51 protein-coding genes (1 of these 51 running past the window's edge) are annotated in these 57,671 nt (G+C 50.0%); 11 read left to right on the forward strand and 40 right to left on the reverse strand.

Going from position 1 to position 57,671, the window contains the following annotated elements:
* The coding region (locus tag A3842_RS12065) for a GNAT family N-acetyltransferase (RefSeq protein ID WP_074101577.1) at window positions 1–422 on the reverse strand (422 nt) is incomplete at its 3' end.
* A 474-nt stretch (window positions 423–896) separates the two neighbouring features.
* Window positions 897–2,015: a threonine-phosphate decarboxylase CobD gene (cobD, locus tag A3842_RS12070; RefSeq protein ID WP_074101578.1), complete on the reverse strand. Its 1,119-nt coding sequence runs from the start codon at window positions 2,013–2,015 to the stop codon at window positions 897–899.
* A 214-nt stretch (window positions 2,016–2,229) separates the two neighbouring features.
* Here cobD and lplA point away from each other — a divergent pair, with 214 nt between their 5' ends.
* Window positions 2,230–3,231 (forward strand): lipoate--protein ligase, encoded by a 1,002-nt coding sequence (gene lplA / locus A3842_RS12075; RefSeq protein ID WP_074084915.1) that lies wholly within the window; start codon window positions 2,230–2,232, stop codon window positions 3,229–3,231.
* 140 nt (window positions 3,232–3,371) lie between these two features.
* Here the strand turns inward: lplA and A3842_RS12080 are convergent, their stop codons facing one another.
* Window positions 3,372–4,091 (reverse strand): metal-dependent hydrolase, encoded by a 720-nt coding sequence (locus A3842_RS12080; protein WP_074101579.1) that lies wholly within the window; start codon window positions 4,089–4,091, stop codon window positions 3,372–3,374.
* Window positions 4,092–4,405: 314 nt separating this feature from the next.
* Between A3842_RS12080 and tnpA the strand changes: the two genes are divergently transcribed.
* From tnpA to A3842_RS12100, 4 genes are all read left to right on the forward strand, one after another.
* A complete protein-coding gene (gene tnpA / locus A3842_RS12085; protein WP_074101580.1) occupies window positions 4,406–4,804 on the forward strand; it encodes an IS200/IS605 family transposase in 399 nt (132 codons plus the stop codon).
* A 9-nt stretch (window positions 4,805–4,813) separates the two neighbouring features.
* Complete coding sequence (tnpB, locus tag A3842_RS12090; RefSeq protein ID WP_074101581.1) at window positions 4,814–5,887, forward strand: IS200/IS605 family element RNA-guided endonuclease TnpB; 1,074 nt, start codon at window positions 4,814–4,816, stop codon at window positions 5,885–5,887.
* 166 nt (window positions 5,888–6,053) lie between these two features.
* Entirely contained in the window at window positions 6,054–6,998 is a 945-nt protein-coding gene (locus A3842_RS12095) for a DMT family transporter (protein WP_083607081.1), read from the forward strand.
* A 268-nt stretch (window positions 6,999–7,266) separates the two neighbouring features.
* Entirely contained in the window at window positions 7,267–8,070 is an 804-nt protein-coding gene (locus A3842_RS12100) for a Cof-type HAD-IIB family hydrolase (protein ID WP_074101583.1), read from the forward strand.
* 120 nt (window positions 8,071–8,190) lie between these two features.
* Here A3842_RS12100 and bshB2 read toward each other — a convergent pair whose 3' ends face one another.
* The 19 genes from bshB2 to cysT form a co-directional block, all read right to left on the reverse strand.
* Window positions 8,191–8,874 carry a bacillithiol biosynthesis deacetylase BshB2 gene (gene bshB2, locus A3842_RS12105; protein ID WP_074101584.1) on the reverse strand — a complete coding sequence of 228 codons (684 nt, stop codon included), beginning with the start codon at window positions 8,872–8,874 and terminating at the stop codon, window positions 8,191–8,193.
* 23 nt (window positions 8,875–8,897) lie between these two features.
* Window positions 8,898–9,242: a YojF family protein gene (locus A3842_RS12110; RefSeq protein WP_074101585.1), complete on the reverse strand. Its 345-nt coding sequence runs from the start codon at window positions 9,240–9,242 to the stop codon at window positions 8,898–8,900.
* Between the two features lie 172 nt (window positions 9,243–9,414).
* A complete protein-coding gene (locus A3842_RS32500) occupies window positions 9,415–9,582 on the reverse strand; it encodes a hypothetical protein (protein ID WP_178382342.1) in 168 nt (55 codons plus the stop codon).
* A gap of 49 nt (window positions 9,583–9,631) precedes the next feature.
* Window positions 9,632–11,413: an ABC transporter ATP-binding protein gene (locus tag A3842_RS12115; protein WP_143186259.1), complete on the reverse strand. Its 1,782-nt coding sequence runs from the start codon at window positions 11,411–11,413 to the stop codon at window positions 9,632–9,634.
* Window positions 11,414–11,642: 229 nt separating this feature from the next.
* Window positions 11,643–12,911: a [FeFe] hydrogenase H-cluster maturation GTPase HydF gene (hydF, locus tag A3842_RS12120; RefSeq protein WP_074101587.1), complete on the reverse strand. Its 1,269-nt coding sequence runs from the start codon at window positions 12,909–12,911 to the stop codon at window positions 11,643–11,645.
* A gap of 41 nt (window positions 12,912–12,952) precedes the next feature.
* Entirely contained in the window at window positions 12,953–14,383 is a 1,431-nt protein-coding gene (locus A3842_RS12125) for an aspartate ammonia-lyase (protein ID WP_371915995.1), read from the reverse strand.
* Window positions 14,380–15,570, reverse strand: coding sequence for a [FeFe] hydrogenase H-cluster maturation GTPase HydF (gene hydF / locus A3842_RS12130; protein ID WP_074101588.1), 1,191 nt, complete (start codon window positions 15,568–15,570; stop codon window positions 14,380–14,382). Before hydF (A3842_RS12130) ends, A3842_RS12125 begins: the two co-directional genes overlap by 4 nt.
* A gap of 26 nt (window positions 15,571–15,596) precedes the next feature.
* Window positions 15,597–17,021: a [FeFe] hydrogenase H-cluster radical SAM maturase HydG gene (gene hydG / locus A3842_RS12135; protein ID WP_483874422.1), complete on the reverse strand. Its 1,425-nt coding sequence runs from the start codon at window positions 17,019–17,021 to the stop codon at window positions 15,597–15,599.
* Between the two features lie 47 nt (window positions 17,022–17,068).
* On the reverse strand, window positions 17,069–18,805 hold the full coding sequence (locus A3842_RS12140) for an NADH-dependent [FeFe] hydrogenase, group A6 (RefSeq protein WP_074101590.1): 1,737 nt from the start codon (window positions 18,803–18,805) through the stop codon (window positions 17,069–17,071).
* Window positions 18,806–18,822: 17 nt separating this feature from the next.
* The gene (gene nuoF, locus A3842_RS12145) at window positions 18,823–20,700 is read right to left on the reverse strand and encodes an NADH-quinone oxidoreductase subunit NuoF (RefSeq protein ID WP_083609568.1); all 1,878 of its coding nucleotides are present in this window, start codon (window positions 20,698–20,700) and stop codon (window positions 18,823–18,825) included.
* A 42-nt stretch (window positions 20,701–20,742) separates the two neighbouring features.
* Entirely contained in the window at window positions 20,743–21,243 is a 501-nt protein-coding gene (locus tag A3842_RS12150; protein ID WP_074101591.1) for an NADH-quinone oxidoreductase subunit NuoE family protein, read from the reverse strand.
* Window positions 21,244–21,414: 171 nt separating this feature from the next.
* A complete protein-coding gene (locus tag A3842_RS12155; RefSeq protein WP_074101592.1) occupies window positions 21,415–23,706 on the reverse strand; it encodes a thiamine pyrophosphate-dependent enzyme in 2,292 nt (763 codons plus the stop codon).
* Window positions 23,707–23,726: 20 nt separating this feature from the next.
* On the reverse strand, window positions 23,727–24,719 hold the full coding sequence (locus A3842_RS12160; protein WP_074101593.1) for a 2-oxoacid:acceptor oxidoreductase family protein: 993 nt from the start codon (window positions 24,717–24,719) through the stop codon (window positions 23,727–23,729).
* Between the two features lie 209 nt (window positions 24,720–24,928).
* A complete protein-coding gene (gene hydE / locus A3842_RS12165) occupies window positions 24,929–26,011 on the reverse strand; it encodes a [FeFe] hydrogenase H-cluster radical SAM maturase HydE (RefSeq protein ID WP_371915996.1) in 1,083 nt (360 codons plus the stop codon).
* 702 nt (window positions 26,012–26,713) lie between these two features.
* Window positions 26,714–27,496: an MBL fold metallo-hydrolase gene (locus tag A3842_RS12170; RefSeq protein WP_074101595.1), complete on the reverse strand. Its 783-nt coding sequence runs from the start codon at window positions 27,494–27,496 to the stop codon at window positions 26,714–26,716.
* 209 nt (window positions 27,497–27,705) lie between these two features.
* Window positions 27,706–28,773 carry a sulfate ABC transporter substrate-binding protein gene (locus A3842_RS12175; protein WP_074101596.1) on the reverse strand — a complete coding sequence of 356 codons (1,068 nt, stop codon included), beginning with the start codon at window positions 28,771–28,773 and terminating at the stop codon, window positions 27,706–27,708.
* 106 nt (window positions 28,774–28,879) lie between these two features.
* Entirely contained in the window at window positions 28,880–29,944 is a 1,065-nt protein-coding gene (locus A3842_RS12180; RefSeq protein ID WP_074084897.1) for a sulfate/molybdate ABC transporter ATP-binding protein, read from the reverse strand.
* A gap of 1 nt (window position 29,945) precedes the next feature.
* Entirely contained in the window at window positions 29,946–30,743 is a 798-nt protein-coding gene (locus A3842_RS12185; protein ID WP_074101597.1) for a sulfate ABC transporter permease subunit, read from the reverse strand.
* Window positions 30,740–31,555 carry a sulfate ABC transporter permease subunit CysT gene (cysT, locus tag A3842_RS12190; protein WP_074084895.1) on the reverse strand — a complete coding sequence of 272 codons (816 nt, stop codon included), beginning with the start codon at window positions 31,553–31,555 and terminating at the stop codon, window positions 30,740–30,742. The genes A3842_RS12185 and cysT overlap by 4 nt, the downstream gene beginning before the upstream one ends.
* A gap of 186 nt (window positions 31,556–31,741) precedes the next feature.
* Between cysT and A3842_RS12195 the strand changes: the two genes are divergently transcribed.
* Complete coding sequence (locus tag A3842_RS12195; protein ID WP_074101598.1) at window positions 31,742–32,143, forward strand: secondary thiamine-phosphate synthase enzyme YjbQ; 402 nt, start codon at window positions 31,742–31,744, stop codon at window positions 32,141–32,143.
* 187 nt (window positions 32,144–32,330) lie between these two features.
* On the opposite strand, the gene A3842_RS12200 is transcribed toward A3842_RS12195, so the two are convergent.
* The 3 genes from A3842_RS12200 to A3842_RS12210 form a co-directional block, all read right to left on the reverse strand.
* On the reverse strand, window positions 32,331–32,912 hold the full coding sequence (locus A3842_RS12200; protein WP_074101599.1) for a TetR/AcrR family transcriptional regulator: 582 nt from the start codon (window positions 32,910–32,912) through the stop codon (window positions 32,331–32,333).
* A 3-nt stretch (window positions 32,913–32,915) separates the two neighbouring features.
* Window positions 32,916–33,548 carry a YigZ family protein gene (locus tag A3842_RS12205; RefSeq protein ID WP_074084944.1) on the reverse strand — a complete coding sequence of 211 codons (633 nt, stop codon included), beginning with the start codon at window positions 33,546–33,548 and terminating at the stop codon, window positions 32,916–32,918.
* 129 nt (window positions 33,549–33,677) lie between these two features.
* A complete protein-coding gene (locus A3842_RS12210) occupies window positions 33,678–35,033 on the reverse strand; it encodes a glucose-6-phosphate isomerase (RefSeq protein ID WP_074084892.1) in 1,356 nt (451 codons plus the stop codon).
* Between the two features lie 248 nt (window positions 35,034–35,281).
* On the opposite strand from A3842_RS12210, the gene A3842_RS12215 reads away from it, so the two are divergent.
* Together A3842_RS12215 and A3842_RS12220 are read left to right on the forward strand one after the other, a co-directional pair.
* Window positions 35,282–36,184 carry an NAD(P)-dependent oxidoreductase gene (locus A3842_RS12215; RefSeq protein WP_074084891.1) on the forward strand — a complete coding sequence of 301 codons (903 nt, stop codon included), beginning with the start codon at window positions 35,282–35,284 and terminating at the stop codon, window positions 36,182–36,184.
* Window positions 36,185–36,278: 94 nt separating this feature from the next.
* Complete coding sequence (locus tag A3842_RS12220; RefSeq protein ID WP_074101600.1) at window positions 36,279–36,752, forward strand: GNAT family N-acetyltransferase; 474 nt, start codon at window positions 36,279–36,281, stop codon at window positions 36,750–36,752.
* Between the two features lie 448 nt (window positions 36,753–37,200).
* Here A3842_RS12220 and ppnP read toward each other — a convergent pair whose 3' ends face one another.
* Window positions 37,201–37,518 (reverse strand): pyrimidine/purine nucleoside phosphorylase, encoded by a 318-nt coding sequence (gene ppnP / locus A3842_RS12225; protein WP_074084889.1) that lies wholly within the window; start codon window positions 37,516–37,518, stop codon window positions 37,201–37,203.
* Window positions 37,519–37,552: 34 nt separating this feature from the next.
* A complete protein-coding gene (gene tkt, locus A3842_RS12230; protein WP_074101601.1) occupies window positions 37,553–39,601 on the reverse strand; it encodes a transketolase in 2,049 nt (682 codons plus the stop codon).
* Window positions 39,602–40,063: 462 nt separating this feature from the next.
* Between tkt and A3842_RS12235 the strand changes: the two genes are divergently transcribed.
* Window positions 40,064–40,711 carry a hypothetical protein gene (locus A3842_RS12235; RefSeq protein WP_178381964.1) on the forward strand — a complete coding sequence of 216 codons (648 nt, stop codon included), beginning with the start codon at window positions 40,064–40,066 and terminating at the stop codon, window positions 40,709–40,711.
* Window positions 40,712–40,820: 109 nt separating this feature from the next.
* Here the strand turns inward: A3842_RS12235 and A3842_RS12240 are convergent, their stop codons facing one another.
* From A3842_RS12240 to A3842_RS12300, 13 genes are all read right to left on the reverse strand, one after another.
* Complete coding sequence (locus tag A3842_RS12240; protein ID WP_143186260.1) at window positions 40,821–44,111, reverse strand: hypothetical protein; 3,291 nt, start codon at window positions 44,109–44,111, stop codon at window positions 40,821–40,823.
* Between the two features lie 561 nt (window positions 44,112–44,672).
* Complete coding sequence (locus A3842_RS12245; RefSeq protein ID WP_074101603.1) at window positions 44,673–46,928, reverse strand: hypothetical protein; 2,256 nt, start codon at window positions 46,926–46,928, stop codon at window positions 44,673–44,675.
* A 3-nt stretch (window positions 46,929–46,931) separates the two neighbouring features.
* Complete coding sequence (locus tag A3842_RS12250; protein WP_074101604.1) at window positions 46,932–47,528, reverse strand: hypothetical protein; 597 nt, start codon at window positions 47,526–47,528, stop codon at window positions 46,932–46,934.
* Window positions 47,529–47,747: 219 nt separating this feature from the next.
* Complete coding sequence (locus A3842_RS12255; protein WP_074101605.1) at window positions 47,748–48,245, reverse strand: hypothetical protein; 498 nt, start codon at window positions 48,243–48,245, stop codon at window positions 47,748–47,750.
* Window positions 48,246–48,265: 20 nt separating this feature from the next.
* On the reverse strand, window positions 48,266–48,646 hold the full coding sequence (locus tag A3842_RS12260) for a hypothetical protein (protein ID WP_074101606.1): 381 nt from the start codon (window positions 48,644–48,646) through the stop codon (window positions 48,266–48,268).
* 164 nt (window positions 48,647–48,810) lie between these two features.
* Window positions 48,811–49,023: a hypothetical protein gene (locus tag A3842_RS12265; RefSeq protein ID WP_074101607.1), complete on the reverse strand. Its 213-nt coding sequence runs from the start codon at window positions 49,021–49,023 to the stop codon at window positions 48,811–48,813.
* A 79-nt stretch (window positions 49,024–49,102) separates the two neighbouring features.
* Entirely contained in the window at window positions 49,103–49,972 is an 870-nt protein-coding gene (locus A3842_RS12270) for a hypothetical protein (RefSeq protein WP_074101608.1), read from the reverse strand.
* A gap of 15 nt (window positions 49,973–49,987) precedes the next feature.
* Window positions 49,988–51,037 carry a hypothetical protein gene (locus tag A3842_RS12275; RefSeq protein ID WP_074101609.1) on the reverse strand — a complete coding sequence of 350 codons (1,050 nt, stop codon included), beginning with the start codon at window positions 51,035–51,037 and terminating at the stop codon, window positions 49,988–49,990.
* 17 nt (window positions 51,038–51,054) lie between these two features.
* Window positions 51,055–52,602 (reverse strand): P-loop NTPase family protein, encoded by a 1,548-nt coding sequence (locus tag A3842_RS12280; RefSeq protein ID WP_074101610.1) that lies wholly within the window; start codon window positions 52,600–52,602, stop codon window positions 51,055–51,057.
* A complete protein-coding gene (locus tag A3842_RS12285) occupies window positions 52,599–53,663 on the reverse strand; it encodes a CpaE/TadZ family protein (RefSeq protein WP_074101611.1) in 1,065 nt (354 codons plus the stop codon). Before A3842_RS12285 ends, A3842_RS12280 begins: the two co-directional genes overlap by 4 nt.
* Window positions 53,664–53,684: 21 nt before the next feature.
* Window positions 53,685–54,467 carry an SAF domain-containing protein gene (locus A3842_RS12290; protein WP_074101612.1) on the reverse strand — a complete coding sequence of 261 codons (783 nt, stop codon included), beginning with the start codon at window positions 54,465–54,467 and terminating at the stop codon, window positions 53,685–53,687.
* Between the two features lie 246 nt (window positions 54,468–54,713).
* Window positions 54,714–55,610: a formyltetrahydrofolate deformylase gene (gene purU / locus A3842_RS12295; protein WP_074101613.1), complete on the reverse strand. Its 897-nt coding sequence runs from the start codon at window positions 55,608–55,610 to the stop codon at window positions 54,714–54,716.
* Between the two features lie 47 nt (window positions 55,611–55,657).
* Window positions 55,658–56,785 carry a deoxyribonuclease IV gene (locus A3842_RS12300; RefSeq protein ID WP_074101614.1) on the reverse strand — a complete coding sequence of 376 codons (1,128 nt, stop codon included), beginning with the start codon at window positions 56,783–56,785 and terminating at the stop codon, window positions 55,658–55,660.
* A 171-nt stretch (window positions 56,786–56,956) separates the two neighbouring features.
* Here A3842_RS12300 and A3842_RS12305 point away from each other — a divergent pair, with 171 nt between their 5' ends.
* Together A3842_RS12305 and A3842_RS12310 are read left to right on the forward strand one after the other, a co-directional pair.
* Window positions 56,957–57,421, forward strand: a complete 465-nt coding sequence (locus A3842_RS12305; protein WP_074084942.1) for a DUF2621 domain-containing protein — start codon at window positions 56,957–56,959, stop codon at window positions 57,419–57,421.
* Window positions 57,422–57,437: 16 nt separating this feature from the next.
* Window positions 57,438–57,671, forward strand: partial view of a TIGR01777 family oxidoreductase gene (locus tag A3842_RS12310; RefSeq protein ID WP_074101615.1) — the start only. The gene runs 672 nt beyond the window's last position; only the first 234 of its 906 coding nucleotides appear in the window; the start codon lies at window positions 57,438–57,440; its stop codon lies off the right edge, out of view.

The raw sequence follows: 57,671 nt of genomic DNA on the forward strand, positions 1-57,671 counted from the left end.
TCCGTATATTCATTAATAACGCTATCCCAAAATCTAATAGATGAAATATTATCCGGGTGTTCTCCTATTTCCCATTTCCCGCGAAACATGTCAAATACAGCTTTTGCTGCATATCGTCCTACACCGGATCGACGATACTTATGCAAAATAAAAAACTCACCCATTGAATAATCATAATTAGGATGTAATACGAAATCATCATCAATTAGGACAAACCCTGCTAATATTCCATTAACTTTCACGAAATACGGATAGTGTTTTTCTTTATCCCAATAATCAGAAATATGATGTTCAAATTCATATTCGCCTTTGTCATTTACATCAAATTTATTATACTGTGACCACTCGTAGCAATACATTTTCAATAGATTTTTCAATATTGCCTTCTCTTCCAAAGGTACTCTTACAACTTCTATACTCATAATTTCAAACTCCTAAAATGATTTTTCAGTACATCAGTACAATAGATGCATAGTTTTATATCGCTCTTCTTACCATTATGTATGATTTGATATAAACATCATACCATTCCAGTGGAATGGGGAGATACTCAGACGACCTTGATGTATAAGTGGAATTCCTCCCACGAATCTACACCTGTCGGCTCTCCGGAAGGAACTAGTTGGAAAAAGTAAACCTAATCCGGCCCTCTCAGCTGATATGTAGGAGTTTCGCCTGATTTAGTTGTAGAAAATCCCACTAATGCCCGCTGCAGCGTGGATTTCTGCAAATTAGTTATACTAATTCCACTTAGCAATCAACCAGGCCAACGAGCAGAGGCATTAGGTATTTGTCTGTACTCATTCCGCTTATCTGATTCACGCTTATCTCATTCCGCTAACTCATTCACGCGTATTTCATTCCGCTGTCAGCCTGCTTCCCTACGCTACCGTTCTCTAGTCCATCCTTCCGTTTCCTTCATCCTTTACTCCCGCCCGCAGCGTCTCCTCCAGTTGGTGAAGAAGACGTGCGTTGTCTTCGTTGCCTTTGACCGCGACGCGGATATGCCCCGGCGTAAGGCCCGGATACATCGCGCAGCTGCGCACAAGAATGCCGCTGCGGCCCAGCCGCTCCTGCATGGCTGCAGCGCTCCACCCTGCGGGCAGGCTGAGCAGCAGGAAGTTCGCTTCGCCCGGCGGGACCTCGCAGCCGAGCCGCAGCAGACCCTGCCGCAGCGCTTCACGCTCTGCGGTTATCAGCCCGCGCGTGCGCTCCTCATACTCGCGCCCGCTGCGCAGGCAGGCTTCCCCGGCCAGCAGCGCCAGGCCGTTCACGCTCCAAGTCACCTGCTTGCCGGTCATCGCCGCGGCAAGCTCCGGGGCTGCGATCGTGAAGCCCAGCCGCAGCCCCGGAATGGCATAAAACTTCGTCATCGAACGGATCAGCACCGTCTGACGATAAGCCCCAAGCTCCGGCAGCAGCGACTGCCGCCGCTCTTCGGGGATGAAGTCGATGAACGCTTCATCCACCGCCAGCACCGCCCCGCAGCGCTCCGCCTGCTGCGCCAGCACCCGGAGTTCGTCCAGCGCATACTGGACGCCGTTCGGGTTATTCGGTTGCCCGAGGAACAGCAGGTCCACCTGTTCCAGCAGTCCGGCGATGTTATCCGCACCGGCACGGTAGCCCTGCTCCTTCGTGCCTTGAACGGACATGACCTCTGCACCGAACTGCTCTGCGAGCTGGCGGTATTCTGAGAAGCAGGGCTCGATGATGCCCACCTTACGCGGTTTCACAGCCAGGAGCAGCAGCGCCATCGATTCCGCCGCCCCGTTGCCCACCGTAATGCAGTCGTTGTCTACCCCCAGATTCTCCGCAAGCAGGGACTTCAGTCTGCGGTGCCCTGGATCGGGATAGGCCGTCACAACTGACAATGAATTACGCAGCAGGTCCAGCACACCGGGCGGCGGACCAAGAGGGTTGATATTCGCGCTAAAATCAACAAAAGCGCCGCTCCCCTCCCCGTAAAGTTCCGCTGCCGTCAGCAAATCGCCGCCGTGTCCGTATTTTTCAAGCATGCCTACACTCCTCTTTATCTTTCTATTCACTCATCGTCCCCATTATTGCCCCTTTGCCAGAAATACGTCAATGTTTCGCATCCCCGTACCGCAAGACAATGCCGCTTGCCGCAGACTAGCCCCTGCCTCGCAACCATCGGCTCTTTTGTACAAACCGTGCTTTTGGTTTAAAATAACTAGAGCAGTTCATCATGCCCAAGCGGAGGAATTTACTATGCTTTTTATCGATAACACCGGAATTACAGACGCATCGATCAATCTCGCGATTGAGGAATTTGCGCTCAAGAATCTGCCGATGGACGACAGCTATTTGCTTTTTTATATCAACAGCCCGTCCATTATCATCGGCAAACATCAGAATACCATTGAAGAGATCAACCAGGAATACGTGAAGGACAACAATATTCAGGTCGTGCGGCGGTTGTCCGGCGGCGGAGCTGTCTATCATGATCTCGGAAATCTCAACTTCAGCTTCATTACCAAGGACGACGGACAGTCTTTTCATAATTTCCTGAAATTCACCCAGCCGGTCATCGACTACCTGCAGTCCATGGGTGTGAATGCCGAGCTGAGCGGACGCAATGATCTCCAGGTCGGGGAGCAAAAAATCTCCGGCAATGCCCAGTTCTCCACACGCGGACGCATGTTCAGCCACGGCACCCTGATGTTCGATCTTAATCTGGACGATGTGCAGGCCTCCCTGAATGTGAACCCGGAGAAATTCAAGTCCAAGAGCACCAAATCCGTGCGCAGCCGTGTGGCTAATATCAAGGAACTGCTTGGAAGCGACATGACCATTGAGGAATTCCGTGAGGGCCTGCTGCGTTCCATCTTTGGCATGGAGCCCTCCGAGGTTCCGCAGTACAAGCTGACCCAGGACGACTGGGTGCGGATTAACGAAATTTCCAAGGAGCATTACCAGAACTGGGATTGGAATTACGGCCTCTCGCCAAAAAGCAACGTGAAGCATACCCGCAAGTTCCCGGCAGGGCTCGTCGATATCCGCATGGACATTGAAGATTCCTACATTAAGGATATTAAAATCTATGGCGACTTCTTCGGCGTCGGCGATGTGGTGGACGTGGAGAACGCGCTGCGCGGCAAACGCTATGAAGATGCAGAGGTCAGAGACGCCCTATCCGGGCTGGACCTGAAGCATTATTTCGGCCGGATCGAGCCGGAGGACTTCATCGGTTTGATTTTCCTGGAGGAATAGCTCCCGGTTAGCGGAGCCGAATCTGGAAAGAGGGATGAGCCACTCTTGCAGGAACCAGCCCTCCCTTTTCCCAACGACCAAAAAGGCCTTCTGTGAATGATCCGCAGAAAGCCTTTTTGATGTCCTCGGGCAAAAGCACTTTAGATACCGGGAGTAAGCACAAAAACATACATAACCAGTGCAAACGTAAGTATGATGCAGAACTTCTCCACCGCATTGCCCTTCTTCGTCCCGGTGCTCATCAGCTTCAGGCGAAGCTTGAAGGGCAGAGGAGGCAGCGGGGTAATGCCGCGCTGGGTCAGGGAATCGGCCAGCAGGTGCAGCGCGTAGGACATGCCTCCGGCAATCCACAGGCTGCCGCCGTCATTCATGCCAAGCGAGGCAAAATAAAGCAACGCTCCCCAGCCGGCCACGCCGTACAGCGTATGTGTCAGTCCGCGGTGCGGAACAACCGAGGATACGACAAGCACGCAGGCTGCAATGTAGTTCCATGGGTCGTAGTCTTCCGCGAACGCAAACAGCCCCAGTGCCAGCAGCAGCATCACCAGATGCCGCAGCCGCCTGCCCGGCAGGAAGGATACGCTCCCGACAAGCAGCGCCAACGCAATGTTCCAGGGCGGTGCGGCGATTCCGGAAAAATACAGATAGATGGCCGCCCCGATCAGAGCCACCTGCAGTATCCGCAGCAGGAATTCAGGCAGAGCTTTGCGCACCAGCAGTGAATTCGGCTCATCGATATCAGGTAAGAGGGCGCTAAGTCCCGCTACGGCAACCGCCGGAATCGTAATCTCATGGCCGAGCAGGCTCATGACGGATAGGGTAACCCCGGTGCTGATGATGAAATGGGATTTGCCCATCATGGTGTACCCGCTCCTTTCTAAGGTGTAGGGTTATCTAATGCAAAAATAAGAACAAGTGTACGGTTATCGAAGTATATCAATTGCTGGCTTTTTTGTCCAGCCTTTGGCTGTTTTTCGGGTGCCGAACTCTTAGCTGGCTTGCCTGATGAGCAGTTTCGTCTTGTCCTCCCCCCTGATTTAACCATCAGTTGTCAGAATTCCCCTGCCTCTAAAGTGGCAAGATGAATGGCAACGGTCTTTCTTCTTTGACGAATCCAACCTAAAACGCTAGAATAAAAGTATTCGGTCGTATCATATAAAAGGTTGTGTAATCAATGGAATTAGACTCTAATAACCATTCAGTATTCTCGCTTCATTATCATCTTGTTTTAGTCGTGAAGTATCGCAGAAAAGTAATAGGTGATGAAATATCGAATAGACTGAAAGAGATATTTGAGTATATTCAGCCCAAATACAATATCACGCTGCAAGAATGGAATTATGACAAGGATCATGTTCACGTTCTTATGAAGGCTTATCCCAATACCGAGATTTCCAAATTTCTTAACGCTTATAAAAGTGCTTCCTCTCGACTGATCAAGAAAGATTTCCCGATTATTCGTAAACAACTTTGGAAGGAATATTTCTGGTCAAAAAGCTATTGCCTAATAACGACTGGTGGAGCGCCTATGGATGTAATCCAAAAGTATATTGAAACTCAAGGTCAGAAATGAGGTGAACACTTGCTGAAAGCCTACAAATACCGCATCTATCCGACCCATGAGCAACAACAATATCTGGCAAAAGTATTCGGCTCCGTTCGCTTCATCTTCAATAAGATGCTTGCTGATAAGATCGAACACTATAAACAAACGGAGAAAATGCTCTATAATACGCCTACCAGGTACAAGAAAGCATTCCCGTGGCTGAAAGAAGTGGACAGCCTTGCATTAGCAAACGTCCAGCTTAATCTGGAGAAAGCCTATACGCATTTTTTTCGGGATAAGAACGTTGGTTTCCCTAAATTCAAAAGCAAGAAGACGAACAACAACAGCTTCACAACGAACAATCAAAACGGAACGATAGCCATTAAAGATGGAACGATCAAAATTCCGAAACTAAAGAAAAGAATTCGAATCAAGGTGCATCGTCCATACACGGGGCGAATCAAATCCTGCACCCTATCCAAAACAGCATCAGGAAAATACTTTGTTTCCGTACTGGTGGAAACAGATATAGCTCCTATGCCGAAAACAGAAAAGAAGATTGGCGTTGATCTAGGACTGAAAGACTTTGCCATTACTTCGGATGGTGAAGTTATCGCCAATCCTAAACATTTTCGTAAATCCGAAAAACGATTAGCCAAGTTGCAGAAGAACTTATCGAGAAAGAAGAAAGGGAGCCATAACCGATATAAAGCACGCTTGAAAGTCGCTAAGCTTCATGAAAAAATAGCCAATCAGCGTAAAGACTTCTTGCACAAAACGTCAACCCAAATGATATGCGATAACCAAGTGATCGTTATGGAAGACTTGCGTGTAAAGAACATGATGCAGAATCACAAATTAGCTAAAGCCATATCCGAAGCATCCTGGAGTAGGTTTCGTTCAATGCTCGAATACAAGGCGAACTGGTACGGTAGAACATTGATTATTGCACCCAAAAACTATGCAAGCAGCCAATTATGTTCCTGCTGTGGCTACAAAAACACAGAAGTGAAAAACCTTGCTGTACGAGAATGGACTTGTCCTGAATGTCTTACACAACACGACAGAGATCGGAATGCTGCTGCAAATCTTCTAAAATTAGCAATGTAAATACACGTATCGGGTTAGGAACTAGCCTATAAGCTTGGGTAAACTTGGAGCAACAGCTCTATTGACCAAGAAGCACCTACCTCTTAGGTGGTGTGTAGTTCACGATACAATTTGGACAACTTCATTTGGCATACATTCTGCCCTTACCCAAGAAAGGATGACCTCTGTGAATCGCTCCCGAATAGCCGATCTCAGTCTGCTGCTGGTGGCGATGATGTGGGGATGTACGTTTCTGATTGTGCAAAGCGCAGTCAAGGTGCTGCCGCCGCTCGCATTTAACAGCATCCGTTTCACCGGTGCCGCCGTGCTGCTGGCGCTGATCACCGCCGTTTTCTACCGCCGGGAATGGAGGCTGCTGAGCTGGCGCATGACTGGGCACGCCTTATTGCTGGGTCTTTTTCTGTTCCTGGGCTATGGCTTCCAGACGATGGGACTGCTCTATACCACTACGTCCAACACCGGATTTATCACTGGACTGTCGGTAGTCCTCGTCCCTTTCCTGTCGCTGGCCTTGTTACGGCATGCCATCTCACGGTATACCTGGTTCAGCGCAGGACTCGCGGTGGCAGGCCTCTACCTGCTCACCTTCACCGGCTCTGCGCTGTCCCTGAACCGGGGCGATGCACTCGTCCTGCTATGTGCCGTCGCCTTTGCGCTGCAGGTCGCATATACCGGCGTATATGCTCCGCAGTATCCGGCGCTGCCGCTGGCCACGCTGCAGCTTGCCTTTGTCGGGTTGCTCAGCGCCCTCGCTTCCCTGCTTGTGGATGGGCCTGCCCCGCTTGCGCACAGCGGGGCACTGATCCTGAAACCAGAGGTAGTGTGGGCACTGCTCGTCTCCATCGGACCAACCAGCGCGTTTGCCTTCTGGATTCAGACCGCCTGCCAGAAATACACTACACCTTCCCGGGTGGCGATTATCTTTGCCACGGAGCCGGTATTCGCTGCCCTGACAGGACTGGTGTTTGGCGGGGAGACGCTCGGCATGTCGGCGTTGCTTGGCTGTCTATGTATTCTTGCAGCTATGCTGATGGCCGAACTTAGCCCGGAACCTGGACCTGCAGCCCAAGAAAGTGAAGAACCTGGCTTTCTGATTTCATCAGATAAATGATTTGATCAGACAAATTGCGCTTATGTACAGAGATTCACCCGAACGATGCTTGAAGTAAAGGTGAAATGCGAGATGACTTGAGGGAACCTGATCCCAGGCAGCGAATGCAGCATTTTAGAAAAAAAGCCTGAGTTCCCCCAAGTTCTCCGCCTATTAGAGAAAGAGTCTAGCCTTCCGCATAGGCTCACAGCATGATTACTACAGCGTATCTCACGGGTGTGGAAACACTCATTGGCTGCGCTCACCAAACCATTAGGAGAGAACCTGCATGTACAAATTGATTGCAATCGATATTGACGACACCCTGATTACGGATACCAAGGAAGTTACCCCTGCCACACAAACAGCACTGGAACAGGCCGTTGCCGCAGGCGTTGTGGTTACCCTGGCTACCGGACGCGCCTATGCTTCCGCCCAGGCTATTGCCCGCCAGACCGGACTGAACGTACCGATTATCACCTACCAGGGTGCACTTGTGAAGAACCTGATGGATGAAAAGGTGCTCTACGAGCGTTATGTGCCACAAGATGCCGTACGGAAGCTGTTCAGCTATTGCGTAGAGCATAACCTGCACTTACAGACCTACATTGATGACAAGCTGTATGCACGTGAAGAAAATCAAAAGCTGATTGACTATGCCACACTCAACGGAACCCAATATTTTATTGAGCCGGACTGGGAAAAGCTTGTTCCGCAAAAAACACCAAAAATGCTGATCATCGACGATCCGGCCTTCCTGGATGAGCTGTCACCGATTCTGCGTGAGCTGCTGGGCGATTCCGTACACATCACGAAATCCAAGCCGCATTTCCTGGAGATCATGCACCATGAGGGTACTAAGGGTCTGGCTCTGGAGTTCCTGGCAGCCCACTTCGGCTGCGAGCTGTCCGAAACCATCGCCGTCGGCGACTCCTGGAATGACCACGAAATGCTCGAAGCTGCCGGCCTTGGCGTAGCCATGGCTAACGCAATCCCGGCGCTGAAGGACATTGCCGATTTCATCACCCTCAGCAACAATGAAGACGGCGTGAAATACGCCATCGATAAATTCATCCTGCACACTGTGGAATAGGGAGCGTAAGCTTACTCTAGCGCAGTACAAAGGGTGCCTTTCTCCGGTTGTGATCCGGCTGTAAGGCACCCTTTGTATTACTGTAAGATAACTTAAGATTCGTACAATTTCATAACAATGTTACGAAGATTCAACAAACCGGTAGGTCCAGAACTGTTCTGTTCCAAACCGCCTCCGCATTTCCTCTTCCGTAAGATCCTGGTTTCCCACAAGCTCTGCCGCTTGGAATTGCGTCCGGTGCGCCTGAATCGAGGCCATTTTATTCGCAAGGAATTCGGTTACGTCTATGGTCACATCCGCTTTTCCGATCATCTGCTCGCGATTGCTGGCGAACGCGCTGCAATATACCAATGGACGCTCTGCCGCAGGGAGCCGGTCAATCGTTCGGATGACAGCAGCTCCGGTGGCATCGTGATCGGGATGCACACTGTACCCTGGATAGAAGGTGATGACCAGCGATGGCGTCAGTTCCTTGAGCAGCTGCATAATTTGAGAGTCCAGAAGATCCTCGTCTTCGAATTCGATCATTTTATCGTGGAACCCGAGCATTCTTAGATCCTGGATACCGATCGCAAGGCAGGAGGCTGCCAGTTCGTCCTTACGGATTGCCGGCAAGGTGACACGGTTCGCGAACGGCGGGATGCCCATGTTGCGCCCCATCTCTCCTAGGGTCAGACAAGCATAGGTGACCTCTGCACCGCTTGCTATGTACATTGATAACGTCCCTGATGCAACAAAAGATTCGTCGTCGGGATGAGGGAGCACAACCAGGATTCGCTGGTGTTCTGCATGATTATGATTCATAGATGTTTGATCCTCCGCTTTCATCAAAACTTGTCCCGGCTTAGTTGCAAGGCAACAATCAGCTTTCCCTGACTGTCATGCCCTGCCAGGATTAGCCGATCCTTGTCCATTTCATCAATGTGTGTAAGGCCTTCGGCATAAATCCAGCCAAGCGTTGTCTTTAAGCCCACCCGGTATGGACCTGTACCAGAGATAGAACCTTGTGTATACCGGATCACCGCATTGGAGATGAAGGCTGATGCCGGATGCCGGGTACTGTCCAGATGACTGGCATAGGCGCCTGTCGTAAGTTCAAGGTGTACATAAAGCTCCTGATTGGCAAGTTGATCGATCTGGAACTGGATATCTTCGGGGAGTATCGGCTGCATGGCGGCCTCCTTGTCTGGTATAATGTATTAGTGCCATTTTAGCATATGACCCGGGAGAATATACAATAGTGCTTAGTCCGGGTGACTTTTCACCGAAAGGGGATGACCTGTATGATTTCACTTAGAACAATCACGCTGGAGAACCGGCGTATCCTATTCAATCTTGAAAGCTCTATGAAAGTTTCGGCTTCCATGACAACGGCGAAATCTGCGACAACGAGCCAATCACCGTATTGCGGCTGTGATATGCAGCAAGCTCAACAGGTTTTTTTTGCCGTTCTGATCTCACCAGGTCTTTCCGGCGCAAGGTCCGCCATTTATCCAATACACGTGGCTTCATTGTTCTTTTAGATAATTATCATTTATGTTCATGTTTACCCCTCAAAATTTCAGCTTGGAGTGAGGAGAGCCCCCTGCTTATCCCCATACTCCTCATTCGTTGACCTTTCTTCCTTCCCCTCTGTCTCCTCCTGCTCCAGCTGGGAGTTGTAGAGATCATAGTAGCGCCCTTCTGCCGCAAGCAGTTCCTCATGGTTACCGCGCTCTACAATCTCCCCGTTCTCCATCACCAGAATGACGTCGGCGCTCTGAATCGTTGACAGACGGTGGGCAATAACGATGGTGGTTTTGTCCTTCATCAGCTTGCGGATGGCCTGCTGCACCATTTTCTCCGATTCGTTATCCAGCGCGGCTGTTGCTTCATCCAGCAGTAGAATCGGCGCGTTCTTCAGCATCGCTCTTGCAATCGAAAGCCGCTGGCGCTGGCCGCCGGAGAGCCGCGAGCCATGCTCACCGATCTCAGAGTCTACCCCTTCAGGCAGCTCCATTACGAAATCATAGGCATTGGCCTGACGAAGCGCCTCTATTACCTCTTCCTCCGAGGCATCCTGCCTGCCATTGCGGATATTTTCGCGGATACTGCCTGTATACAGCCCGGACTCCTGTGGCACATAGGCAAAATGGCTTCTAAGCTGCTCCAGACTCATCCCCTGAACCGTTTGTCCATTGATTAAAATCTCGCCTTCATCCGGATTGTAGAAGCCCAGCAGAAGCTTGAATAACGTAGACTTCCCGCCTCCGCTCGGCCCGACCACCGCCATCTGCATCCCCTGCGGCAATTCAAGACTAACCTGGTTTAAGCTGAGCTTCCCGGCACCGGGGTAACTGAACGTTACCTCCGACAGACTAAGCTGCTCAAACTCGGGATGCTGCATTTGTTTCTCAGGCAGAGCCTCTACCTCAGCAGGCGCATCCATCACCTCAAAGATCCGCTGCGCCGCTCCCAGCGACTGCTGCATGGAAGCCACCAGTCCCGGCAGCGCCGAGAAAGGCATAACCAGATAATTCATTAATTGAATGAATGCGATCATGGCTCCTACCTCAAGCGAACCTTTGGCGACAAAATATCCCGCGATGACCAGAGCCAGCAGAAAGGTGAGATTTCCTAATACAGAGGACAGTGCCCCCGTAGCCCCTTCAATCCGTCCCCGATTCTGCTCTCCGGCATTAATGCTGTCACTGTAGCCTTTGTACTGCTTCATCAGTCTGCGCTCAATCGAGAATGACTTGAAGACCATACTACTGCCCAGAATATCGTTCAGAAATGAAGTCGTCCGGCTCATATTCTCCTGTACCTGCACACTGTTCTTCCGCATCGCTTTGCCAAAAACCTTACCGACCAGATAGAGCAGCGGCCCCATGGTAATACAGATCAGTGCAAGCAGCCAGTTAATATAGATCAGATAGGCAAAAGACGCCACAGCCAAGAGCGGATTGCGCAAAAGATCAATCATAACCTGTCCGCAGGCTTCTCCGACTGATTGATTATCATTGGTAAAACGGGACAATAGATCTCCAGAATGATTGCGGTCAAAATAGGATTGCGGCAGCAGCAGCGTATGGTTCATCAGATCCAGGCGCAGCTCATTTCTGATTTTGGCGGAAATATTGATTTTGAGGTAGGCACTGAAATAGCTGCTCACGCCTGCGGTAATCAGGAAAAGCCCCCCGAACCAGGCGAGTCCGCTGAAAGCCTCCACATCCATACGGACCGCCGCATCCGTAATTCTGGCCAGAAACCAGGCCATTGTCAGATCCAGAACAATGCTGAACAATGTAATCAGCAGCAGTACGGTATAGAGCAGCTTGTGCTTCAGCATATATGTACTCAACCTCGAAAATGCGCCTTTCTGCTTCAATCCATCATCTCCCTCTAAAATTCAGTTCTTCGCAAATTTCAATTTTCAACCAAATCAACCACAAGTGATTCCCATTATATAGGCGGCTATCTTTCTTTGAAAGGAAAATTAATATGCAGGAGCAGAACCTATGCAAGGAAACCCATAGAAAAACCGCCTTTCGGTTCCAGAAAGGCGGTCATCCCTCTTACACAAACACAAATCACTCATGCGTCCCGCTCTCTTCCCAGGCTATACGGGCAAGCGGAAACGGTAAAATCGCCCGCTCCAGAATACCCTGGACATAGGCAATCGCAACGCCATAATTGACGATGGGCACCCCGGCTCTAATCGCTTGCTCCACCCGCCAGAGCATCTGTCTGCGGTTCAGCATACAGCCCCCACAGTGCACAATAAGGGAGTAATCATCCAGATTGTCCGGGAACTTCATGCCACTGGCGTATTCGAATTGCAGCTGCTTGCCGGTGGCTTGCCGGATCCAGCGCGGAATTTTCACTTTGCCGATATCATCTGCCTGCCCGTGATGGGTACAGGCCTCGGCAATGAGCACTCTGTCACCATGCTGAAGCCCGTCGATGGCACGCGCGCCCCTCACCATCTCTTCCAGATTACCTTTGTGCCGGGCAAACAGGATAGAAAATGAGGTAAGCGGAATGTCTTTGGGTGTATCAGCTGCAGCCTTCAGGAATACCTGTGAGTCTGTCACCACAAGCCGGGGCTTCTTGCCGAGACTCTCCAGCGTTTCCTTCAGCTCGAATTCCTTCGTAACCACCGCAATGGCATCGCTCTCCAGCAGGTCACGGATGGTCTGCTGCTGCGGAAGAATCAATCTGCCTTTGGGCGCTGCCTTGTCAATCGGAACCACCAGTACGACCAAGTCTCCCGGAGAGACCAGGTCGCCGATAATGCGGAATTTATCCTCGGCATCCGGCACAGCAGCAATCAGTGCCTTCATCAGTCCGCTAATTCCCTGCTGCTCAAGTGCAGATACAGGGATCACCTTACAGCCCAGTTCCTGCTCCGCCTGATCAACAAGAACAGCAAGATCACCCGCATGAGATGTCTGCTGGTCCGCTATGCAATCTATTTTATTCAAGATGCCCATTGCGGGGATGCTCTTACTGCGGACGGTCTCGGCAATCTGCCGGTCATATGGGTTCACACCGCAGACAGCATCGACAACGATCAGGGCCATATCGGATTTGTTAAGAACCTCCAACGTCTTCTGTTTCCTCAACTCACCCAGCTCACCTGCTTCATCCAGGCCGGCGGTATCAATAAATACTACTGGCCCGAGCGGCAGCAGCTCCATCGCTTTATACACCGGATCTGTTGTCGTTCCTTTGACGGGTGACACAACCGCGGCATCCTGTTTGGTGATTGCGTTGATCAGGCTTGATTTCCCTGCGTTGCTCCTGCCAAACAGGGCGATATGCAGGCGATTCGGGCGCGGGGTATCGTTCACACTCACACGGCTCTCTCCTTCCCCCAGCGGCTAGCACCGAGCTGGACTTATTTACCGGGTACACCCGGTTTGGTTACTTGATACGGATTCAGGATTTGATCCAGCTCAGCCTCCGGTAGAAGCTGAGCCTCCAGCAGTACCTGCCGCACCGTTTTGCCTTCTTGGCTTGCCCGTTTGGCTACCTCGGCACTTTTCTCGTATCCGATGTGGTGTATCAGCGCGGCTGCCAAAGCGGAGGAATTCTCAACCCTTTCATAACACCGCTGCTCACAGATCCGGATACCGCGGACACAGCGCTCTTCGAACAGCCGTACAGCATTGGCCAGGACCTCCAGGGACTCCAGGAGCGCATCCGCAATCAGCGGCATGAACGCATTCAGCTCCAGCTGGCCGCCCGCAGCCGCCAGCGTTACCGCGGTATCATTGGCAATGACACGCATCGCCACAAGCCCCGCCATCTCTGCCATTACCGGATTGACTTTACCCGGCATAATGGAGGAGCCTGCCTGCACCGCCGGCAATTCAAGCTCCCCCAGACCCCCAACCGGCCCGCTGGCCAGCAGACGCAGATCACCGGAAATTTTCAATAGATTAATAGAAGCCGCCTTCAACAGCCCGGATACTTCAGCGAAAACATCCATATTCTGCGTAGGGTCCATCGGATATTCACTCCGGGCCAGCCCATAGCCGGTCAGATCCTGCAAAATATCAGTCATCAAAAACGTATATTTTACCGGTGCATTGAGGCCCGTGCCAATTGCAGTTCCTCCAATGTTGATCTCCCTGAGCCGCTCCTCCACTTTGTACAGGCGCCAGCGGTCCCGGGCTACCGCTTTGGCATAGGCTCCAAAGCCCTGCCCTGCCATCATCGGCAAGGCATCCATGAGCTCGGTACGGCCCAGCTTGAGCACATCGGCGAAGGCATGCTCGTTCTCCTGAAGGGCTTCCTGCAAGGACGCAAAAGCTTGACTCAGCCGCCGAACCAGCCCGATTGCGGCAATTCTTAGTGCCGTGGGATAGATATCATTGGTAGATTGGCAGCAGTTGACGTGATCCAGTGGATGTACCCGTGAATAGTCTCCCCGCTCTCCGCCCATGAGCTCAATAGCACGGTTAGCGATGACTTCGTTCACATTCATATTGGCCGATGTCCCGGCACCGCCCTGCATGGCATCTACCGTAAATTGCTCCCTGTAGGCACCGGCCAGAAGCTCATCACAGGCCTGCACAATCGCCCGGGCTATCGCTGCCGGATAGGTATTTAGCTGCAAATGAGCCTGTGCCGCAGCTTTCTTCACTGTTATTAGGCCATGAAGCAAATGAACGTTGACCGTTCTGCCGCTTACAGCGAAATTGTCCATAGCCCTAGCGGTATGAATCCCGTAATACGCTGCTTTTGGTATATTCCTGGCACCTAGTGCATCCTGCTCTTCGCGGAAAGACTGCAGCGGGTTCTCCACCCTGGACAGCCTGCTCAAGCCTTCACTTCCAGGACTTCCAGCACACGCGGCAGAATCCCGTGAAAATAGGCAAAAGCGATGCCATAGTTGGTAATCGGCACGTTTTGCACGCCCGAGCTCCGCAGTCGCATCATCAGTTGTTTCCGGTTGAATATACAGCCGCCGCAGTGAACGATCAGTTTATAATCGGAGACGTCATCAGGGAAATCAGGCCCCACACTTGTCGTAATATCCAGCCCGCCGCCAGCCATTTCCTGCAGTTTGGCTTTGACGAGCATACGGTCGATCTCTCCGTTATGCGGGTGGTGGATACAGGCCTCTGACAACAGCACCTTGTCCCCAGGCTTCAGGCTGGATATCATCGCGGCACCGGTCACAAAGGTTTTCAAATCCCCCTTAAAACGCGCCATCAGAATTGCAAAGGTGGTTAATGGCACACTCGCCGGTATAATCTCATTCACTCTGTCAAATACCTGCGAATCCGTAATAACAAGATCGGGCAGCTTGTTTAAGCGCGTGAGCAGCTCAGGCAGCTCTTCTTCAGTAACCGACAACGCTATCGCGTGATGATCGAGCAGGTCGCGGAGGATTTGCTGCTGGGAGGCAACCAGCCGGTATTTGGGAGCAGGGATCATCTCCGGCATTACCATAACGACCAGGTCCCCCAGGTTCACGAGATCACCTACAATGCTGTTTCGTTCAAATTCAGCAGGAGCCAAGGCGCTCATGGCATGGCGCAGACTGCCAAGATTGGAATTCCGCTTCACACTGAGCTTCACGATGGGTACATTCAGAGTCGCCTTCAGCGAATCAATATCAACATAATGATCGTCGGTTTTGGCAATGACTCCAATGACGGGAATGTTCCGTTTGTCCAGTTCGTGTACCCATTCCTTCTCCAGCTTGTAGTCGCCCGCTTCATCCGAGAAGATCATGATGCCCAGATCGGTCAGATCCATCACCTCTCTCGTCTTCTGCACGCGGAAGAGGTCAGCATCATCAATTCCGGCTGTATCTACGATAATAGCGGTCCCCACATTTTTGATCTCCACATATTGAAAAATGGGTTCAGCCGTCGTTCCGGGCTCATCACTGACCAGCAAGGTCGATTTCCCTGTGAGCGCGTTGATCAGACTGGACTTCCCGGCATTTCTTTTGCCAAAAACAGCAATGTGCATTTTGTTAGATTGTGGTGTAAATTGCATAGCAATTCTCTCCTCAATATGCGATTTTAGAAACGCAAATCCCGTTCACCATTCTCAATGCGCCGGAGCCGGTCCATCGTTGCTTTTCTCGCGGCTTCCTTCGGAATATCCTCAAGCCCCTTGCGAATGATCTCTTCCCCCAAGGTACGTGTTGTTTCATCTGCGTAATCTAGCAAATATTCTTTAAAAGTTAACAGAGAGTTCGGCTGGCATATATTATGAATCTGTCCGGATTTGGCGAGCCGCATAAAACGGTCCCCTGTCCGTCCTTCCCGATAGCAGGCTGTACAATAGCTGGGAACATATCCGTCCTGGCACAATCCGCGGATAATTTCCTCCGGCGAACGATGGTCGCTGACTTCGAATTGAGGCTTCTCTTGCGGCCGGCCTCCGGTTCCCTGTTTGGTCTCCATGTAACCCCCGACCCCCGTACTGGAGCCTGCACTCACCTGAGAAATGCCAAGCTTAATCACCTCGTCACGGAATGACGGTTCTTCGCGGGTAGACAGAATCATTCCGGCATAAGGAACGGCGAGCCGCAAGACAGCAACAAGCCTTTTGAAGTCCTCATCCTTCACCAAATGCGGATACACCTCCAGATTCACGCCCTCCGCCTCCCGCAATCTGGGAACGGAAACGGTGTGAGGGCCTACCCCAAACCTCTCCTCCAAATGCTCCGCATGCATCAGCATGGCAACTGTATCGTACTTATAGTCATACAGGCCGTAGAGAACGCCTATCCCCACATCATCAATCCCTCCCATTTGCGCCCGGTCCATGGCTGTAGTGTGCCAGTCGTAATCGCTTTTGGGTCCCTTAGGGTGCATGGCAGCATAGGTGGGTCTGTGGTAGGTCTCCTGAAACAAAATATAGGTCCCGATTTCTGCATCCCTAAGCTTTGAGTAGTCTTCAACGGTAGTAGCTGCTATGTTAATATTCACACGGCGGATGCTTCCGTTATCCACCTTAACCGAATAGATGGTCTTGATCGCTTCGACAACATAGTCAATGTCACAATTCACCGGATCTTCTCCTGCTTCAACGACAAGCCGTTTATGGCCTAATTCCTGAAGCACACGGACTTCATCCGCCAACTCATCCAGATCCAGCTTCCGCCGCAGAAAATCCCCGTTGGTGTGTTTATATCCGCAGTACTCACAATTATTAACGCAATAGTTGCTTATATATAGTGGAGCGAACAATACAATGCGGTTGCCGTAAATTTTCTCTTTGATTACCTTGGCCGAGCGGTTAATACTGTCAAGCACCTCAGTCTCTGCGACTTCAAGCAGGACAGCCGCCTCCCGGTGGGTCAGTCCCTTGCATGCTCTCGCTTTTTCCAAGATGGTCTGGACATAGGCGGAATCACCCGCCTTCACCTTGGCTTCTTCAAGACTCAGGCGAATTTCCTCATCATTGATAAAGTCCGCTGCTTCCCAATCCTTCCGCACATCCATCAACCTCCATGAACTAGACCTCAAAGCTTGTGGGCATAAGCCTAAACCTTGGAACGCTTAATATAGTGAGTATGCAGCAGTTCATGTGCCAGGTGACCGTTAGGCTCCCCTAAGAATTCTTCATAAAGAGCTTTGATGTAAGGATTGTTATGCGATTTGCGAACCGTTTGGGCCTCATCTTCTGTGTAGATGGCTTTTGCGCGCTCTGCCTTAATATCGATCCGCTCAGAGGTTCCGGCATCCACGATGGGCTGACCCCCGCCAGTGATACAGCCGCCGGGGCAAGCCATGACTTCCATGAAGTCATAGGTCTTGTCACCCCGCTCCATCGCTTCCATCAGCTTACGCGCGTTGCCGAGACCATGAACAACAGCCGTACGAATCCTCTGGCCGGTGGGCAATTCAATGACGGTTTCCTTGATGCCCTCCATGCCACGGACAGCGGTGTATTCGATGGTATCGAGTGCCTTGCCTGAGGTAATCTCGAACACGGTACGAAGTGCCGCTTCTGCGACACCACCGGTTGCACCAAAAATAACCGCAGCACCCGAACCCTTGCCGATCGGATTATCGAACGCTTCATCCTTCAGGCCCACAAAGTCTATACCGGCTTCTTTGATCATTGCCGCAAGCTCACGCGTGGTGAGGACCCAGTCGACATCCTGCAGCCCTTCCCTCGACAGCTCTTCACGCGCACCCTCGTACTTCTTGGCGGTACAAGGCATGATGGAGACAACAACAATATTCTTTGGATCTATCCCCGCTTTCTTGGCGAAGAAGGACTTCACCATGGAGCCTTCCATTTCATGCGGCGATTTGCAGGTAGACAGGTTACCCAGCCTGTCAGGGAAGTTATGCTCCATAAATTTCACCCAGCCGGGGCAGCAGGACGTCATAAGCGGCAGGTTCTCTCCGCTGCCAAGGCGGGAGAGCAGTTCGGTCCCTTCTTCCATAATGGTAAGATCGGCACCGAAGTTAGCATCAAATACTTTATCAAATCCAAGCTTCCGCAGGGCTGCGACCATTTTACCGGTAACCCGGGTTCCAACCGGCAGGCCAAATTCTTCTCCCAGGGCTACACGAACAGCAGGCGCTGTCTGGACAACAACATATTTGGCCGGGTCTGCAAGATCATCCCACACATCGTCGATGTTCTCACGTTCACTAAGTGCGCCTACAGGACAAGCCATAATACACTGGCCGCAGTTGACGCAGGTGGACTCGGCAAGCGGACGGCCAAACGCGGTGGAGATCACCGTATCAAACCCGCGCTTCGCAAAGCTGATCGCACCCACGGTCTGCATAGTCCCGCAAGCCCCGACACAGCGGCCGCAAAGGATACATTTCGATGCATCTCGGACGATAGCCGGGGAAGTATAGTCTTTCTCCTGGCTGGATTTCTCACCGGTGTAAGTCACTTTACGGATATTAAGATTACTGGAGACGTCCTGCAGCTCACAGCCGCCGCTGCGGGAGCAGCTTAGACATTCCTGATTATGATCGGACAGCAAAAGTTCGACGGAAGCACGGCGGGCGTCCCGGACCTTCTGGGTGTTCGTCTGAATCTTCATGCCTTCTTCCGCAATCAGCGTGCAGGAGGCAATGAGCCTCGGGCCCACTTCAACCACACATACCCGGCAGCTGGACGAGTGGTTGATTTCTTTCAAATAACACAGGGAGGGTATATCAACACCTTGATTACGGGCTGCTTCGAGCACAGTTGTACCTTTGGTGACTTCTGCCTCGATCCCGTCAATCATGAATTTAATCGTATCCAAAGTAATCACTCCTCTCGTCAGACTATCGCTACGGCTTTGAACTTGCATACATCGAAGCAGACCCCGCACTTGATGCAGACCGCCGTGTCGATGACAAACGGTTCCTTCATTTCACCGGAGATCGCATCCGTTGGACACTTTTTGGCACAAAGGCTGCAGCCCCGGCACAGATCAGAATCGATCTGATAAGAAATCAGCGATTTACAGACGCCGGACGGGCATTTTTTGTCGACAATATGGGCCATGTACTCTTCGCGGAAATACTTGATGGTGGACAATACCGGATTCGGAGCGGTCTGGCCCAAGGCACACAGGGAGGCGTTCTTGATCTGGACCGAGAGATTCTCTAGCTTCTCGAGATCCTCCATACTTCCTTTGCCTTCAGTGATCTTGTCGAGCAGCTCCAGCAGACGTTTGGTGCCAATGCGGCAAGGCGTGCATTTCCCGCAGGACTCATCACGTGTGAAATCCAGGTAGAACCGGGCAACGTCGACCATGCAGGTATCTTCGTCCATGATAATCATACCGCCGGAGCCCATCATCGAACCCAGACTGGTCAGCGTATCAAAATCAATGCTGCAGTCCAGGTGCTCTTCTGTCAGACAGCCGCCGGAAGGCCCTCCGGTCTGTACCGCCTTGAATTTTTTACCGCCCGGAATCCCGCCGCCGATTTCAAAAATAACTTCACGCAGGGTTATTCCCATGGGAACCTCAACCAGGCCGGTATTCACGACTTTTCCGCCCAAAGCGAATACTTTGGTGCCCTTAGATTTTTCGGTTCCGATACCTGCATACCATGCGGCACCCTTCAGAATAATCTGGGCAACATTTGCCAGGGTTTCAACATTATTGATGATTGTCGGCTGCTCCCACAGACCTTGAACGGCCGGAAAAGGCGGTTTGGGGGTTGGCATTCCCCGGTGACCCTCCACCGAGTGAATCAGAGCTGTTTCTTCTCCGCAGACAAAAGCTCCGGCTCCAAGCCGTACATCAATGTTAAAGCAAAAGCCGGTTCCCAGGATATTATCGCCGAGCAGACCATATTCGCGGGCTTGGGCAAGCGCTTTCACAAATCGTTGGACAGCGATTGGATATTCCGCACGGACATAGATGAAGCCTTGACTGGAACCAATGGCATACCCGGCAATCGCCATCGCCTCAATGACCGAGTGGGGGTTGCCTTCGAGGATTGAACGGTCCATAAATGCCCCGGGGTCCCCTTCGTCCGCATTACAAATGACGTACTTTTGCTTCTTATCCTGCTTGGCTGCAAATTCCCATTTCAGACCTGTGTTGAACCCGCCGCCGCCGCGTCCCCGCAGACCCGATTGCTTGATGGTATCGATCACCTCCTGGCGTCCCATGGTCTTCAGCACCTTGCCAAGCGCCTGATAGCCGTCACTGCCGATGTACTCATCAATATTTTCCGGGTCAATGACCCCGCAGTTGTGCAAAGCGATCCGCACTTGTTTTTTGTAGAATTCCGTTTCTTCAAAGTTCAGGGTTTCGCCGTCCTGCTTGGTCTTCTCGTAAATTTTCTTCTCGTAAGGTTTGCCATGGAGCAGATGTGCTTCCACCAGCTTCGGAATATCCTGAACCTCTACCCTGCTATAAAATATACCTTCCGGATAGACGATGACGACTGGCCCGAGCTCGCATAGGCCGAAGCAGCCTGTGCGCACGACCTCCACCTGCTCCTGGATGCCGTGGCCTGCGATTTCCTGGTTCAGCTTAGCAATAATCTGATTGGAATCAGACGATGTACATCCTGTCCCCCCGCATACCATCACTGACCTGAACCGGATGGAATCAGGAGATTCTCCGGTGATTTTCCGGTTATCCAGACGACCTTGCGTAAGCGTTCTGATAGCATCAAGATCCGTTAAGAGCTTCATACTCATACCTCCCGTATCAAATGCGCCAGTGGCGCAAGAGCATCAATTGTATTCCTTCAGAATTTTCGGAATGTTATTGGGTACCAGCCGTCCATGGACTTTTTCGCCAATGGTCATGACGGGTGCAAGGCCGCAGGCCCCCAGACAGCGGGTCGCTTCAAGTGTGAATTTATTGTCTTCGGTGGTTCCTTGTACAGGGACCTTCAGCTCCGTGCTCAGCCGGTCAAGCACACCTTGTGCACCCTTGATATAGCAAGCTGTGCCGAGGCACACATGAACCACATTCTCCCCTTTGGGGGTAAGCGAAAAGAAATGATAAAACGATGCCACACCATAGATTTCACTCATCGGCAAGTGAAGTTCAGCAGACACGATCTGGAGAACGGGCTCCGGCAGATAGCCGTAGATATCCTGAATTTCATGAAGCACGGGAATCAAAGCCCCCTGAATCATTTTGAATTGTGAAATCGCGGCCTGGACTTTCATCAGCTTCTCGTCGGCCTCCGCTACGCCCCCACTGTTACTGATTGGTTGTTGTTTCATTAAGAATGCTCCTTCCACTCAAGGTAAAAAGTTGAGCGCGATATTTAGAAATGCAACATCTTTTGCTGAAATCCAAATATAATATATTGAGAATGATTTTCAGTTAAAAAGGATGAGGATGAGGCCAACCCCTTTATCTGTCGGCCTCTACACAACCCTGCCCTAGGGCAGTTAGAGCAGCGAACTCTCATTCTTGAGCTTCAACCGGCTCCAGCGGCGTTCAATTTCGGCTTCGAAATTTTGCAGCAGCTCTTCATCCTTCAGCAGATGTTTGGTTTTGCCCATTCCCTTCAGCCACTCTACTGCCGGGATGCGCTTGCCCTTCAATTCCGGATTGTAGGTGATGCTCGTGATGCCCTGCTCAATTTCATACAGCGGGAAGAAGCAGGAATCCACAGCCGCTTTTACCAGGTCATAGCCGCTATGGTCACTCGTCTTCCAGTTCAGCGGGCAGGCGCAGAGCAGCTTTCCGTAGGCAGTACCGACGTTGTTGGCATACCACTGTGCCTTGGCAGCCTTTTGCAGCAAATCCTGGGGGTTGGATTCAGCACCAGTAAATACATAAGGAATGTTGCAGGCCGCCAGAATTTGCGCCGTATCCTTGTGATGCCCTTTTTTACCCTTCTGCGCCTTCCCTACCCCGGAGGTGCTGGTCATGTGCCCCATCGGAGTGGAGTAGGACAGCTGGGAACCGGTGTTCATATAGCCCTCGTTATCATATTCAAGGATGATCATTTTATGGTTGCGGAGAGCCGCGCCTACGGTTGCCCCCATGCCGATATCCATACCGCCGTCGCCGGACACCATCACGAAGGTGATGTCGTCACTAATCTGGACTTCGCCGCGCCGCTTCAATTCATAGAAGGCATCCACCATTCCGGCGAGTGTAGCTGCACCGTTCTGGAACAGGTTGTGTACAAAGGTCTGGTTATGGGAGGAATACGGATAGCTTGCCGTTACCACATACGCACAGCCCGTCTGGAACAGGACCACCATATCGCCTTCGATTCCCTTGAAGAACAGCTCCAGTGCGGAAAGTGCGCCACAGCCGGGACAGGCGCCATGCCCGGGGGCCAGGCGGTGCGGCTTGGCAGTCAGTTGACGAAGCGGGGGGAGCTTCACTTTCAGCAGGCCGGTATCTTCACTGGGAGCCACCTGGATGAGGCCGCTTTTGTAAGCATCGCCATGCAGCGGTTCCATCACCGGAACAAGTGCGTCCTTGGCATCCCCAGGGTAGTAACCATGATAGTCGAACGGTTTCTCGGCATACCCTTTATCCGCTGCATCCATAGCCAGTTGAAAAAAGGCTTCTGCATCATCCGCATAGAAATCCTTGCCGCCCAGACCAAAAATACGGGAGAGGATGATTGTCTTGTTGTCCGGATCTACCTGCAGCGCAGAACGGATCTCGTGGGTCAGATTACCGCCCTGGGCCCCATAGGAATCAGCGCGTTCACCGACAAGCAGTGCCTTGACATTCTTAAGGGCTTGCCGCAGCTGCTCCGCCGGGAACGGACGAATGAGGTTGGGACGGACCAAGCCTGCCCGGATGCCTTTAGCCCGAAGCGCGTCTACGGTATCCTTGGCGGATTCCCCTGCGGAGTTCAGCAGGAACACAGCGACTTCGGCATCATCCATACGGTACAGGTCGAGAACTTTATGTTCACGTCCTGACAACGCGGCATATTCCCGGGCGACCTCCGCATAGACCTCACCTGCTTTTTCCAGAGCTACCGATAGCTGATAGTGGTTGTTCAGCAGGTCATCACCACCCATATGCGCACCTATGGTCACCGGATGGGCAGGGTCCGAGACATTCGGATAGTTGGGATTGGGATTCGGACCTACAAAATTTTGTACAACTTCATTCTCTTTGAAGTATTGGACTTTGCGTTTCTGGTGGGAGGTGAAGAAGCCGTCATAAGCAACGATTACAGGCAGACGCACCTCAGAATGTTCAGCTATTTTGAGGGCCATGATATTCATGTCATATACAGCCTGCGGGGTGCTGGCAGTCAGGATCACCCAGCCTGTATTAAGACCGTAGTACAAGTCAGAATGATCTCCACGGATATCAAGCGGCCCGCTCACTGCACGGGTAACGAGGTTAAGCACCATCGGGAACCGTGTCCCGGACTGGGTGGGAAGCTGCTCCAGCATATACAGAAAACCTTGGGAACTGGTTGCGTTAATCACGCGTGCACCCGCCATAGCCGCACCGTAGCATATCCCGGCAGAACCATGTTCACCATCTGCTGCGATTAGTTGAATATCGTGTAGACCGTTTGCTTTCATCTGATCCAAGTACTGGGCAACTTCTGTAGATGGTGTAATGGGAAAATAACCCATAATGTGGTAATTTATCTGGGCAGCCGCAGTAGCCGCCATTTCATTACCGGATTCGAAGTGAGTGACTTGTTCAGCTACTATGATCTCAGTCTGTGCATCTTCACTAACAGCCATTGTTGTTTCCTCCCTTTCCATCACTTGAACACTTGGGGAACGCGATGCTCTTCGGCAAAACCCACTTCTTCACGGATACTGGTGAGGGCTTCTGTGGGGCATACTTCAATGCATTTCAGGCAGCCTTTACAGTAGTGATAGTCGATGCCAAGCAGGATCTGCTGGGGCCGTCCACGCTTGTCTTCGCCTTCCTCCCAGACAAAACAGTTGTCAGGGCATACATTGTCGCATGCCGCGCAGCTAATACATGAATCCACATCAAGGACCGGCAGTACACCTGAACGCGAGCCGCTCAGATCCTTCTGAATACTGTTGCCCTGCGCGAGAATCACACCGCCGGGAACTTGTGTCTCGTAGCCGAGCAGAGACTGCGCACGCTTGAAAGGTACAGCCTGTGTCCCTGCAGGCACTTCGTAGGTTTTGAATTTCACTTCGTTATATCCCCGGTCGAAGGTGCGGATGTTCGGCTCCACCAGGTGCGGATATTTTTTCTCAAAGGTTCTGCGGATCACCTTGCGCATCGCTTCCGGATCAAGGAAATCACAGATACGGAACATAGCGCCAAGCATCGAGGTATTGACTTTCGTCTGCTCCTCAACGGCGATCCCCATGGCATCCACCAATGCAACCGTACCGTATTCCAGCTTCAGGTCTGCCCGGACCTCATCGAAATCGCGCGAGGTATTCACCAGGACAACACCGTCCGGCTGCAGGCCACTGACCACGTTAACCGTCTTGTACAGGGCCTCATGAAAAACAGCAACCAGATGGGGCTCTTCAATTGGACTGTGGTCCCTGATTTCGACTTCTGGATCACAGAAGCGGACGAATGTTTTGATAGGAGTCCCTTTTTTTTCGGAGCCGTAAGACGAGAAGTTGGATGCATTGAAGCCAAGCTCAATCGCACCGGTCTCGGCAAGCATTTTACCCGCAAGGTTGGCCCCAAGTCCGCCGATGGATTCCAGACGGATTTCATAAAAACCCAGCGCATTCTTTTTTGGCAACGTTGACATTAAATCTCCTCCTAAAAGTTATGTCAGCATCCTTCTATGAGATCACTTCGTACAAAACTAGCTCTGGAAGCATGAACATATTTTTGTCAGCATTCCTTCTATGAGATCACGATCACTTCGTATAAAGCCCTCTTGGCTGCATGTATTTTTATCTCCAGGCCATCGAACGTGAAATTATTCACTTATAAGCCTAAAATAAACCTTTCCCTCTAGCTTTTCTCTGGTGTGCGGTTGAAGCTGCAGTGATCCCCTCTAGTGAAATCAATCTTATAGCCGGCGGCTGCGATCCTCATCTCCATACAGCTTCTGCATTGGGAAGCCTCGTCCCCCGTGCAAATCTTGTTCTCATATAGCGCATATTTCCTGCGTACGCTCAGTGGGGAGAGTATGGGCATCACTACGTTACTACCCGCTGCAAGCGCCTTTTCCCTGCCTGTATGATCAAGAGTTCCCATTGCCGTTGTGGCAGGCATCAGCGCATCCGGAATGAGCAATCTTGCCATTGCAATCATCACGAGCGTATCTTCAACCGTCCCTCCCTGAGCATCTTTAAGCGGAGTTGCGCTATGCGGGATGAACGGGCCGATGCCGATCATTTCCGGATGGAGTTCCTTCAGAAAAAGGAGATCCTCTGCCAGGTGCTCATGGGTCTGTCCGGGAAGTCCCACCATAAAGCCGGCTCCAACCTGGTAGCCAATTTCCTTGAGCGTACGCAGGCAGTTCACACGGTTATCGTACGACATCCCCGGATGCAATGACTGGTACAGCGAACGTGAAGCTGCCTCGTGCCGCAGCAAGTACCGGTCAGTTCCGGCATCAAAAAGCGCACGATAAAAAGCTTCGCTCCGTTCTCCAATGGATAAAGTGATTGCCGCCTCAGGAAAACGGATCTTCATGCTCGTGACCAAGCGAATCATCCGTGCTTCTGTGAAGTGGAAATCTTCTCCGCTTTGTAAGACAAATGAACGATACCCGAGACGGTATCCCTCTTCCGCACACTCCAGAATCTCCTCCTCAGTCAGCCGGTAACGCTCCGCCGCAGCGTTCGACCTGCGCAGACCGCAATACAGGCAGTCCTGTTTGCAAAAGTTTGAAAATTCAATTAGGCCCCTCATAAAAACGTTTTCATTATAGTGCAGCTTCCGGGTTTGTGCCGCGAGATCAAACAACCGGACCTTGAGTTCAGGAGTCAGATGCTGCAGAAAATAGACTATTTCTTCTTGATCCAACTCGTTTTGCTCAACTAATTTGCCAAGCAACCCTTCCATCGAGCGTGTTCCTCCATCCCGCATGTCTGCCAAGTAAAGACCTCTTTTTTCTCCGTCCGTTACCAGGCAAAACAAGCTTGCAGTGAACGAATTACTCTAGATTATGCAGGGGGTGTAGGTAACATGACGGCGTGATCTGCACATTTTTCGCTTTTTATGCCTTTCTTTAGAACTCCTCCATGAAGTCCCGTAAAAAAGCCAATTGTGCTTGTCACCATAGCGTCGGGGGAACAATATTTTTCAGGGACAGGAATCAAAAACAGCGGGTTTCCGACAATCGGAAATCCGCTGCTATCTTAGATTTCGAACACAGCCGGGAGCTTATACGGGGAGAGAATTCTTGGGCCAGAGGCAAGCTCAAGTGGAAAAAGCGAACCTAATACTTCCCTTTTCTATCCCCCGCAAACGCTAGTTGGACAAAGTAAACTTAATCTGGCTCATTCGCACACGTACGGGTAAGTTCGCTTAGATTAGGTCTACTAATTCCCACTAAATCCACTTCCCAACGCCTTGGAGTCCCATTTAAGTTCACTAATTCCACTCCAATTTCCCACGGCGCCCAGCAACCCTCCATTCCCATATTCACACCGAAGGAAGACCCTAATTTCCTGTAAAAAGCAAAAAGGCCCCCACTTGAGCAGCAGCAGTCATGCACAATGGGGACGCTTGGGGAGAATTTCTCTTATAGGCTTGGCCTCAGTTCCGGATGTCCTGTCTCTGTCAGCCTTATCCTTCACCATGGCCCAGTTGCAGCTTCAGTCCTGTTACCGCGAGGGTCACATTTCCCGGAAGGATGTAGTCTTTTCTGAAGTCCACATCATGTGACATATGGGTGTACACGGCACGGATTGGCTGTACGATGTCCAGCAATTCTGCAGCTTCGGTCATATCATAGACTGAACGGGTGGACAGCTCAGCAGATTCATAATAAAAGCTTGTTCCCAGCACCAGAAGGTCCGCCCCATGCATATGCTTCATTTCCTCCGGCGAGAGGGAAATAGAGTCCGGGCAATAGACCCAGGTGTAGCCGTCCTTTTCCAGCCTGTAGGCATAGGAATAGCCGTTCTTCCCATGGTTGACCCGCCAGGTGCGGATCTGCCAGCCGTCCAGTTCAATTCCGTCATCACACGGAATCATATCGATGTGGCCGCCAAGCCACGGATACTGCCGCTGAATCACCGGAATCACCTCGGCCGGCGCATAGAGCTCCCCTCTATACCCCATCCAGCGGCAGCTGTCTGCCCATTCCGGCAATCCGCCGATATGGTCGAAATGGGCATGCGTGACCAGCAGCCTGCGCATGCTGCGCCGCCCCTGCAGCTCCATCTGGCGCCGCCAATCCGGACCGCAGTCTATGACCCAGAAATCACTGGCGTTATCAATCAGCACTGAGGAGCGCAGCCGGATATTTTCTCCGTTGCTTCTCGCCTCCATGCAGGTCTCACAGCTGCAATATACCCGGGGTACGCCCATGGCGTCCCCGGTTCCCAAGAATACCAATGTGTCCACAAGCCAGCCCTCCTTAAATTTCGCGTCACGCGTCACGGATGTTCAGAAACACTTTATCATTATAGAACAGCTCAGCCACCTATTGCACCCTGCGGTAAGAAGTGGCTCCGGTCCATCGGACTAAGCCTAGCTCGACACAAAAAAGAGGGGTCTCATCCGCAGGTTTGCCCTGCAGGTGAGATCCCTCTTTTTCATCCGAATTCTCCATCCTAGATTCCAGCCAGCACCTGATACCAGATGCCCCGCTTCGAATACAGTGTAGTGCGAACCTCATTCCAGCCGCCGAGATACGAAATGTCGAACAGACCCGCAGGAACCGGATAACGGCTCTCATTCTCTGCATAGACCTGCTTGTCAACGGGCCGGAACCCGTATTTGGCAAAGACCTCCTGCGCTTCCGGTGTAGCCAGATAATCCACCAATGCGTCCGCAGCTTCGCTGGTACCATGTTCTTTGGCATACTTATCCACGACCGCAGCCGGATTTTCAATCAGGATCGTATTCTTGGGAATAACCACCTCATATTTCACACCTTTTGCAATCCGGGCCAGCAGCTCATTCTCGTAAGTGACGATCACATCGCCCACCCCGTATTCAAAAGCCGCCATGGAAGCCCGTCCGCTTTTGTCCAGAGACTCTACGTTCGCGTGTATGCTCTCCAAAAATGCTTTGGCGGCAGCAGGGTCTTTCGCCCCCTCCTGCTCCTCAGACAGCTTCAGACCCGCCCCGTAGATGGCGTTGATATCCCACTGTGCCCCGCCGGAGGTCTTCGGATTGGGATAGAGCACCTTCACCCCAGGCTTCGCCAGATCCGCAAAATCATGAATGCCCTTCGGGTTGCCCTCCCGGGTACCCAGTGCAACTACCGAGCGGGTCACCATTCCGTTCACCCCGCGGTTCTTCCAGCCAGGTTCAACAAGTCCAGCCTTAACCAGCTTCTCCACATCGCCTTCCATCGCCAGCAGCGTCACATCCGCTTCAAATCCGCCAACAATGGCCCGTGCCTGGGTTCCTGAAGCCTCATAAGACTGCTGAAAGGTGAGTGTCTGCCCCGTTTTGGCCTTCCACTCTGCTGCGAACAGCGGCAGAATCTCACCCATGGCATCCTTCGCAACACTATAGGCTCCAATCACTAGCGTAAGATCCCCATGCTGCGGGCTGTCAGCCGCCGTACTTTCCTTACCATTCCCGCAACCGGCCACGGCCAGTGCAAGCATTGCCAGCATTAAGGGCGCCAGCCATCCGTGCAGTTGTCTGCTCCTTTTGATAAGCCTCATCCCGGCGACACATCCTTTGACAAGATACCCCACAAAGTGGAGATTTGACTTCGAAGCGTACTCAAGTACTTGCGGGAACCCCGATAACCTAGAAATCCTTCTTGTATTAGATAAATACAGGCATTGGATCTTCCTTCAGTCCATTCTCTTGAATCCAGCTCCGATCGTCATTGAACAAGTAGGCACGGTGGACAAGCACAGCGATTTCCTGACCCGGCGTAAGGGTTTCTTTCTCCAGAGAACGGTAAGTCACCAGCTTGTGGCCGTTCACTTCCACCTCAACCAGCCATTCACTGCCGCGGAAATGCAGATGTTTCACGATGCCCTGCTCCGTGGCCGAAGCCATTTTGAATTCATTGAGGTTGCCTACTTCGATGTATTCCGGACGAATCAGCGCCTTGGTAGGCTTGCCACCACCTGCATTGTTGAAGCCCTTTAGCTCGGAAGCGCTCCCGATCAGTGTGGATTCCCCGATAAAGGTTGCCACAAACGGCGTTTTCGGCTCTTTATAGATATCCCAAGGTGTACCCTTCTGCTCCAGCCGTCCCTGATTAATAATCATAATCTCATCCGCCACTTCAATGGCTTCATCCTGGTCATGGGTCACGAAAATGGAGGTGATGCCGACGCGCTCAATCAGCTCGCGAAGCCATGAACGCAGCTCCTGCCGGATCTTGGCATCAATCGCGGCGAACGGCTCATCCAGCAGCAGCAACTGCGGCTCAGGTGCAAGCGCCCGGGCAAAAGCGACCCGCTGACGCTGACCGCCCGAAAGCTGATGCGGATAGCGTTTCTCAAAGCCCTTCAGTCCCGTAAGCTCCACCAGCTCGGCCACCCGGTGCTGGATCGTGTTTTTGTTCACCTTTTTCACCTTAAGTCCAAAAGCAATATTCTCATACACAGTCATGTGCTTGAACAGCGCATAGTTCTGGAATACAAAGCCGATCTCGCGTTCCTGGGGCGGTAGATTATTTACAGTCTTGCCGTGAAAAATGATCTCGCCGCTGTCCGGTGTCTCAAGGCCCGCCAGCATGCGCAGTATCGAGGTTTTGCCGCCGCCGCTTGGACCGAGCAGGCCAATAAGATGGCCTTTGGTAATTCCGAAGTTAACGTCCTTCACCGCATGAAAATCTCCAAAATGCTTATCGAGTCCCCGGACTTCCACATGCATATTAATGCACTTCCTTTCTTCTTTTGCTCCATTCCATAAGCAGCAGCAGACCCGCGGAGAATGCGGCCAGCACCAGCGCTAAACCGCCCGCAGCCGTTACATTGAAGTTCTCGACGTCCTGATAGACCAGGGTAGTGGCAGTCTGGGTTTTGTTCATGATATTCCCCGAAACCACCAGCACTGCCCCGAATTCACCCAGGGAACGCGCAACCGTCAGAATCACACCGTAGATCACAGCCCAGCGGATGGAGGGCCAGGTTACCTTCCAAAAGGTAGTCCAGCCATACGCACCAAGCGTTGAAGCTGCTTCCTCCTGCTGCGACCCGATCTCCTGAAGCACAGGCATGACTTCACGCACCATCAGGGGAAAAGTCACGAAGAGTGTGGCAATGACCATTCCCGGAAAAGCATACACAATCTTCATCCCGATTTGCTCAAATACAGCACCCAGCGCACTATCCGGCCCGAGCAGGAGCACAATCATCAGTCCGCCAATAACCGGCGATACGGCATAAGGCAGATCTACAATGCTGTTCAAAAGCCCTCTGACCCGTCTGCCCAGCCAGTTCGCCCTTACTAAATACAAGGCCATCATAATGCCAAACAACGTATTGAGCAGCGTGACCACCACAACGACGAATCCTGTCATCATCAGCGCGTGCAGCGCCTCCGGCCGGGTCAGCGCAGCCCAGAAGCCGCCGAAGCCTTCACTGAAGGCACCGATTGCCATTTTCCCGAGAGGTGCAGCAATCAGCAGGAAAAACACAAGATAAGTCAGTCCGATCCATAGTTTCCTCATGCTCTTCTCCCCCGCATCTGCAGCATATTAATCAGCCATAGAATGAGAAAGGACAAGGTTAACAGGATAATGGACACTGCTGCGGCACCGACCGGATTGTCACTTTCAACTTCACCGAAAATAAACACGGAGGACACTAGTGTCCGTCCCGGAATATTGCCCGCTACGAGCACGACGGCACCAAATTCTGCAAGTGCCCGGGAGAATGCAAGCATGCCGCCACTAATCATCCCGGGGGCCATGGAAGGAAGAATAACCTGCCAGAATACCCGGCTGCGTGTAGCCCCCATCGTATATGCCGCTTCCTCTTCAGAGGGGTCCAATTCCTCCAGCAGCGGCTGGACCGCACGGATCACAAATGGAAAAGTTACAAAGACCATGGCAATCACAATAGCCGGCTGGTGAAATACAATCTCAAATCCCAATGCTTCAGCCATGCCGCCGATCAGACTGCCCGGACCCAGCAGCAGCAGAATCATTAGCCCCCCAACCGCCGTCGGCAGCGCAAATGGCAAATCGACAAGACTGTTCAGCAGTGCCTTACCGGGAAATGGATAGCGGATCAGCACCCAGGCAATCATCGTGCCGAGCAGAACATTAATAACTGTAGCAATAACGGCCAGTTTCAATGTCAACAGTACCGACTTCCAGGCAATCGGGTCGCTGACGCTCTCGGCAAAGTTTCCGAAGCCCAGAGAGAATGAGTTGTAATAGACACCGAGAATCGGCAGAACAATAAGTACAACAAAATAAAGAAGTATCGTCGTGCGGAATCCCCAGGTCCATCCCTTGTGTCTAAGCAGCGTATTCAAGAATAAGTCCCCCCACCTCCGGCTTACCGGTCGGTATACTCGCCTTTACAGCCATAATTATTCCTATTAATATACTTGGTTTAAAGTTATCACTACTTTACCAAATGCCCCTTGCCCCGTCAATTACTTTCATGCTGTTTTGGGGTAAAATATAGTATATTGGCAACACAGAGAGGGGATAACGTTATGCTGCACACTATGGAGATCAGTACCAGCAAACGGGATGAACTGCGGGACATCACCCGCGAAGTCATTTCCTATGTCAAAAAGAGCGGTGTACAGAATGGCATCATCGTCGTCTACTGCCCGCATACCACAGCCGGAATAGCCATTAATGAGAATGCTGACCCTGATGTCAAGCATGATGTGCTAATGAGGCTTGATGAGGTTTTTCCTTGGGAGCATCCCAAATACCGCCATGGAGAAGGCAATACTGCTTCCCATCTGAAATCCATCACCGCCGGCCCCTCACAAAGTATTATTATTCATGAAGGAGCACTGCTGCTGGGACGCTGGCAGGGTATTTATTTCTGTGAGTTCGACGGGCCCAGACACCGGCAATGCCATTTTAAGATCATCGAGGGCTAAGACAGCCTTAACCGCCGAATTTCAAAAGCACTTCCCGGCCTAACAAAAATAGCGGCTCCGCCTGGTCCGGCGAGCCGCTATTTATACACCTATACCTATTAGAACTGCCTTTGCACTTTCACCATTGAAAGTAATAAAGTAATACCAATGCAACGCGCTAAATTGATAAGTGATAAAAAAACAAGCCCTACAAACTGCGGCTTAATACCTTGACATGCATGATTGCAGCCTGCCTGACATCTTCGAAGGATACCTTATCCTGAATATAGTAAGAAATAAATCCGTGTGCAGACAAGAACAAGGTTAACGGGATGCTCTGCCAGTCTTCGGACACATACCCCTCTTCCTTCATATGAGAACGCACAATACCTGCGAATAACTCAAAACATCGGCCCTGTTCCGCACGACAATAAGCAAGCAGCTCTTCGTCACGGATCATGAACATAATTTCATACTGATAAGGATGATCCAAGCCAAACCGGATAAATTCCAGAATCAGCTGTTCCACCCGGGTCATTCCCGTTTCAGGAGGAGTCTGCATGACTTGATTCAGCAATGTGGCTACATGATTGAAATCCTCGACGACGATGGCGTAGAACAACTCAGCCTTTTCCTTGAAGTGATAATAGAGCGACCCATGGCTGTACCCCAAATGCTGGCCAATGCTGCGCATCGATATGGCCCGATATCCCTTGGTAATAAATAAATGCCTGGCCGCTTCCAGGATTCTTTCCCTCGACAATTCCTGCTCGACTGCTCTTCTTGCCATATCTTATTCCCCTTCGCTGTAGTAAAGCCGCCGCCCTTCTGTAACCAGTGCTTGCCCCTGGGTAAGATCCGTTATCCATGCCATAAATGCGTCGCCATCATCATTGCGTGGAAGACACAGCAGCGTAACCTTATCCGTAAATAAAGTTTCACCCGTCTGAATGCCTCTTCCTCTAAGCTCGTTCTCAACCTTGCCCAGCCAGGTATAGTCGATTTCAACAAATACCTCCCGCCTCAGCACACGGGTGATCACTTCTCCAGCTTCGAGTGCCAGCACAGCGCCGTCCGTATAGGCCCGGATTAATCCGCCTGCACCCAGCATAATGCCTCCGAAATAACGGGTAACAACAATTGCGACATTTTTAACGTTTTGGCTGCGAATTACTTCCAAAATCGGTTTACCGGCCGTTCCACTCGGTTCCCCGTCATCCGACTGTCTCTGGATCTCGTCCCGCTCACCAATCATATAAGCAGAGCAGTTATGTGTGGCATTCCAATGCTGCTTCTTGATATTCTCGATAAATTGAACTGCTTCTTCTTCGTTCTCTACCGGCATAACATGACCGATAAAGCGTGACTTACGGATTACGACTTCCCGGGAACCGGGAGAGCGCACCGTCCGGTATTGTTCCAGCATCATTATTCCATTCCTAACATCTATATAATAACTTGATATATATTAGGAGCAGGCCATGGTATTGGATTACCTATGGACTGCTCCCGGGTGCTTACTGCTTGTATGAATGATCTGCGGTGTTCGGCAATACTATTCGGTAAGTCTGGCTTCGAGCTCTGCTTTTTCTTTCTCATAGCCCGGTTTGCCGAGCAGCGCGAACATATTCTTCTTGTATGCTTCTACGCCCGGTTGGTCAAACGGATTAACGCCCAGCAGGTATCCGCTGATTCCGCAAGCTTTTTCAAAGAAGTACACCAGGTACCCAAAGGTATAAGGCGTTTGATCCGGGATGGTCACGATCAGATTCGGCACTTGTCCGTCTGTGTGCGCCAGCATGGTACCCTGGAACGCTTTTTTGTTGACAAAATCCATGGTCTTGCCAGTCAGGAAGTTCAGACCGTCCAGATCATCCGGATCATTCTCAATCGATACATGATGCTGAACTTGTTCAACCTGAATCACTGTTTCAAAAATATTACGGTTACCCTCTTGGATGAATTGGCCCATGGAATGCAGATCCGTGGAGAAATCAACAGAGGATGGGTAAATACCCTTGAAATCCTTGCCTTCGCTTTCGCCGTACAGCTGCTTCCACCATTCGGATACAAAGTGCAGGGAAGGTTCGTAGTTGACGAGAATTTCCGTTGTTTTGCCCTTACGGTACAAAGCATTGCGGACTGCAGCATATTGATAGCTCTGGTTGGTAGCCACATCAGGATTGTTGAACTCATCGGCTGCGGCTGCGGCCCCTTGCATCATTTCTTCGATGTTGATTCCGGCCACTGCGATTGGCAGCAGGCCTACCGGTGTAAGCACGGAATAACGTCCGCCTACATCGTCAGGAATAATGAACGACTCATAGCCTTCTTCATTCGCAAGCTTCTTGAGTGCGCCCTTCTCCTTGTCAGTAGTGGCGTAGATACGTTTGCGTGCTTCTTCTTTGCCGTATTTCTTCTCCAGCGCTGCGCGGAAAATGCGGAATGCGATAGCCGGCTCAGTAGTTGTTCCGGATTTGGAGATAACGTTCACGGAGAAGTCTTTGCCTTCTACAAGGTCAAGCAGGTGTGTGATGTATGTCGAGCTGATATTGTTCCCTGCAAAATAAACTTCCGGTGTTTTGCGTTTGTCTTTGGAAAGGTTGTTATAGAAGGAATGCGAGAGAGCTTCAATCGCTGCACGCGCGCCCAGATAAGAACCGCCGATACCGATAACGATAAGCACATCGGAATCCCCTTGGATTTTCTTGGCTGCCTGTTGGATACGGGCGAACTCTTCCTTGTCATACGCTGTAGGCAGATCGATCCAGCCCAGGTAGTCGGAACCTGCTCCACTTTTGTTATGAAGCTGCTCATGGGCCAGCTTCACCGGGGCAGCAAAGTAGTCAATCTCATGCTGGCTAAAGAAGGAAAGGGCTTTGGTGTAGTCAAAATTAATCTTCTTGGACATCGGTATTGGTAACCTCCTGTATATCTCTTTAGATTTGACACCGTTTGTTACAACTTTATAATAGGATACTTTAATTTGCCTGTACTGGCAAGGTCTTAAGGCACATCCCGGGCTTTAGTACCATGTTTTTGAACGTTTTTGTGGAAGCGTTTGCCGCTAGAGCAAAGCACGGTTGTGTGGAACAAGCCCTGGGGGCGTGATAGAATATAACAAAGCATGCCATTTCAAAGAGCGAAGGTGGAAACGGAATGAAACAGATCGGCTTTATCGGACTCGGAACCATGGGTGCACCTATGGCTTCCAATCTGCTGCGCAGCGGATTTGGGGTTACAGTGTACAACCGGACGTTAAGCAAAAGCGAACCTCTCAGGGCAGAAGGCGCCCAGGTGGCTGCAACATCTCAAGAAGCCGCCAAAGGCAAGGATGTTATTATTACCATGATCAGCAACGATGATTCTATCCGTGAAGTATTCTATGGCGCAAACGGTATCCTGGATGCGATCAAACCGGGGGCAACCGTAGTCGATTCCAGTACAATATCTCCTGGTTTGGCCCGTGAAATTGCCGCAGCCGTGGAGGAACGGGGTGGAAAGTTCCTGGATGCGCCAGTAACGGGCAGCAAACCCGCCGCCATTGAAGGTACACTGGTATTCATGGTTGGCGGCAGTGCTGATGTCATTGAAGAGCACCGGGATATCTTCGACTCTATGGGCAGACTGCTGCTGCATATGGGCGGCAACGGCAGCGGTGCAGTTGCGAAGCTGGCACATAACGCTATGGTCGGCATTCATAATGTCGCGCTCGCTGAGGGCTTCTCCATCGCGGTGAAATCAGGCGTTCCCGCTGACAAGTTCCTGGAACTGGTGAAGAACGGGTCGGCCGGCAGCAAACAAGCCGAGCTGAAGGGCCAGAAGATCATCGATAATGATTTCAGCAACCAGTTCTCTCTTGCGCTGATGCTGAAGGATCTCAAGCTGGCCTCCTCACTCAGTGACTCTACAGGTGTGCCTTCACCTATGCTTGGCGTAGCCAAAAGCATGTTCCAGGCCGGATTCAACCACGGCTTCGGGGACGAAGACCTGTCCGCAGTGGTCAAATCCTATGAAGAATGGATCGGCCAGAAGATCGGCGACGGCGCAAGCAAGGAATAAGCATTCTCTTCTCACATACCCAGGTTTTCATTTGGCGCAGCTGGAATTTCAGGCTGCGTCTTTTGATGGCTAAAATCCCAAGGAGGAAATCCATATGCTGTTTATCCAGTTAGCTGATCCGTTAGACGCCCCTGCGTTAGCGAAAGTCCAAAAAGTCACATTTGATCACGACGCCCGGCAGTTTCAGAACAAAGCTGAAGACGGACCACCGGGATATAGCTCCAGTTCCTGGCAAAGCGAGATGATGGAGAAAGGCCTATATTACAAGCTGCTTGCAGATGACTCTATCATCGGCGGAATGCTTGTATTCGCTTCACCGGATGAACGGGAATACCATCTCGGCCGTATCTTCATTGACCCGCTGTATCAAAACCGGGGGTACGGGCAAGATGCATTCAACTTCTTGTTCAGCACTTTCCCCAATGCGCAGAAATGGACACTGGATACCCCTTCATGGGCGGTCAGAAACCAATATTTCTATGAAAAGCTGGGATTTGTGCAGATCGCCGAGGTTTCGCTCGAACCTAGTGGAGAAACACTGATTCAATATGAACTCATAGATTGCTGAAGATACTGAATAGTCTGCTTCTTAAGCTATAATGAATAGGATTGCATTGCAGAATACAGCCCAACCTCTTTATTCTCAGACCTGATCCTGATGCGGTTTGTCCCAGCGATTCATAAGATACGAGGTCGGGGTATTGCTTCACTACTCTCTCAATATCCGCATTACCGTATAGGAATATACCTGATTGGGGTTCACAAGGTTTGTAGCAACATAAAACTTAATAAAAATAACGTAACCTTATGTATTTCCTTGCAAAACCCTGACTTTATCACATTCCCATCTCCCATTCTATCTGCTTGAGGCACTCTGGCCCCTCTGGTAGCTAGTGAAGCATATGAGAATGTATTCATGTCGTCAATATTAATAATTAGTAGATTTATCTGCCTGAAACAAAAAAAGTGTCCCAGCAGCCGAAGCTGTTGGGACACTCTTCATTCCTTGGCTTAAATTACAAAATCGGGTAAGAACAGCAATAATCAGTTAATGCGAATACTTCCAGCGAAAATTTGGAGTTGCCGGGAACGTGGAAGGTGTCTGTACCCTTGATTTCTTTCCAAATGTCTGAGCCGGGAAGCAGCACTTTTAGATCGCCGGACAGAATTTCCATCGTCTCAGGGCCTTCGGTACCGAATTCATACACTCCAGGCAGCATGATGCCGAGCGTCACCTTAGTGCCGTCCTGCAATGTAACTGTACGGCTGGTAACTTTTCCATCGTAATAAATATTAGCTGCTTTTTGAATTGTCGCGTTGGTGAACTGACTCATCTGCTTATTCTCCCCTTTGTCCTTAATCCGTCTATTATAGCAGGGCCTTCACGCGGCTGACTACATTGTCAACCGTAAAGCCATATTCTCTGATTACAGTATCGCCAGGTGCGGAAGCGCCAAACGTTGTAATACCCAGGATATCACCCTGATCGCCGGTGTAACGTTCCCAGCCGAAGGTTTGCGCCATTTCGATAGCCAGCCGCGCTTTGACTTCAGGCAGGATAACGGAATCACGGTAGGCTTTATCTTGCTTCTCGAACAGATCCCAGCTCGGCAAACTGATAACACGGACATCGATGCCTTCTTCGGCAAGAGCAGCCTGTGCTTTCACAGCCAATTGAACCTCGGAGCCTGTTGCGATAATTTGTGCCTGCGGTGTACCGTTCTTGGAATCGGAAACCACGTATCCGCCGCGTTTGATGTTATCACGCACTCCGTCTACCGTGCCTTGCAGGATCGGCAGGTTTTGGCGGGTCAGCACCAGCGCTACAGGATTTGAAGTGTTTTCCATTGCATAGGCCCAAGCTGCAGAGGTTTCATTGCCGTCAGCCGGACGGATCACCGTAAGGCCCGGAATGATGCGCAGGGAAGCGAGCTGCTCGATAGGTTCATGCGTAGGACCGTCTTCACCAACAGCGATACTATCATGCGTAAGCACATAAGTTACCGGAAGCTTCATAATCGAAGCCAGACGAACCGCTGGACGCAGGTAGTCGGTGAATACGAAGAACGTACCGCCGAATACTTTGAGACCACTGTGCAGGGCAATCCCGTTCATCGCCGCAGCCATACCGAACTCGCGTACACCGAAATAAATATTGCGGCCATGATAGGAATCCGGAGTGAATTGGTCGAGACCGTTCAGATGGGTCATTGTCGAGCTTTCCAGGTCAGCAGAACCGCCCACCAATTGAGGAACTCCCGCAGTCAATCCGTTCAGGGCATTACCGGAGGCAACACGGGTGGACACCGCTTTGTCTTCAGTTTTGTAGAATGGCAGATTCGCATCCCAGCCTTCAGGAAGTTCACCCTTCAGAGCCGTTTCGAACTGTGCTGCAAGCTCTGGGTATGCTTTTTTGTATGCCGCGAATTTCTCGTCCCATGCTTTGTTGGCTGCAATGCCTTTTTCCTTCACTTCAGCAAAACGGGCACGGACTTCATCAGGCACAAAGAAGTTTTCTTCATATACCCATTTGTAGAAATCCTTCGTCAGCTTGGCTTCGTCTGCTCCCAGCGGGGAACCGTGAGTACCGCCGTGGCCGCCTTTCCCTTGTTTGTTCGGGCTGCCATAGCCGATAACCGTCTTCACTTCAATCAGTGTTGGCTTGCTGCTGTCGGCTTGTGCTTCACCAATAGCCTTGCCCAGTGCAGGAAGGTCGTTGCCGTCTTCCACACGCAGAACCTGCCAGCCATAAGCTTCAAAACGTTTGGCAACATTCTCAGAGAATGCCAGATTCAGCTTGCCGTCCAGAGAGATATCATTGGAATCGTACATGACAATCAGTTTGCCAAGCTTCAAATGGCCGGCAAGCGAAGCGGATTCGGAAGAGATCCCTTCCATCAAATCGCCGTCGCCACAGATTGCGTACGTATAGTGGTCAATTACATTGTGTTCGCCTTTATTATAGGTAGCGCCCAGCTGAGCCTCAGCCATTGCCATCCCTACTGCCATCCCGATACCCTGACCCAGCGGACCGGTAGTGGCATCAACCCCTGCAGTATGGCCGAACTCCGGATGTCCCGGTGTCAGGCTGCCCCATTGGCGGAATTGCTTCAATTCTTCCATCGGCAGATCATAGCCGCTAAGGTGCAGCAGGCTGTACAGCAGCATGGAACCGTGTCCTGCGGACAATACAAAGCGGTCACGGTTAACCCAGGTCGGGTGCTCCGGATTATGATTCATTGTCTTCGCAAACAGCTGATACCCCATTGGAGCTGAACCCATCGGCATTCCCGGGTGTCCGGAATTTGCTTTTTCAATCGCATCGATAGCAAGCGTGCGGATCGTCGTGATGGCCAGGTTGTCCACTGTGGAGTTTTCTTTTTTGTGGATGGCTTGTTCTTTTGCCTGTTCAGTCATGAAAATAATCCTCCTCGAATTCAAGAATGTCATTTTGACTATTATTGTATCACTAAAGTGGAAGCATTTCCAATTGTTTTTGCAATCTCAATGTTCGAACAGCTTATATTTTGCGGTTTCAGTCTTATCTATGCATCAATTTTCCAGTGTCTTACAACAGCTCCCTCCCTTACAACAGCAGTAAAAAAACAGCCCGCACTATGAAAAGAACAGGCTGCCAGAGTAAAAATAGAGTATGATAGATTCATGAATGAAAACGTTTTATTTTAGATGTAACGGAGGAGTTATCCTCTTAAATATTCTGTAACATACATAAGACCAGTTTACAACTTAGGCTTTGGTCCAGTACCCGAATTAGACTAAAGTTTGTTTTACGATGCTGGAATATACAGTAAGATGGAATTACTTAAGTGAGCGGTTATACCAAATTATTCATATTTCCAGCAGAAAGGAATCGCGAAAATGACAGCAAATCATAATATCTACGTTGTGCTTACCGGAACGGGCACTGCTTTTAGCGGGCTCATTAAATGGTTTACCAAAGCCGAGCTCAATCATGCTTCGATTGCCTTTGACTGTGAACTTCGTGAGGTCTATAGCTTTGGGCGAAAAAAAGCCTATAACCCCTTTGTCGCAGGACTGATCCGCGAGGACTTTATCCATCCCTTTTATAACAGTGCGGACTGTGCAATCTATCAGCTCCGAGTGAGCAAAAACGAATACGAAAAGATGTACAACCACGTGAAGGGCATGATGGAGCATCAGGACCGCTACAAATACCATTTGTTAGGCTTGATCGGAGTTCTGCTGAATGTGAAAATCAACCGGGAAGACGCTTATTTCTGCTCCCATTTTGTCGCCTCTGTGTTCGAAGAGTCTGCTGTTCATCCGGTAGCCAAGCCCTCCTGCTTCGTGACTCCCGAAGATTTCGCTGACTCTCTGTGCGCTCACAAAATCTTCAGCGGCAAGCTGTCCTACTATATGCGCAGAACACATAGAATGACAGGCTACGCTTCCGGTGTACATACTTCTTCAGGGTCCGCAGTTCCTGCTTCCGTTGCGGCACGATTGATGAGGCTGCAGGATGAACGTGCGGAAGAGGTTGTCTGAACACCCGCTCTCCGCACGCTGCTGCTTACAAAGAATGCCTCACATCGGTCAGGTTCAAGATGATCAGGTTCAAAATTCACAATGCTAAAGCTTGCGTATCCTCATCTTTCTATTTGACCCTATGGCTCTGAAAATATTCTGTCCAGTCTCCCAGCACTGTAACGGTTACCGCATCTATTTTGGTGTTATATTCATTCTTTGCGGTGAAAGTAAACGTAATTGGACCGTCTGGCAGTTTTTCAAAAATGGGATCGTACAATTCACCGTTCCATAATGTTTTACCGCTGTCTATAGGACTAAGCTGTGCCGTATACCCGCCAGACATTACTACATCAATCGTATCTGGCAGCCCGGTTGCATTCGCTTGCAGCACAAAGCGTTCTCCCGCCCAATACACGCTATACCCCCGCGGACTCTCTGCACTCCCGCTTTTATTCAAATTGTAGGCTTGACGGTTGGCATTCCATTCTGGTGTATGCTTGACCCCGCCCTTCACCGTAAGCAGATTGACCATAAAGTATTTACGGGGAGACACGGTGCTCCAGCTGAAGCCGTCATAGACCTCTACCTCTGCAGCATACTTCTGATTCTCCACCAAGGCGCTGGACGGTATTTGCCACTGTTTAGCACTTGAAGCCTGGTCGCCTGATTGTACGGTGGTGGCTCCAGATGTCAGATTGATGATTCTTACCTTATACCGCTGCTGCAGATCGCCGTCATCATCCTGGTAATCCCACTTGATGATAGGAGTTAACGTACTGACAATCGTCGGGCTGCTTGAGCTACTGCTTGTCGGATAGGTAATATTTGCCGTAGGGATCCGGTTGACTACCGTGATGCTCTGTGAGAGCTCCCTGTACAGCCCCAATGAATCCGTAACCCTCTGCCGCAGGGTAAAAGTTCCATTCGTACTGAATTGCTTGGTAAACGCACTCTGCGTCCCCGCCAAACTCTCCGCCCCACCTGATGGCTTCAGGTAATATTGATACCCGATACTATCACCTTTCGGTAAATCGGCATCTGTAGCTGTACTTTTAATCTGGAGCACATCTGTCCGGTAGATCGGCACGGTAGTCGCGTCACGTCCGGTATCTGTGATCAGGGTAAAGCCCGGATGCGGCGGGTGGTCGATGATGAATGCTTTCTCATTCGAAAGATCCGACCATGACTCTTTAGAGAATACACTTCCATACAGGTAGAAATATTTAAACCTCTCAAAGGTTTGATCGGGAACTTGATATTGACGCAGCGATCCAGTGCTGTCCGGATTTTCTACAGAATACCTCAGTAGATCATCTTCCTTTGAGAAGAAATCCAAGTGGAATTTCTCCTGAGCATCATTCTCCGGATCAGAATAGGTCCACTTAATCAAAGGATCTCCTTGAAGCTCGGCATCTATAATCGTTGGATTACTTGGTGCTCCCGGAGGGGAAGTCAGGACCATAGATGGTGCAAGATTCTTCGTCACACTCACTTGGAGCACGGCCACATTGGATTTATCTCCGATTTGGTCTATGGCCCAATGCTCCAGGGTGTACACTCCTGGCTCTGGAAAGGTAAGATTCACATTCGATGTGCGGTATGACTTTATGGCCCCATCACTGTTTGTTACTTTCCAGTAGTAGGCTAAGGAGCCTTGATCGGATGTATCTTCGTCCACATCATTAGAAGAGTAGGACAGGGTATCATACTGATGGGCCGTTGCAGAACCGTTTATTGCGGCTACAGGCGCGTGGTTTTTTACAACAAACGATCGTATAGCATTGGAACTAAGCGATCCATCCGAAGCTGTTAGCCGCATTTCCCAGCCGTCTGAGATTGCCTGCTTCGGAGAAATCCCATTACGGGCAATGAGGTCCCGAATGGTCAGGGATTGGTACCGATTGTTACCAGACCAATAATACGGGCTGCTGTTAACCCTTGCATTCCATGTGTACGTGAGTGCATCGCCATCTTCATCCGGATCAGGTGTTTGATTATCCAGGGTGATCAGCGTGTCCCTATAGACTTCATTGGGCATGTTAAACGCAGCTACCGGTGGATGATTTACTACCTGTACGTTTTGGCTATACGTATCGGACCATAACCCCCGGTTATCACGCACCTGTAAGCTAATTTGATAATCTCCTACCCCATATGCTGCGATATTGGGCGGTATATTCGCGGCACCATAATGCGACCATACCGTGTTCCAGCCATCCTTAACCACATTCCATTTGTATGTATCCAAGGGGTCATTGTCCGGATCGAAGGATTTATCTATAATCGTTGTGGTCTTATGGTATGACACAATGCTGGGATTCACGGTGAACATGGCAACAGGCGGTAAGTTCCCCGCAGCAGTTCCCACCGTTCGCTGGCACCAATCACTCCATGCACCTGCCCCGTTATCTCCATCCACATCCCGCACCCTTAGCCGGATATCATAATTATCTTTGCTTGAGACTGCACCGGTTGGTTGGCCATCGGTCCACATTTCTTCATAGCTTTTTTTGTACTGCCACTGCCATTGCATGAGTCCTTTATCTGCTCTGGATACATGGTCCAAGTCGTATGAGCTATCCGCAAGCACGATGGAACTCCCGACAAGACGCGCTGTAAATAGTGCAATCGGCTTTCGGTGAACCTGGAAGCTCATCGTGGAGGCAGCATCCTTACTCCACATTTGGTACTCAGCGAAACTACTCTCAGTTTTCGGGATATCTTTGGCCTGATACGTCACTACATATTCCCCTGTATAAGGAAAGGAGTTATATAGGCTAGTTCTCCATAATCCGGAATCACTGATGATGCCCATAGAATTCTCAAAATAGTTAGGATCGTGCTGATATCTGACTCGCTCCATCAGTTTCGGATCACTCTCATAATCCGTATAGGTTGTGCCGCTGTTTTCAATCGGACTGTTAACCAAAACGTAAGCATTGCGTTTTAATCGGTTCCTTACTTTTACAGTCATTGGTTTGGATTCTGTCATATTGGAAGGATCAGATACCTTCACATTGATTGTATAGTCTCCAGGGGGTAAGGAATCCTCAATGGCATCTATAGGGATCGAGAACGGCTTGTATCCTTTGGTTTGGGTTACAACTGTCTTTTTATAGAATAAGTTAGGGATTTCTGCGCTAACGATGAGATCCTCGTTATCTGGATCATGAACGTATCCCTCAATATTCATGGTGTTTCGTCCTGGTTCATTTTGCAGCACCTGATCATTTGGTGAATTAATACTAATGGTTGGCGGGCTGTTGGGAATCAAGGGGAATATGAGATTAAACCAAGTAAATACCGCTGGCCCCCCAAGTCCATCTTCTCCATCATAGCCGTCCCTACCGTCATTTTGTCCTGCCGCATAATAATAGGACATGGCAATACCGATTGGAAGCTCACCATAATAGTTCATTTCAATAACTTTTTTATAGGGTGCTTCTGTAGCCAGGTTAAATGTGGTCGTAAAAGAATTGCTCTCGATAGGAGCATGAAAAAACCCTAGATCTAGTGGGGTCCATTTTGTATGATAAGCATAAGAAGATGATGCCTGGGCCGGACATCTATAAACCATAGGATCATCATCTAGCCGTTCACCTTCCGGAATGGCTGCTATGCATAGACCTGCCTTGGCCTCCCGTTTATCTAGGCCACTATTTGAGGGTACTAAATCAGCAGAGACAGTAAATGCTGCTGTTGGACTGATATCAAAGGTCAATTTTTTTGTTGTAAGATTGTATTGGATGTTACTAAGTTGCTGGTCATTTATAGATCCCGATATGGTCCCAATATCTGAAAAGGAATCCGTTTTGTAATGTGCAGGTATATTAATATTTCTATAATGAATGATATTAGGATCTCCTGTATAAGCCTTTGCAATCATAGGTCCAAAAGGAAGATTAAAGAGCATTCCAATTAGAAGTACCATAAAAAATAGAATAAAGGTAAGCTTGTTTTTATTCATTGTTCATCCTCCTTACCAGGACCAATCCACCTCTGGTGCTCGGTTTTTCACTTCCACAATTCTTTCCGATTGTACCTGCCCATCCGAATTTGTGGATTTCCGGTCACCCGCCGTTACAAATTCATCTATCGTAGGTTGGCCAAATTCTTCAAACACGGTTAATCGCACTTCGTACTTACCTACTTGGCTCAATTCCATATTCAAGCGCTCTTGATTTGCATCACTATACAAAACCCAAGTTTCGTTATTAAAATTACCATCATTATTTGAGTCATAGCGATACTCCCATACTCTCCGGCCAATTACATCTTTATCTGGCGAATAAGACATATCATCAATGGAGACAAGGGCTTTGTTAGCATTTTCCGGACTTCGGTAAGCTACACCAGCCATGGAAAAGTAATTTACTGGCACTACATCAGGGACTATGGTAAATGTAATAGAAGTACTTGAAGAGTAGCCAAGTGTATTCTCCACGTAAACCGCAGCTTTATAGGTACCGGGCTGTTTAAATAGCAGCTCTTTTGTCTCAAACTGCCCTAATGTTCCGCTATACTTAATGTCTGCATTTGAACCACCCGTAAGAGCAGTTAAGACAACATATGTTTTTTCTGGAACCAACGGAAAACGTGTGGGGCTGGTACTACTATTCGTGAGTATGACTTTCCGGTTTTGCTTTAACGTTCCCCCCACACTTAAACGTGCGTATGGTTCGGGTTTGATTACTGTAATCTCTGTACTCGTGCTACCGAACATCGAATCATTATCCACAACGGTTAATAGAATATTGAACGTTTTACCAACATCCGATTGGCTATACCATGTAGTTCCATTTGGGGCATTTCCTATTTTTTCTTGCGCTCCAGATGTATCCCACCAATAATCTTTGATGAATCCATCGGGATCATAAGAACCATTCCCAAAGATTAAAACATCATCACCGGCCTTCACTTCACTTGGAGCGCTAATACGGGCGATAGGCGGCTTACCTTTAGGGGCTGGTGGGTTTACAACAGGTGGAAAGGTGACTGTCGGAGTATTCTTGTATACCCCTGCCGAAGTTCTCAGTTTAACTTCTAGCGAATCAATCTCTCCTGCTTTGGTATTAACCTTTTTATTGAAACGCACGATTACTGACAAATCATAATTTTGAGTAAATTCTTCCCCTGAAAAATCCGCCTTATTAATTTCGAAGTCAAACTCTTTGCTTGCCGTTAAGGACTTGGCATTTTCCTTTTTCGTCTGCAATGTCCCGTTTTGGTCTTTCTTTTTAGCATAAAACACCCATTCTTTGATATTCGCTACATCCGAGTAGGCTTGAAGTTCACCTTTTACTGAGATCCGGACGGGTACTTTATCCGTGATTTTTGCGGGATTGGGATTGGGCTTAATGAGGGTAACGTCCCCTGTAAGGGTCGGTTCAGTGGGGAGATTGTAGTCGAAAGAAACATTGCCGCTGTATTTGTAGGAGGTTACGTTTGCGGAGGCGGTGAAATAATAATTCAGCCATGTTCTGTAACGCCTTCCTGTCGCCCATCCGCCCTTCCAACTATCGGGTAAATTCTCCGCATCATAATTTTTAGCTGCTGCATCCGTATTATAATAAATGATAAACTGACTGCCGTTCACAATATTATGACTAACATATTGGGGTGGAAGAGACTCCTTTAACACAGTTATTTGAACAGACGATTCTATGATGCTCGCAGGGTCTATAACTTGGTCTACACTTTTGTTATACCATTTCACGCCATCCCTAGACACATCCGACTTGGTTTCAACTGTCATATCAGGGGGATTATCCCTAGGCACCCCCGAACCTAGACCATTTATATCATTATGCTTTTGAGTATTCGAATACTGATCCCACTGATTAATTTGCCAACGTATTCCATCTGAATATCTCCAAATAGAGTTACCTGGTGTCGTTACAAACGGTTTATTCCAGGAAGAATAATAACCTAACACATTATCGATCCTCTGTTTCGCTTCTACTCCTTTCAGTGTGACCTTCACTTTGCCATTTTCAATAGAGAGAGCCACTTTTTCATTTGTACCATTATATTTTAACGATGACGTATTAATAGAAGAACTGGAGACTCCACTGGGCAAAGCTAAATAGTATGTTTGCTGGCTATTAGTTGATCCAGTAAGTATTTCCGTTGGTATAGATATTGTCTTGTTTTGTGAATCCGCAGCCTTCATAGAAATCGGGATGCTAAGGAATAACAAGACAACGGCAAGTAAAGAAATGTATATTTTTTTCATTTTTTACTCCTTTACAATTATTTTTTGATCAAAGCCACCGCCAATATTGGTATAAATAGTTATATCCGTTGGTTTTTTAAAGTCCCCATACATTTGATAAGTAGTTAATTTTTCACCGGGTTTTAAGACCCAAGTATTTAGAGCTTCTTTACTATTTACTACTTCAAATAATTTTATAGGAGCTGGCCAATTAAGGTTATAACCATCGAAACATAAAAACCACTTATCTTGTTGGTCTTTAGCGTTTCGTTGCACAATCTTCTTGCTTTTATTTTCAATCGTAATTTTTGTCCATACCATATACTTAGTTGGAGTTTTGTAGAGACGATCAATATATCCATATTTCTTCATCAGCGCCTGTGCATCATTGGAATTGACATCGTAAATCATTAACTTTTCCAGCGTATAGCTGAACCCTCCGGACGTAATGGTCACCGGCAACTCAACTTCCTTTTTCAGACCAAACTTAAATAGGTTATCTCTGATAATCGGTGCAGGAGTTGCTGCAGCTGCATTTGCATTTGAAATCTCCCACTGACCTGCTACTGTACTGATTAACATTGTTGCTGCCATAATTGCTTTCATCATTGTCTTTTTCATCTTCGAACACTCCTGTTATTGTATTTGGATGCAGCCTGCTAAGGCTCGCCTCGGATCATAATTACCAATCCGAATGCTAAATCACTTTTTACTCGTAGTATCAGTCTCCAGCTTTGGAGAAAAAGCACGTATAACTCAACCACGAGTCATCACAGTAGCCGGTAACTCATATCCTTCATAAGTCCATACTTTGAAATATTATCCATTCTAATTGAATAATTAATCATTCATCTTATACTCCTGCACAGCAGGAACGATGATGGCCTCCTGAACTTTTGCCCGGGAGATCAGCACCGGATGGGCCGTCTCAATAACGGCAATTACCGACGGACCTTGTATGTATTTAGTGATACCATAGTTGCTATCCTCGTAGAGAAAAGGAAAAGTAACTCCGCTGGATTGATCGACAATGTCAAACTTTACAATTTTCACTTGAGTTTGAAGCCTGCTGCCCGCCAGAGGGGACAGGCCGTCGTCCAGTCCCAGATTCGCTTGAAGGGATTGCCGGAATGTGGCAAAAGCTTCAGCGGGATCGATGATCAGACGGCCTTGTGCCCGTGCGGACTCATTAAGCTCCTGTGATGCGTCATGGACGGCTATGTTATTAGCATCCTTGAGCATGCTGCGCAGCATGTCCCATTCCTGATTCTGAATCTGAAAAAACCAGGAATAGACGAAGATCAGTAGAACAAACGCCAGCTTAATAATATAGTCCATAGATTAGGTTCATCCCTTAATCAGTCGAGATACTCACTCATGATAGAACCGTGCCCGTAATAACGCGTGGGCTGGGCCACTCCGGAAAAATTATACGGGAAAAGATTCATTCGTGGTGCTGAGATATACACATCCATGCGTCGCTTGCGTTCCTGAACAGTTTCCGTGCTGCTTGTGATATGAATCGAAGCCTCAGGAAATCCAACAGCCTTTAGATTCGCGATGACCTCACTTTTCATTGAAGCCGTGACCAGCCCCTCCGTTGCCGCTTTTTGTGTAATATAGGAGGTATTGGCCTTGACCTGCAAATCGAGCAGATAATCAATGTAGGTGAAGATGGGCTGCAGGATAATGAACAAGACAAGCCACATGAATAATGCCCGGAGAACGGTAGCTTTCAATGCCTACGCCCCCTCTTAATACTGCTCGACTTGTTTGGTGTGTGTGATGATATCGTCCTGGCTGCTGCCGATAATGTTAGTTGCCGCTGCGATGAACATGCCCGCAATCACAAAACCGATAGCCAGAAACATTGCGACTGATATGGAGTCTTTTTTCATCGTGATTAGACCGAAGTGTGGAACTGTGTCTGGGCGAGTGTAGCCGATGGCCCGTCCTCTACCGGTTGCACCATAGTGACGCCTGGTATGGTTGGTCTGTTGTCGTCCGCAGAGTTAATGACATCCCGAACAACCGGAATCAAAATGGCAATTACGATGGCAACACACAGGAAGCCGATAGCGATGAACAATCCAGTAGAAATAGCGTCTTTTTTCATTGTTAATATCTCCCTTTTCATTTTATATTTTTAAATGATTCTTGAATATAGAAAATTTCATACGATGCAATTCATCCACTCACTGAAACATCCCCACCCCATTGAAGTTGCCTTTGATTAGCAAAATGTACTGCATTGCCAGCGACACAATCATTAGGAAAGTGGCGATGGAGGGAATCACGTTGATGATGGTGGAGACGTCTCCGATGAAGGACCATTTTTTCAAATACTGATCACTGGAGATCTTGGTAATGATCTTGCCTTGCTCCCGCAAATAATTGGCTGCTTCCGTATCATCGTCCATCCCCTCCGTAGCCAGCAGAATAGAACGGATATCGTTGATAAAAGCGTGATTGTCCGGGAATTTACCGCAGAACCATTCAATCGCCCGTTCAGTCCCTTCATCGACTGCACGTTCGGACAGCTCATACAGATCCTGGCGAATATAATTAAAATGTCCAGCCGTTCCGGCGCAAAAAGCTCCAAACTGTACGTAACCCCGCTTGCGCAGCCGATTGTTCTCATAGAGCCGGATGAAGGAGATCAACTCACCGTCTTTTTGAATGAGGGTCTTCTGATGCAGCCAGGCGAGCAGCCACCCCAGCGGAAGATATCTTAATGGACTGGTGATCAACAGAATCAGAGCAGCAACAAGTAGATCATAGATAGAAAAAGATTCCGAACGCAGGAAGTCTCCTGCCCCCTGAACCAACAAATAGATCATTGCGGCCGAATAGCGGAACAGTGTGATTTTGCCTGCGGAAAGGGTTAGTCCGCTGTTATTCAACAGCAGCTGCAGCCGCTCATTGTGCATCCGTTCTCCGAGTATCTTCCACCTGGTACCCAGCCGAAGCAGATAACGCTCCTGTCTTGAACTGCTGCTCACAAAAACCAGCAACGAAAGATATACAATTCCCAGTACAGCAATCAAAAGTAAGAGTCTGTCCATAATTCATTCATCACCTTAGTGGTAGTCCAGCTTTGGCCTGGCGAGTATGGTACTGATCATGAAAGAGATGAACAGTCCAGCAATAATAATCATCAAAAACGTCAAACCCACAGTGGTCTGAAACTGCAATTTGAAATAAACATCCGGCTTCAGCATGTAAATAAACGTTCCGACGGATGACACGAGAACCACCAGATTGCCGTACAGTCCTAGACTAATCGCGTCCCTGCTGCCCGCCTTCACTGTCAGGATCGTCTCCCGCTGCTGCTCCATGGAGCGGCTTAGCATCATAAGCGTGTTCTTCAGATAACGGGTGCCCTCTTTCTCGCAGTAGAGCAAATCCGAGACAAATTCCACGGCAAAGGTAGTTCCAATAGCCCCAGCAAACCGCTCTGCCTCACGGGTCAGCTCCCGTTCATTGCTATAGTTGGAGAAGGCCGCTCCCAGCAGTCTCAGCGGGGTTTTCAGCACACTTTCTTCCGTTAAGAATTCAGCGGTTTTGGTTAAAATCGAGTCTACCGACAGGTGAGTAAATTTGGTGGCGATTTTGATCACATCCAATAGATCGTAGCTCCCGCGCACCTTGCGTTGAGCATAGAGGTATCTCGTCCGCAAATAAGGAATACTGGCTGCAATGACTGCAACAAAGAGCGGGAAGCGCCAATTCCCCTGAACCGGAATCCGTTCATCGAAGCTGATGCCCTCCAAAAACGGATTACTGAAGCTCAAATGTCCCGGCAGTTCGCTTAGGGTCAGCATTCCCGAGAGAAACACGGCGCTGAACAGAAACAACGTGTGAATCAAAAAACGCGTGACACTAATCCCCGGCTCATACTTACGCTTAGCAAAATAGAGCAGATCGTCCAAATGCCGGTACAGCCACCTCCGCTTTTTATTGCTGCTGACCCTTTTACCAAAAAGACTGATCCGCAGGCTCATCCGCTGGTCGATCTTTTGTCCAAGCTGCCTTAAATGCCTCTCAATAAGCGGCTTCACCAGCAGCCATAGGCCACCGGCAATCAATAGATGAAAGGCAACCTGAAGCACATAAAATAACAGCCCCATGAGCTCTCCCCCTCACTTCATTCGTTCAGGACAATCTTTGACTTGAGACTCTCTTTCAGCGGTCCGTCCATTGGTTTCAGCGCAGCCAGATGCCCAAGCTCCTGCAGGAGCACCCGCGAAGCGCGCGGATTTTTCTTCTTCATCTTCTGCATCAGGCCGGCCGTCAGCTTGTCGTTATAGCTCCAGGCAGACTCTTCTTCTTCCCAGCGCATTAGATCATTGGCAAATACGGAGTTGGCCGCTTCGTCATAGTACACCTCGGAGATCCGGGCCAGCCGTTTTTTTCCGTCCGCTACACTTTCCAGAATAAACACCAGCTCACAGGATTTGAGCGCAGAGATCAGATGGCCCTTCAGGCTGCCGCCGATCCGGGTGGACACCGCAAAAGCGCCCTGATAAGGAATATCTTCCGAATCCACCGTATGAAAGGTTCCTGTAATCCCGTCATAGCCCTTTTCACCGCTCCACAGATAAAATTCCCATTCGTTATACCGCATTTCCGTCATATAGAGAATGTTCGGATCATGCCGCAGCGACTCCACCCCAACCTCCATCAATTCCTCATTGGCTGCCTGAATCGGGATAATCCGATGGCCTTTGATCTGATACGGCAAAATCGACTCCGGATGCTTTTCGATCATCACGACTCCCATGCAGGAAGAGGAACCGAGCAACTGCTCACCTACAACCGTGTTGGCAAAAGTGGTTTTACCTGATCCGACTGCACCGGCGATAATGGTGTTGCGGAACGTACCCGACAGCGCGCGGATCAGCTCAATAGCTTCTGCAGGGATACATTCAGTACCGGCCTGATCCTCCAGATCCAGGAACTCCACTACCTGCCGACGCAACGAGATCGTGGTGAAGCCCTCCCACACCCTGGGCGATACCCAAATCGCGAGCCGGATGAAGCGGCCGGGCCAGAGGGGATCATCCATTTTGAACTCGACGGAGGGGTTATCCTTGTTGAGTTTTTTGTTGGGGTCGCTTTTCAGCAAGGAACGTTTGAGCTGTTCAACCCGGTCCAGTGAAGGCATCTCATAGGGATACACCACAAATTTCCCGCGATGGTTATAAAAAATCTGACGTCCGATCATCTGCAGCCCGGTAGATTCGCTATAGGCCCGGTCAGTGAACCAGCGGTAGGCAGGTCCAAATCCCTTCCATTCGTGAAACAGCGCCTCTGCCGCTGTCCCGTAGGCATCCGGCACTTTGCCGGTAAACGGTGTTTTGCGCAGATATTTCTCGATCTCATTCATAAAAAAGCTAACGGCCTGCGGATCCCCGATCAGCGCCTTTGCATTTAGCTCAAAGTACCCGTCGTCCTCTCGCTCCAGCTCGGCGTTCATGTCATTTTTCATTTTTTGCAGAAAACCGTAAAAGTCCTCCTTGCCCGGCTTGCAGGTACTCAGCACTTTTTGCTTCAGTGAAAACAGCCTATGGTTATCCTGTAGAATCGGTAGCCGTAACGGCTCATGTACATGTTCCAACGCTTCGACTTCAAGCTTCGTCTCCTTCTGCTGCTTCCAACTTGCCGGCCATACCTCATCCCGATATTCTATCATTGAAAAATCCCCTTCTTTCGGGCTTCCGGTGCCATACCGAGGGATACCAGCAGCGCGTGAACCTTGTCGTCCACCTGCTGATGCTCTCTTTTGCCCAGTGGAAGACTGTCCTGAAATGGCTGGTAATAGGGCAACTCAAGCAAAATCTCACTGCCGAAGCGGAGGGCCAAATTCTTAGGTGAGCTCATTTCCTCCACATTGCTGCGGTTGATGATCCACTGGAAATCCTGCGGATGCAGATCCATGTGTCCGGCAAGCTCCATGAGCGGCTGAAGGCGGTACTCATGCTTCGGATGCGTAACCATCATGCGCAGAGCCGTTTTCTGCATCCCCACATACCATGCGGCACTCTCGGGAATGGACCCGAAGTCGGCGACTACCACATCGGCATTCCCGGCGGCTTGGGTAAGCAGATATTCAATCTCCTCCTCCTGGTAATCCTGAACACTTAAATAATCAAAATTGCCCGGCAAATAGGCGTACCCTTCCTGCTTAACCAGACTTTCAAAGTCCGCTGCCTGGAGCATTTTACCGGTCATCCGGGGGCGCAGCCTGTCGAGGCTGATGGCCGTCTTACGGTCGAATCCGGGATCATACAGATCAAGTCCGAGCAGAATCACACGTTGGCCAGCAGCGGCAATCCGCCGGGCGAACAATTTGGCGATACTCGTACAACCGATACCTGGACCGGAGCCGAAAAATCCGACGAGATTACCGCGCTCTTCACGCTCATCCTCCAGAATGTAGCGCAGCTTCTCCACAATCGCTGAAGAGGTCGCACGGGGCGGGATAAAGAAGATCCCCAGACTTTCACATAACATATGAATAGCCTGATAGCTCCTTACCCCCTTTTGCCGGTAAATATATAATATGGAGGAGTTCGGATAACCCTGCCGCAGTTCACTTAAGCCTGAAACGGGCACCTGTTCGCTTGTAACCATTAGCATCTGCCCCTGAGTCTGTGAAGGCTCGGGCAGGACATTCTGCGTAACCACCGTGAATCCGGCAAGCTTGAGCTCATTGATGGTCAGCTGATCCATCCCATAACTGAATATTTTCATTTCATTCTCCTCCCTTCCCTTTTACTCAACACGCACTATCCACAGCTTTTTACCTTGCTCCAGATATTGTCCAAGCCGTTCGCCGTCACTTTTTTTCAGCTTCAGTTCGGGTGCAGCTACCTTGCCGGTTGAGGTGAAGCGGTTGTTCGTGTTGCCATTCTCGGAATCCTGGACATCATTGTTGTCTTCAGTTCTTACATAATTTACAGTGACTCCGGTGAGAAACACCTTGAACGGAGGGGCGGGGAGCTGTGATTCCAAGGCTCCTGTCCCTGCTGCTGAACCATTTGTGCCGGATTTCCCATCACCTGCGGTTGCGACTGAGGCTCTATATCCGCTATTCCGCGCCTGATCCGCCAAATCGCCTTCGACGAGATAAATATCCACCTTGTCTCTGCTGCGCAGTGAGCCGTTGATCGCATAGATCGCTTCCTTGGGAATCGGGAAAATCCCCTCATCCTGCTGCGGCTCCAAATCACTGACATCCACAAGAGCTGCCGTCAGAATACTTCCGTTCGTCAAATTAACATTAGTGATCTTATGCTCCACCTGACTGATGTCCGTAATTACCCCTGAAGGAATATCCTTGGTCTGGACAGAATCCAGATAAAGATCACTTGGCTTAAGCTCATAATTTTTAGGCAAAAAGCTGTCCTGGGCCACTTTGATCTTAACTACAGTCTGCGACAGCACGTATGGCTTGAAGTACAGATCGTAGCCGAGCAGACCGCCGAAGCCGATAAGTAAAATGAGAAAAGCAAACAAATAATTGCGTCTTAACAAATGTCTCCGCTGTGAAACCAAGCCTTTTACCCCCTTATAAATGAGTTAGTGAACACGACAAAATACACTTTGGCATAGTGCGCCAAAATGTCCGGTAAAATGCTTTTTCACCTGTTGTGGTTGAGAAAAGTATTAGATTATCAATGAGGAGTTACTGGGCTTGAGGATAACTGCGGGAGCAAGCTCCCGGCAGGAGAAGGATTCCGGTGAACGGCAGACACCGTCAAAATACAGCATGACTGCTGCTGTTCACCGGAGAAATTCCAATTAATTAAAAACCACTGTCTTGTTATGATGTACAAGAATTCTGTCTTCGATATGCCATTTGACTGCCCGGGCCAGAACGACCCGCTCAATGGTGCGCCCGATGCGTTTTAGCTCGTTCACGTCATCGCTGTGGCTGACCCGCTGCACGTCCTGCTCAATAATGGGACCACCGTCCAGCTCTTCTGTAACATAGTGGGCGGTTGCACCGATAATTTTCACTCCGCGCTGATAGGCCTGGGCATAGGGCTTGCCGCCAACGAACGCCGGAAGGAACGAATGATGGATGTTAATGATCCGGTGACGGTAATGCTCTATGAACGCTGGTGAAATAATCTGCATGTAGCGCGCCAAAATAATTACATCAATATCATCTCCGATGACCTCAAGCTGGCGCTGCTCCGCTTCCACTTTGGTATCTGCCGTGACCGGAATATGATAGAACGGAATACCGAAGGATTCCACATAGGCCTGCATATCCGTGTGGTTGCTGACAACCAGGGCGATATCCGCATCGAGATCCCCGGCCTGCCACTGCCAGAGCAACTCCACCAGACAATGATCCTCTTTGGAGACAAAGATGGCCAACCGCTTCTTGTGGCTAACATTGAAAATTTGCCAGTTCATCTGGAAACGTTCAGCAACCCCGCCGAAGATCGAACGCACCTCGTCAATCCGCTCGTCCAGCTTGGGCAGGTCAAACTCCACTCTCATAAAAAACATTCCGCCATCCGGGTCCATGGTATATTGATCCGACTGAACAATATTCGCGCCATGCTGGTACAGAAAATGCGATACTGCAGCCACAATCCCCGGCCCATCCGGACAGGAGATAAGCATGCGTGCCCGGTCCGGGTATTGTCCGCTTGACGAATGATCTCTTTTCACATGCAACACCATAGTTCACTTTCCATCCTCTCATCTACTTGCGCATTCTATAGTTTGGCTTATGCGTTCACGAGTAATTGCTTGCCTGCCAGCCAGGCAATAAGCCGCTGATTGACAGCTTCCTCGCTTAGCTGCGGAAACAGCTGTGCCTCGGTAACCGAATCGTACAAACGTTCCAGAGGCTCACGCGGGTCCGCCTTCTTGGCCTTCGCATCGTTCTTCAGCAGTTCCCATACATTCAGCACATACTGGCGGGGATCAAGCTCCTGTTTGGCAAAAAAGGCCTGCAGCTGCTCAACCTCACCGAGGAACTCCGCTCCGAACCGTTCAGCAACGTTGCCGCGAAGCAGCGCAATTTCCACCTCGTACATAGGACGCAGTGTCTTCGCTTCCTTCCCGATCCAAGGCGTCTCCAGAATGAACGGCAGACCCGCAAGAGCTTCGTGGTGAACTACCTTGTTGATGGTTTCAAAGCCAATGTATCCTGAGCCGATAGGGGTATGACGGTCTTTGCCCGCTCCGCGCGGATTTTTGCTGTCGTTGATATGGACTACGCCCAGCCGATTCAGGCCAATGATCCGGTCAAACTGCTGAAGCACACCATCGAGGTCACCGACTATATCATATCCGGCATCGTGAATGTGACAGGTATCGAGGCAGATGGACAGCCGCTCATTATGTGTGACCTTGTCGATAATCAAGGCGATTTCTTCGAAGCTGCGGCCCACTTCTGTCCCTTTACCTGCCATCGTTTCAAGTGCAATATGCACTTCCGTCTCGTTCGTACCGTCAAGTACCTCATTCAGGCCATCAGCAATCCGCTGTACGCCGTATTCGGCATCCTTGTCCGTATATGCTCCCGGATGGAGTACAATATGTTTCACCTCAAGCGCATGGGTACGGCGGATTTCCTCTTGCAGAAAATCAACAGCCAATTGATATGTGCTTTCCTTGTAGGAACCCAAGTTGATGATGTAGGGGGCATGGACTACGATTTCTTCCACACCGTTCTCTTTCATCGCCAGCTTACCTTCAGCGGGATACATCGATTCAATTGGTTTGCGGCGCGTGTTCTGCGGCGCACCTGTATATATCATAAATGAGGTTGATCCGTACTCGTTTGCTTCATTGGCCGCACTCAGGAGACCCTTGTCCGCACAGGACACATGTGAACCTATTTTCAGCATGCTTTTTTCCCTCTTTCCTTCACGAATTAACCCTTATTCTACCGTGATCGGGAAAATAAATCTAGGCAAGCTCCATATGCCTGCTTCCGCTTCGCAAAACTATAGAAATACGCTATACTTTAGATGAGAATGAAGTTTGTGACAATCATCATTGTCAAAGGCGGTGTAATCATGTCATTTAAATCAAGCTTAAGCTTGTTATCCGCAGCACCGAGCAATTGGTTTATGAACTCCATCGCATTTTGGACTTTTTTGCTGCTGGGCTGCATGTGCATCGGCGGCTATTTTATGTTTCGCAAATTTCTCAAAGTGCTGCCCAAAGCCGATGGCAAATCCAAGCTGGACTGGCAAAATTATTGGGTCGAACGCAGCCGTCCTCTGTGGAGCGACGAGATGAAAGCTTTTCTGGATCAGCTCGTCCAGCCTGTGCCGGGTCCCTTCCGCGATATCGCCAAGCACTCCATAGCTGCCGAGATTGGCAGGATCGCCGTGGAGAGTCATGCGCCGGAGGTCACCCGCGAGCACTGCATCAGAGGCTATATCGTGGCTACACCACGGCGCGACAACCGCTTTCTCATCAGCTTCCTTGAAAAGAACGGCATTGACTACTCTCCTTACCAGCATCTGATTAAGTAACCGAAGGAGCGATTGTATGAAATACGTAATCTGCGGCGGCAGCGGATTTATCGGACGCGAGCTTACCGAATATTGGCTCCAGGGCGGGCATCAGATCATTGTTGTCGGCCGCAAGAGGCCTGAATCCCAGACCGCTGCCCATCCAGGCCTTAGCTTCCTTACCTGGGACAGCCTAGCGTCAAATCCGGAGCTAGCCGAAGGGGCAGATGCGCTGGTTAATCTTGCCGGTTCTTCACTCAGCCAGCGCTGG

Source organism: Paenibacillus sp. P3E (genome assembly GCF_001909045.1).
Classification (GTDB): Bacteria; Bacillota; Bacilli; order Paenibacillales; family Paenibacillaceae; genus Paenibacillus_AQ; species Paenibacillus_AQ helianthi.

What these genes read in the sequence shown, in the direction of transcription:
- A3842_RS12255 (WP_074101605.1), bottom strand. Translation starts at nt 48,245, where the DNA reads ATGGACTATATTATTAAGCTGGCGTTTGTTCTACTGATCTTCGTCTAT.
- A3842_RS12215 (WP_074084891.1), top strand. Translation starts at nt 35,282, where the DNA reads ATGAAACAGATCGGCTTTATCGGACTCGGAACCATGGGTGCACCTATG.
- cobD (WP_074101578.1), bottom strand. Translation starts at nt 2,015, where the DNA reads ATGCTTGAAAAATACGGACACGGCGGCGATTTGCTGACGGCAGCGGAA.
- nuoF (WP_083609568.1), bottom strand. Translation starts at nt 20,700, where the DNA reads ATGAAGCTCTTAACGGATCTTGATGCTATCAGAACGCTTACGCAAGGT.
- tkt (WP_074101601.1), bottom strand. Translation starts at nt 39,601, where the DNA reads ATGACTGAACAGGCAAAAGAACAAGCCATCCACAAAAAAGAAAACTCC.
- A3842_RS12160 (WP_074101593.1), bottom strand. Translation starts at nt 24,719, where the DNA reads ATGTCAACGTTGCCAAAAAAGAATGCGCTGGGTTTTTATGAAATCCGT.
- A3842_RS12275 (WP_074101609.1), bottom strand. Translation starts at nt 51,037, where the DNA reads ATGGGGCTGTTATTTTATGTGCTTCAGGTTGCCTTTCATCTATTGATT.
- hydF (WP_074101588.1), bottom strand. Translation starts at nt 15,570, where the DNA reads ATGCAATTTACACCACAATCTAACAAAATGCACATTGCTGTTTTTGGC.
- A3842_RS12150 (WP_074101591.1), bottom strand. Translation starts at nt 21,243, where the DNA reads ATGAAACAACAACCAATCAGTAACAGTGGGGGCGTAGCGGAGGCCGAC.
- A3842_RS12195 (WP_074101598.1), top strand. Translation starts at nt 31,742, where the DNA reads ATGCTGCACACTATGGAGATCAGTACCAGCAAACGGGATGAACTGCGG.
- A3842_RS32500 (WP_178382342.1), bottom strand. Translation starts at nt 9,582, where the DNA reads ATGAAGCCACGTGTATTGGATAAATGGCGGACCTTGCGCCGGAAAGAC.
- A3842_RS12250 (WP_074101604.1), bottom strand. Translation starts at nt 47,528, where the DNA reads ATGAAAAAGACAATGATGAAAGCAATTATGGCAGCAACAATGTTAATC.
- A3842_RS12200 (WP_074101599.1), bottom strand. Translation starts at nt 32,912, where the DNA reads ATGGCAAGAAGAGCAGTCGAGCAGGAATTGTCGAGGGAAAGAATCCTG.
- A3842_RS12270 (WP_074101608.1), bottom strand. Translation starts at nt 49,972, where the DNA reads ATGGACAGACTCTTACTTTTGATTGCTGTACTGGGAATTGTATATCTT.
- ppnP (WP_074084889.1), bottom strand. Translation starts at nt 37,518, where the DNA reads ATGAGTCAGTTCACCAACGCGACAATTCAAAAAGCAGCTAATATTTAT.
- A3842_RS12210 (WP_074084892.1), bottom strand. Translation starts at nt 35,033, where the DNA reads ATGTCCAAGAAGATTAATTTTGACTACACCAAAGCCCTTTCCTTCTTT.
- A3842_RS12245 (WP_074101603.1), bottom strand. Translation starts at nt 46,928, where the DNA reads ATGAAAAAAATATACATTTCTTTACTTGCCGTTGTCTTGTTATTCCTT.
- A3842_RS12280 (WP_074101610.1), bottom strand. Translation starts at nt 52,602, where the DNA reads ATGATAGAATATCGGGATGAGGTATGGCCGGCAAGTTGGAAGCAGCAG.
- A3842_RS12285 (WP_074101611.1), bottom strand. Translation starts at nt 53,663, where the DNA reads ATGAAAATATTCAGTTATGGGATGGATCAGCTGACCATCAATGAGCTC.
- A3842_RS12155 (WP_074101592.1), bottom strand. Translation starts at nt 23,706, where the DNA reads ATGGCTGTTAGTGAAGATGCACAGACTGAGATCATAGTAGCTGAACAA.
- A3842_RS12185 (WP_074101597.1), bottom strand. Translation starts at nt 30,743, where the DNA reads ATGAGGAAACTATGGATCGGACTGACTTATCTTGTGTTTTTCCTGCTG.
- A3842_RS12240 (WP_143186260.1), bottom strand. Translation starts at nt 44,111, where the DNA reads ATGAACTATTATGGTGAGCTTCCAATCGGTATTGCCATGTCCTATTAT.
- tnpA (WP_074101580.1), top strand. Translation starts at nt 4,406, where the DNA reads ATGGAATTAGACTCTAATAACCATTCAGTATTCTCGCTTCATTATCAT.
- purU (WP_074101613.1), bottom strand. Translation starts at nt 55,610, where the DNA reads ATGGTGTTGCATGTGAAAAGAGATCATTCGTCAAGCGGACAATACCCG.
- A3842_RS12265 (WP_074101607.1), bottom strand. Translation starts at nt 49,023, where the DNA reads ATGAAAAAAGACGCTATTTCTACTGGATTGTTCATCGCTATCGGCTTC.
- hydE (WP_371915996.1), bottom strand. Translation starts at nt 26,011, where the DNA reads ATGCGGGATGGAGGAACACGCTCGATGGAAGGGTTGCTTGGCAAATTA.
- A3842_RS12100 (WP_074101583.1), top strand. Translation starts at nt 7,267, where the DNA reads ATGTACAAATTGATTGCAATCGATATTGACGACACCCTGATTACGGAT.
- A3842_RS12080 (WP_074101579.1), bottom strand. Translation starts at nt 4,091, where the DNA reads ATGATGGGCAAATCCCATTTCATCATCAGCACCGGGGTTACCCTATCC.
- A3842_RS12300 (WP_074101614.1), bottom strand. Translation starts at nt 56,785, where the DNA reads ATGCTGAAAATAGGTTCACATGTGTCCTGTGCGGACAAGGGTCTCCTG.
- A3842_RS12205 (WP_074084944.1), bottom strand. Translation starts at nt 33,548, where the DNA reads ATGCTGGAACAATACCGGACGGTGCGCTCTCCCGGTTCCCGGGAAGTC.
- A3842_RS12235 (WP_178381964.1), top strand. Translation starts at nt 40,064, where the DNA reads ATGACAGCAAATCATAATATCTACGTTGTGCTTACCGGAACGGGCACT.
- lplA (WP_074084915.1), top strand. Translation starts at nt 2,230, where the DNA reads ATGCTTTTTATCGATAACACCGGAATTACAGACGCATCGATCAATCTC.
- A3842_RS12180 (WP_074084897.1), bottom strand. Translation starts at nt 29,944, where the DNA reads ATGCATGTGGAAGTCCGGGGACTCGATAAGCATTTTGGAGATTTTCAT.
- A3842_RS12110 (WP_074101585.1), bottom strand. Translation starts at nt 9,242, where the DNA reads ATGCAGCCGATACTCCCCGAAGATATCCAGTTCCAGATCGATCAACTT.
- A3842_RS12220 (WP_074101600.1), top strand. Translation starts at nt 36,279, where the DNA reads ATGCTGTTTATCCAGTTAGCTGATCCGTTAGACGCCCCTGCGTTAGCG.
- bshB2 (WP_074101584.1), bottom strand. Translation starts at nt 8,874, where the DNA reads ATGAATCATAATCATGCAGAACACCAGCGAATCCTGGTTGTGCTCCCT.
- A3842_RS12175 (WP_074101596.1), bottom strand. Translation starts at nt 28,773, where the DNA reads ATGAGGCTTATCAAAAGGAGCAGACAACTGCACGGATGGCTGGCGCCC.
- A3842_RS12305 (WP_074084942.1), top strand. Translation starts at nt 56,957, where the DNA reads ATGTCATTTAAATCAAGCTTAAGCTTGTTATCCGCAGCACCGAGCAAT.